Source organism: Kitasatospora sp. NPDC034023 (genome assembly GCF_055575795.1).
Genome location: NZ_JBVIRY010000015.1, coordinates 135,290 through 192,960, shown reverse-complemented (window position 1 = coordinate 192,960; position 57,671 = coordinate 135,290). Strand labels below are relative to the sequence as shown.

General features: G+C 72.0%; 41 protein-coding genes and 1 pseudogene. 24 read left to right on the top strand and 18 right to left on the bottom strand.

Annotated features, from left to right (window positions below):
- Positions 1-158: 158 nt before the first annotated feature.
- Entirely contained in the window at positions 159-593 is a 435-nt protein-coding gene (locus ACZ52R_RS21225) for an ATP-binding protein (protein ID WP_465661111.1), read from the bottom strand.
- A 163-nt stretch (positions 594-756) separates the two neighbouring features.
- On the opposite strand from ACZ52R_RS21225, the gene ACZ52R_RS21220 reads away from it, so the two are divergent.
- The 3 genes from ACZ52R_RS21220 to ACZ52R_RS21210 all read left to right on the top strand — a co-directional run bounded on the left by ACZ52R_RS21220 (position 757) and on the right by ACZ52R_RS21210 (position 2,875).
- On the top strand, positions 757-1,569 hold the full coding sequence (locus ACZ52R_RS21220) for a helix-turn-helix domain-containing protein (RefSeq protein WP_465661112.1): 813 nt from the start codon (positions 757-759) through the stop codon (positions 1,567-1,569).
- Complete coding sequence (locus tag ACZ52R_RS21215) at positions 1,566-1,826, top strand: DUF397 domain-containing protein (RefSeq protein ID WP_465661113.1); 261 nt, start codon at positions 1,566-1,568, stop codon at positions 1,824-1,826. The genes ACZ52R_RS21220 and ACZ52R_RS21215 overlap by 4 nt, the downstream gene beginning before the upstream one ends.
- A 209-nt stretch (positions 1,827-2,035) precedes the next feature.
- Entirely contained in the window at positions 2,036-2,875 is an 840-nt protein-coding gene (locus ACZ52R_RS21210; protein WP_465661115.1) for a hypothetical protein, read from the top strand.
- Positions 2,876-3,143: 268 nt separating this feature from the next.
- Here ACZ52R_RS21210 and ACZ52R_RS21205 read toward each other — a convergent pair whose 3' ends face one another.
- From ACZ52R_RS21205 to ACZ52R_RS21190, 4 genes are all read right to left on the bottom strand, one after another.
- Positions 3,144-3,689 carry an ATP-binding protein gene (locus ACZ52R_RS21205; protein WP_465617698.1) on the bottom strand — a complete coding sequence of 182 codons (546 nt, stop codon included), beginning with the start codon at positions 3,687-3,689 and terminating at the stop codon, positions 3,144-3,146.
- A 140-nt stretch (positions 3,690-3,829) separates the two neighbouring features.
- Positions 3,830-5,035: a L,D-transpeptidase gene (locus tag ACZ52R_RS21200; protein ID WP_465661116.1), complete on the bottom strand. Its 1,206-nt coding sequence runs from the start codon at positions 5,033-5,035 to the stop codon at positions 3,830-3,832.
- Between the two features lie 255 nt (positions 5,036-5,290).
- A complete protein-coding gene (locus tag ACZ52R_RS21195; protein WP_465617694.1) occupies positions 5,291-6,538 on the bottom strand; it encodes a L,D-transpeptidase in 1,248 nt (415 codons plus the stop codon).
- A gap of 208 nt (positions 6,539-6,746) precedes the next feature.
- Positions 6,747-7,985 (bottom strand): L,D-transpeptidase, encoded by a 1,239-nt coding sequence (locus ACZ52R_RS21190; RefSeq protein WP_465617692.1) that lies wholly within the window; start codon positions 7,983-7,985, stop codon positions 6,747-6,749.
- Between the two features lie 212 nt (positions 7,986-8,197).
- On the opposite strand from ACZ52R_RS21190, the gene glgX reads away from it, so the two are divergent.
- Positions 8,198-10,480 carry a glycogen debranching protein GlgX gene (gene glgX / locus ACZ52R_RS21185; protein WP_465753874.1) on the top strand — a complete coding sequence of 761 codons (2,283 nt, stop codon included), beginning with the start codon at positions 8,198-8,200 and terminating at the stop codon, positions 10,478-10,480.
- Between the two features lie 9 nt (positions 10,481-10,489).
- On the opposite strand, the gene ACZ52R_RS21180 is transcribed toward glgX, so the two are convergent.
- The gene (locus ACZ52R_RS21180) at positions 10,490-11,923 is read right to left on the bottom strand and encodes a family 2B encapsulin nanocompartment shell protein (protein ID WP_465753873.1); all 1,434 of its coding nucleotides are present in this window, start codon (positions 11,921-11,923) and stop codon (positions 10,490-10,492) included.
- A 232-nt stretch (positions 11,924-12,155) separates the two neighbouring features.
- Here ACZ52R_RS21180 and ACZ52R_RS21175 point away from each other — a divergent pair, with 232 nt between their 5' ends.
- Together ACZ52R_RS21175 and ACZ52R_RS21170 are read left to right on the top strand one after the other, a co-directional pair.
- Complete coding sequence (locus ACZ52R_RS21175; protein ID WP_465753872.1) at positions 12,156-13,976, top strand: ABC transporter ATP-binding protein; 1,821 nt, start codon at positions 12,156-12,158, stop codon at positions 13,974-13,976.
- Entirely contained in the window at positions 13,973-15,874 is a 1,902-nt protein-coding gene (locus ACZ52R_RS21170; RefSeq protein ID WP_465617684.1) for an ABC transporter ATP-binding protein, read from the top strand. Before ACZ52R_RS21175 ends, ACZ52R_RS21170 begins: the two co-directional genes overlap by 4 nt.
- Before the next feature lie 101 nt (positions 15,875-15,975).
- On the opposite strand, the gene ACZ52R_RS21165 is transcribed toward ACZ52R_RS21170, so the two are convergent.
- Positions 15,976-16,458, bottom strand: a complete 483-nt coding sequence (locus ACZ52R_RS21165; protein WP_465617682.1) for a hypothetical protein — start codon at positions 16,456-16,458, stop codon at positions 15,976-15,978.
- An 80-nt stretch (positions 16,459-16,538) separates the two neighbouring features.
- Positions 16,539-19,241: an alpha-glucan family phosphorylase gene (gene glgP, locus ACZ52R_RS21160; RefSeq protein ID WP_465617680.1), complete on the bottom strand. Its 2,703-nt coding sequence runs from the start codon at positions 19,239-19,241 to the stop codon at positions 16,539-16,541.
- A 1,140-nt stretch (positions 19,242-20,381) separates the two neighbouring features.
- Here glgP and ACZ52R_RS21155 point away from each other — a divergent pair.
- The 8 genes from ACZ52R_RS21155 to pyk all read left to right on the top strand — a co-directional run bounded on the left by ACZ52R_RS21155 (position 20,382) and on the right by pyk (position 34,022).
- The gene (locus ACZ52R_RS21155) at positions 20,382-22,337 is read left to right on the top strand and encodes an alpha-1,4-glucan--maltose-1-phosphate maltosyltransferase (protein WP_465617785.1); all 1,956 of its coding nucleotides are present in this window, start codon (positions 20,382-20,384) and stop codon (positions 22,335-22,337) included.
- The gene (treS, locus tag ACZ52R_RS21150; RefSeq protein ID WP_360498703.1) at positions 22,334-24,058 is read left to right on the top strand and encodes a maltose alpha-D-glucosyltransferase; all 1,725 of its coding nucleotides are present in this window, start codon (positions 22,334-22,336) and stop codon (positions 24,056-24,058) included. Before ACZ52R_RS21155 ends, treS begins: the two co-directional genes overlap by 4 nt.
- 252 nt (positions 24,059-24,310) lie before the next feature.
- Complete coding sequence (locus ACZ52R_RS21145; protein WP_465617678.1) at positions 24,311-25,801, top strand: maltokinase N-terminal cap-like domain-containing protein; 1,491 nt, start codon at positions 24,311-24,313, stop codon at positions 25,799-25,801.
- 75 nt (positions 25,802-25,876) lie between these two features.
- On the top strand, positions 25,877-28,267 hold the full coding sequence (gene glgB / locus ACZ52R_RS21140; protein ID WP_465661120.1) for a 1,4-alpha-glucan branching protein GlgB: 2,391 nt from the start codon (positions 25,877-25,879) through the stop codon (positions 28,265-28,267).
- A gap of 46 nt (positions 28,268-28,313) precedes the next feature.
- Positions 28,314-28,988, top strand: coding sequence for a hypothetical protein (locus tag ACZ52R_RS21135; protein WP_465617674.1), 675 nt, complete (start codon positions 28,314-28,316; stop codon positions 28,986-28,988).
- Positions 28,989-29,120: 132 nt separating this feature from the next.
- The gene (gene pta / locus ACZ52R_RS21130) at positions 29,121-31,280 is read left to right on the top strand and encodes a phosphate acetyltransferase (protein ID WP_465617672.1); all 2,160 of its coding nucleotides are present in this window, start codon (positions 29,121-29,123) and stop codon (positions 31,278-31,280) included.
- Positions 31,277-32,500 (top strand): acetate kinase, encoded by a 1,224-nt coding sequence (locus ACZ52R_RS21125; RefSeq protein ID WP_465617670.1) that lies wholly within the window; start codon positions 31,277-31,279, stop codon positions 32,498-32,500. The genes pta and ACZ52R_RS21125 overlap by 4 nt, the downstream gene beginning before the upstream one ends.
- Before the next feature lie 94 nt (positions 32,501-32,594).
- Positions 32,595-34,022 carry a pyruvate kinase gene (gene pyk / locus ACZ52R_RS21120; protein WP_360498694.1) on the top strand — a complete coding sequence of 476 codons (1,428 nt, stop codon included), beginning with the start codon at positions 32,595-32,597 and terminating at the stop codon, positions 34,020-34,022.
- An 81-nt stretch (positions 34,023-34,103) separates the two neighbouring features.
- On the opposite strand, the gene ACZ52R_RS21115 is transcribed toward pyk, so the two are convergent.
- From ACZ52R_RS21115 to ACZ52R_RS21100, 4 genes are all read right to left on the bottom strand, one after another.
- Positions 34,104-35,603, bottom strand: a complete 1,500-nt coding sequence (locus ACZ52R_RS21115) for a hypothetical protein (protein ID WP_465753871.1) — start codon at positions 35,601-35,603, stop codon at positions 34,104-34,106.
- Complete coding sequence (locus ACZ52R_RS21110; RefSeq protein ID WP_465753870.1) at positions 35,600-36,304, bottom strand: DUF6114 domain-containing protein; 705 nt, start codon at positions 36,302-36,304, stop codon at positions 35,600-35,602. The genes ACZ52R_RS21115 and ACZ52R_RS21110 overlap by 4 nt, the downstream gene beginning before the upstream one ends.
- Positions 36,305-36,462: 158 nt before the next feature.
- Positions 36,463-37,134, bottom strand: a complete 672-nt coding sequence (locus ACZ52R_RS21105) for a DUF6230 family protein (RefSeq protein WP_360498689.1) — start codon at positions 37,132-37,134, stop codon at positions 36,463-36,465.
- A 767-nt stretch (positions 37,135-37,901) separates the two neighbouring features.
- Positions 37,902-38,894: a tetratricopeptide repeat protein gene (locus ACZ52R_RS21100; RefSeq protein ID WP_465617664.1), complete on the bottom strand. Its 993-nt coding sequence runs from the start codon at positions 38,892-38,894 to the stop codon at positions 37,902-37,904.
- 375 nt (positions 38,895-39,269) lie between these two features.
- Here ACZ52R_RS21100 and ACZ52R_RS21095 point away from each other — a divergent pair, with 375 nt between their 5' ends.
- Positions 39,270-39,956, top strand: coding sequence for a TetR/AcrR family transcriptional regulator (locus ACZ52R_RS21095; RefSeq protein WP_396287743.1), 687 nt, complete (start codon positions 39,270-39,272; stop codon positions 39,954-39,956).
- A gap of 151 nt (positions 39,957-40,107) precedes the next feature.
- Here the strand turns inward: ACZ52R_RS21095 and ACZ52R_RS21090 are convergent, their stop codons facing one another.
- The 3 genes from ACZ52R_RS21090 to ACZ52R_RS21080 form a co-directional block, all read right to left on the bottom strand.
- A complete protein-coding gene (locus tag ACZ52R_RS21090; RefSeq protein WP_360498685.1) occupies positions 40,108-41,793 on the bottom strand; it encodes an acyl-CoA mutase large subunit family protein in 1,686 nt (561 codons plus the stop codon).
- Between the two features lie 257 nt (positions 41,794-42,050).
- Positions 42,051-42,392 (bottom strand): DUF3817 domain-containing protein, encoded by a 342-nt coding sequence (locus tag ACZ52R_RS21085; protein ID WP_360498683.1) that lies wholly within the window; start codon positions 42,390-42,392, stop codon positions 42,051-42,053.
- 76 nt (positions 42,393-42,468) lie between these two features.
- Positions 42,469-43,005 (bottom strand): MarR family winged helix-turn-helix transcriptional regulator, encoded by a 537-nt coding sequence (locus ACZ52R_RS21080; protein WP_465617662.1) that lies wholly within the window; start codon positions 43,003-43,005, stop codon positions 42,469-42,471.
- A gap of 496 nt (positions 43,006-43,501) precedes the next feature.
- Here ACZ52R_RS21080 and ACZ52R_RS21075 point away from each other — a divergent pair, with 496 nt between their 5' ends.
- Positions 43,502-45,121 carry a M4 family metallopeptidase gene (locus tag ACZ52R_RS21075; RefSeq protein WP_360498679.1) on the top strand — a complete coding sequence of 540 codons (1,620 nt, stop codon included), beginning with the start codon at positions 43,502-43,504 and terminating at the stop codon, positions 45,119-45,121.
- A gap of 410 nt (positions 45,122-45,531) precedes the next feature.
- Entirely contained in the window at positions 45,532-47,160 is a 1,629-nt protein-coding gene (locus ACZ52R_RS21070) for a M4 family metallopeptidase (RefSeq protein ID WP_465617660.1), read from the top strand.
- A gap of 153 nt (positions 47,161-47,313) precedes the next feature.
- Here ACZ52R_RS21070 and ACZ52R_RS21065 read toward each other — a convergent pair whose 3' ends face one another.
- Complete coding sequence (locus tag ACZ52R_RS21065; protein ID WP_360498675.1) at positions 47,314-47,625, bottom strand: DUF3817 domain-containing protein; 312 nt, start codon at positions 47,623-47,625, stop codon at positions 47,314-47,316.
- Positions 47,626-47,939: 314 nt separating this feature from the next.
- Here ACZ52R_RS21065 and ACZ52R_RS21060 point away from each other — a divergent pair, with 314 nt between their 5' ends.
- The 5 genes from ACZ52R_RS21060 to ACZ52R_RS21040 all read left to right on the top strand — a co-directional run bounded on the left by ACZ52R_RS21060 (position 47,940) and on the right by ACZ52R_RS21040 (position 51,740).
- Positions 47,940-48,737: a DUF2127 domain-containing protein gene (locus ACZ52R_RS21060; protein WP_360498673.1), complete on the top strand. Its 798-nt coding sequence runs from the start codon at positions 47,940-47,942 to the stop codon at positions 48,735-48,737.
- 109 nt (positions 48,738-48,846) lie between these two features.
- A complete protein-coding gene (locus ACZ52R_RS21055) occupies positions 48,847-49,485 on the top strand; it encodes an AIM24 family protein (RefSeq protein ID WP_360498671.1) in 639 nt (212 codons plus the stop codon).
- Entirely contained in the window at positions 49,485-50,135 is a 651-nt protein-coding gene (locus ACZ52R_RS21050) for an AIM24 family protein (RefSeq protein WP_360498669.1), read from the top strand. The genes ACZ52R_RS21055 and ACZ52R_RS21050 overlap by 1 nt, the downstream gene beginning before the upstream one ends.
- 239 nt (positions 50,136-50,374) lie before the next feature.
- A complete protein-coding gene (locus tag ACZ52R_RS21045) occupies positions 50,375-51,184 on the top strand; it encodes an AIM24 family protein (RefSeq protein ID WP_465661408.1) in 810 nt (269 codons plus the stop codon).
- 40 nt (positions 51,185-51,224) lie between these two features.
- Positions 51,225-51,740 (top strand): MarR family winged helix-turn-helix transcriptional regulator, encoded by a 516-nt coding sequence (locus ACZ52R_RS21040; RefSeq protein WP_360498667.1) that lies wholly within the window; start codon positions 51,225-51,227, stop codon positions 51,738-51,740.
- A gap of 76 nt (positions 51,741-51,816) precedes the next feature.
- Here ACZ52R_RS21040 and meaB read toward each other — a convergent pair whose 3' ends face one another.
- A complete protein-coding gene (gene meaB / locus ACZ52R_RS21035) occupies positions 51,817-52,773 on the bottom strand; it encodes a methylmalonyl Co-A mutase-associated GTPase MeaB (protein ID WP_465617657.1) in 957 nt (318 codons plus the stop codon).
- A gap of 85 nt (positions 52,774-52,858) precedes the next feature.
- Entirely contained in the window at positions 52,859-54,052 is a 1,194-nt protein-coding gene (locus ACZ52R_RS21030) for an acetyl-CoA C-acetyltransferase (protein ID WP_465617655.1), read from the bottom strand.
- A 245-nt stretch (positions 54,053-54,297) separates the two neighbouring features.
- Between ACZ52R_RS21030 and mce the strand changes: the two genes are divergently transcribed.
- Both mce and ACZ52R_RS21020 read left to right on the top strand, forming a co-directional pair.
- Positions 54,298-54,765, top strand: coding sequence for a methylmalonyl-CoA epimerase (gene mce / locus ACZ52R_RS21025; RefSeq protein ID WP_465661127.1), 468 nt, complete (start codon positions 54,298-54,300; stop codon positions 54,763-54,765).
- Positions 54,766-55,276: 511 nt separating this feature from the next.
- A pseudogene (locus ACZ52R_RS21020) lies at positions 55,277-57,671 on the top strand (hypothetical protein); the annotation flags it as partial.

Below are 57,671 nucleotides of genomic sequence, written 5' to 3'. Positions count from 1 at the left end.
CCAGTGACCTCCCCGGAACCCGCAGACCTCACACGCGGAGCCCCCGAGGGCACAAGCAGGGGGACGCAAACGGGTGATTTCGCCACAGTTACGAGTAACCGCCGCCAGGCCGCGTGGGAAGTCGGCTGGGCCGACTTCCCGCGCGGGTGGCGGGGTGGTCAGTCGTGCGGGTTGGCCGGGGTGGGGAGGGCGAGTTCGCACCAGGTGGTCTTGCCGATGCAGCCCTCACCCCGGGGGTGGGCGCCCCAGGAGGTGGCGAGCGCCGCGACGAGTTCGAGGCCCCGGCCGGACTCGTCCTCCGGGGTGGCGTGGCGGAGGGTCGGGAGCTCGGGGTTCGCGTCGGAGACCTCGATGCGGAGCAGGGAGGAGGTGGGAAGGAGAACTCGGACGCCGATCATCCGGTCACGCGGGGACCGGGCGTGGCGGCAGGCGTTGGTGACGAGTTCACTGAGGAGGATCAGCGCGGTCTCCGCCGAGTCGACGGGCACCTCCCACTCGAAGGCCATCCGGAGGAAGCGGATCCGGGCACGGCCGGCGCTGCGGGGCAGGCGGGGGAACATCCACTCGACGGCGTCGACGGGCTGAGTGAGCATCAGAATCCTTGAGGGGGTTTACGGACGGCTTCACTCACAAGGGCTGAGTTCGGCCACTTCACCCTTCAAGGGTCGACAGACGGGCATAGCCTCAGGAGTTACACCGCTGGTACAGCGCGAGCTTGAACCGCCCTTTGACCAGGGCAGGGAGGGGTACCGGGCCGTGAGCACACCGAAGGAAAACCCGATGTCGTGGAAGTACTGCGGTGATCAGCTCAAGCGGTGGCGTGCTCAAGCGGGCGTGAGCCGGGAGCAGTTGAGCGCAGCGGCGTGCTACGACATCGAGAGCGTGCGGTCGATGGAGGCGGGGAGGCGAAAGCCGTCGCTCAAGTTGCTTCAGGCTGCGGATGAACTATGCGATGCGAAGGGCATGATCGTTGGGGCTGCTGACTTCCTGGCGCCCGAGAAGTTCTCGTCATACTCACGGGGATACACAGAGGCCGAGCGTGAAGCGATCGCGTTCCATGCTTACTCGGCCCTCCTGATCCCAGGCCTGCTCCAGACAGAGGAGTACGCCCACGAGACAATCAGCAACTCATACCCGCCGCTTGATGACGAGACTGTCGCCGCCCGCGTTTCCGGTCGGATGCAGCGACAGGAGAGGCTGCGAAAGCGCCCGACCGTGCTTCACGGCTTCGTGATCCACGAAGCCGCGCTCAGAGCAGCCGTCGGCACCAAGGACCTCATGAAGCGGCAGCTCAATCACCTCCTCGACGTCGGTGAACTCCGCAACGTATCCATTCAGGCGCTTCCGATCGACCGAGCCGCCTACGCGGCGCTCAACGGCCCCATGGTCCTGCTGGAAACCCCAGACCATGAACAACTCGCCTATGTCGAGGGGCAGGGCACAGGCATCCTGCACGGTGAGCCTGAGCGAGTGAACCTGCTGGCGCAACGCCATGGAATGATCCGCACGCAGGCCCTCAGCATTGAGGAGTCGAAGGCCTTCATCAGACGGGTGGCGGAAGAGCTATGAGCACCATGCTTCAGTGGTTCAAGTCCAGTTACAGCACCACGGACGGCGGCGAGTGCGTCGAGGTGGCCATCTCCTGGGCCAAGTCCAGCTACAGCGACCTCGACAGTGGCAACTGCGTCGAGGTCGCGTCCTGCCCCTCCGTCATCCACGTCCGGGACTCCAAGGACAAGGCCGGCCCGGCCCTCACTTTCTCCCCCGAGGCGTGGTCCGCGTTCGTCGCCTTCGCCCCCGAAGCTCAAGCCGCCGAAGCCGAGTGACCCCTTAGTTGAATGGGTGGGCAACCACCTTCCAACCACCCCTGTGCGCAGCAGATATGACTTATCGTCATCACTTCGCCACAGTCGGTTCCTCCGTGTAGCGTGCGCACTAATGAATCGACCCCCGCCGGTGCTCCAACACCGAACGGGGGTCTGACCGGCACGATCGAAACGAGCTCGATCCTGTGGCTACCCACGACTCTACCGCCATGGCCTCCCCCGGGTACGGCAAGCAGTCCGCGCCGGAGCAACTCCACCGCTGCGCGTCCGACTTCGCGCACCTTCCGGCGCGCGAGGCGTACCTCGCCTCGCTCATCGACCACCTGCCCGACGGCGCCGCCATGGACGTCAAAACGCTCGCCGCCATGAACCCGCACTACGGGCAGATGGCCTGTCGCACGGCGCTCAACAACCTCTCCGCCGCAGGTCACCTGCGCCGCGTCCGCGAGCGCGTGAACGCCGACCGCCCCCAGTGGGTGTTCCGGACGTACTTCTCCCGGACGCCGCGCAGCGACGCCTGGTGGAACCACTTCATCGCCACCGGCGAAAGCCCCCGGGAGTCAACGGAAAACGCGCCCGATCCCCCGAAGGAGCGACGCGCCTCCCCTGTCTCCCCCGCCTACGCCGCGCTCGCCGGCCTCGGCATCGCGGACGCCCGTCTCCCGCTCTCCGGCGCCGACTGCGCGGCCCTGGAACCGCTGGCCGCCGAGTGGCTGGCCCGGGGCACCACCCTGGCCCTCTTCACGGCCGCTCTCACCGCAGGCCTGCCACCGGAGGGCGTCCACAGCCCGGTGGCGTTCACCCGCCGTCGTCTGCTCGACAAGATGCCCCCGGAGCGCTCGCGCCCCGAACCGCAACCCACCCGCATCATCGAGTGCACCGACTGCCGCACCCCCTGCCGCCCGCATGCCCTCCTGGGCGGCCTCTGCCGCGCCTGCCGTGGCACCCCCAAGGCACCGCCGCCGCCCCGCCGACACCTCTCCCCCGCGGCCGTCCGCACACACGCCGCCCGCGCCCGCCAAGCGATGAGCACATCATCGCGATCATGAATATTCACAGGTGGCGGCGTTAACCTATGCAAAATCCAAAGGTGAACTAGGTTACAAACCTTGCATTCCAAGCCGTCCGGTTTGCCCACATGCTGAGATCCATGCGATAGTCAAGGCATCGAACTTCGGCGGGCCCGACCTGGCACTGCCGACGCCCATCGCGCGGGCACGCACCCCCTTGGCCGGCGCGATGACTTGCAGGGGCCCCCATCCGCCGGACCACGGCGCTCTCGGGGGCCCTGCGTGTATCCGGACCCGAGAGCGCGGCTCAGGGCCGCTCGCGCACCTTGAGCTCGAACCAGACCCCTTTGCCCCGGGGCAGCAGGTCCGCGCCCCAGCGGTCGGAGAGGTCGTCGACGATCTTCAGCCCCCGCCCGCGCTCGTTCACCGGCCTGGGCTCGGCGAGGATCATGCAGGGCAGCGCCCGGGAGGAGTCGCGGACCTCGACCCGCAGCCAGCCCGGTTTGCGGCTGACGTGCAGGCCGATGGTGCGCCCTGCGGCGTGCCGCACCGCGTTGGCCACCAGCTCGCTGGTGAGCAACTCACCGGCCTCCAGGTACGGGTGGAGGTCCCAGGACTCCAGGACGGACAGCACCAGCCGGCGGGCCACCGGGCCCGACTCCGGCCGGGACGGCAGCCGTACCTCGTTCGGCGAGGACTGATCGCACAGCCTGCCGGAATACATCTCCTCCAGCTCCTCGGAGCTGAGCCGCTCCAGCGCCGAGAGCGATCCCTGGACGTCGATCCAGGACGCCTCGGCGACCGTGCCGGCCCCGGGAACTGATGACTGATCTGTTTCGCCCCAACCCGCCATGCGGACCATCATTGCGGAACGCAAGCAGGCGCGTACGGACAATGAGCAAACGATCTCCCCCGAGTCGGCATATGCCGGATGCAAGAGGGGGCCGACCCGGACCGACTTCCGTCAAGCCCGAGTTGACCCCCCGACCGCTCCTACCAGGAGCCCCACGGCACGTTCCAGCCGCTCAGCCCGTTCGACGGGTCGAGCGTCTCCTTCTTGGTCGAGTTCTTCACGACCACGACGTCCCCGACCATCGAGCCGCTGTAGAACTTCCCCATCGAGGTGCTGTCCCCGCCGCCCTTGACGTCCTTGAGCCCGACGCAGCCGTGGCTGACGTTGTCCTCACCGAAGACGTTGCTCCAGTAGTTGCCGTGCACGTACGTCCCGCTGTCGGTGAGCCGGATCGAGTGCGGCACCTGGAGGTCGTACGGCGCACCGGTCATGCCGGGCAGGGTGCTGGACTGCATCCGCACCACGCCCTCCTTGGCCATGACGACCATCGTGCCGTTCCAGGTCGCGTGTTCGGGCGAGCCGGCGGTGATGTCGATGTCGCTGGACTGCCCGCTCTGGACGACCGTCATCTTGTGCGCGGCGGCGTCAACCGTCGAAATCTGGGATCGCCCGATCGTGAAGGGCTCGTCCCGGTCACCGCCGTACACCCCGGGGGCGATCTCGACGCTCTTGAGGCGGTAGTGCACGACCACCTTGGTGCCGGGCGCCCAGTACTGCTCGGGGCGGAAGTCCAGCCGGCGGTCGCCGAACCAGTGGCCCTTGACCACGGTGCCGTTGTCGGCCTGGAAGGTGATGCCCCTGAGGACCTCGTCCTTGTTCTTGACGTCCTTGCTGAAGTTCACCGAGACGATCATGCCGACGCCGTACGTGGCGTCGTTGTCCACGTTGTCCGAGGCCTTGGCGAGCGCCGTCGGGGTCAGCGTGGTGAAGTTGCTGTCGGCCGTGGCGACCGCGCCGTCGGCGTCCGCGGCCATCGCGCTGACCTGGTAGGCGGTGCCCACCGCCAGGGCGGCCGACGGGGTCCAGGAGGCGCCGTCGGCGGAGATGGTGCCGGGGACCTCCTGGCCCGTCCGGTCGCTCACCTTGACGGTGGTGAGCTTGCCGCCCGTCGCACCGACCTTGATCGCGTTCGGCGCCACGTCCACCGAGCCGGCCTTGGGCTCGATGTTCACCGCGGCCTTCGAGACCTTCGGCGCCGTGCCGGTGGGCGCCGCCGCGGGCTTGGATGCGGCCGCACCGGCCCCCAGGTCGGCCTTGGCCGCGCTGCCGCCCCCACTGCCGCCGCTGCCACCGCCGCAGGCGGCCGTCAGCGCCATCGCCCCGCCGACCAGGCCGGCGGTAACCACTCTGCGTATCGACCTCAACGTCGATTCCCTCTCTCTGGACTCCCCGAACTCCCCGTGAACCCGCGACGGTCCTACGACGGACCTGCGACGGACCCGACCGGATACACGCACCCGGCCATCGGAAAGGTTGCGACATGCGCGGGGCTTCCCGCCCCGGAAAGCCGAGCGGCCCGACCCCAACGGGTGAGGATCGGACCGCTCGGCGACAAACTCACCGGAGTGCCCGGACTAGCCGAGCCAACCTCCGGGTAGGGACTACCAGTTGGCCCAGTCCACGTTCCAGCCGCCGAGCCCGTTGGAGGGGTCGACGGTCTTCTCCTTGGTGTTCACGACCTTGATGACGTCACCGACCATCGAGTCGTTGAAGAACTTGCCCGCCACCGAGGTGTCGCTGCCGCCCTTGACGTCCTGCATCGACACGCAGCCGTGGCTGGCGTTGGACTTGCCGAAAGGATTCGCCCAGTAGTTGCCGTGCACGAAGGTGCCGGAGGTGGTCAGCCGCATCGCGTGCGGCACGTCCTGGATGTCGTACTCGCCGCCGAGGCCGACGGTCTGCGAGTTCATCCGGGTGACCTTCTCCTTGGACATGACCACCATGGCCCCGCCCCAGGACGGCGTGGCGTCCGCGCCGAGGGTGACCGGCACGGTGGTGCTCTGGCCGCTCCGCTCGATGGTCATCTGGTGCGACTTGGCGTCCGCGGTGGAGATCTGCGAACGGCCGATGGTGAACGGCTCGTCCTTGTCCACGTCGCCGTAGATGCCCGGGGCGACCTCGACGTTCTTCAGCCGGTACTTGACGGTCACCTTGGTGTCCGGCGCCCAGTACTGCTCCGGGCGGAAGTCGACCCGCTTGTCGCCGAACCAGTGGCCCTTCACCACGGTGCCGTTGCCGGTCTCGAAGGTGATGCCCTTGAGGACGGCGTCCTTGTTCTTGACCGCCTTGTTGAACTCCACCGAGACGATCATGCCGACGCCGTAGGTGGCACCGTCGCTGATGTTGTCGTTGGTGGAGATCTTCTTGTCCGGCGTCAGGGTCGTGAACGAGGTGGTGGACGCGGCCACCAGGCCCGCCCCGTCCTTGGCCTGCGCGTTCACCTTGTACGCCATGCCGACGGCGAGCGCCGCCGCGGGCTTCCAGCCGGTGCCGTCCGGGGCGATCGCACCCTCGACCGGCTTCCCGTCCTTGTCGGTCACCTCGACCGTGGTGAGCTTGCCGTTCGAGACGGACACCTGCAGCCCGGTCGGCTGGACGTCCTGGGCACCGTCCTTCGGCTCGACCGCGATCACCGCGGCCGAGGTCTTCGGCGTCCCCGAACCGCCCCCGTCCGCCGAGGCCGGCGCGCTGGCCGCGTTGCCCCCGCCGGATCCCCCTGAGCCGCCGGAGCCACTGCCCTTGTCGTCGTTGCAGGCCGCGGTGAGCAGCAACACCCCACCCATGGCCAACGCCATCGCGTAGCGGCTGGTGGTACGTATCGCGGCGCCGGCCGTCTTACCCGTCTTCACGGTTTCTCCCCTCCCGGTATTCACTCTCTTGACGCGTTGAGTGCCCCCATGAGTTGCACCGGGCGCCGATCTTTCGCGCCTGGCTGCGGACGCGTCGGAGCAGGATAACTGGGCTGTTCGAGTGAATTCGCAGGGGTGTCGAGCGGAACCGAGCAGAACCGGGTGAAGGTGGGTGAACCGGGCGTGACGGCGCGACGGGCGCCCGCGGCTAGCGCAGCGCGCTCCCGGCCACCCACTGCTCCCAGAGCATGTTCCAGCCGTTCAGCCCGTTCTGCGGCGGCACGAAGTCCCCGGACGGGCCCTTCACCTCCACCACGTCCCCCGCGATGGTGTGCTCGAACAGCCAGCCCGCCGGGGTGTCCTTGCTCGTGCCGCCCTTGGCGTCGGCCAGGCCGATGCAGCCGTGGCTGGTGTTGGCGGTGCCGAACACCTTGGGGTCCGCCCAGTAGTTGCCGTGGAGGAAGGTGCCGGAGGTGGTCAGCCGCATCGCGTGCGGGACGTCCTTGATGTCGTACTCGTCGCCCATGCCGACGGTCTGCGAGTTCATCCGGGTCACCTTGTACTTCTCCGACACCACCATCACCCCCCGGTAGGTGGAGTGGTCGGGGCTGCCGCCGGAGACCTTGAGCACCCGCACCACCTTGCCGCCCTGGCCGGTCCGGACGGTCAGGGTGTGCGCGTCCAGGTCCACGGTGGAGACCTGCGCCCGGCCGACGGTGAAGCGCAGGTCCCGGCTCTGGCTGCCGAACTCGCCCGGCGCGCCCTGCACGTCCTTCAGCCGCAGCGCCACCGAGACCTTGGTGCCGGCCGCCCAGTACTGCTGCGGGCGGAAGTCCAGCCGCTGGTTGCCGAACCAGTGCGCGGCCACCGCCACCGGCGGGTCCGCACTGACCTGGACGGCCTTCTCCACCGCCGCCCGGTCGGCGATCGGGCGGCTGAAGCGCAGCGAGACCGGCATGCCGACGCCGACCGTGGAACCGTCCTCCGGGGTGAAGAAGGCGACGAAGGTGTGCGCCCGGGCGACGGTCGAGAACGCCGAGTGCTGGGCGGCCTTCTGGCCCTGGTCGTCCTCGGCGACGGCGTCCAGGGTGAACGCGGTGCCCAGCGGCAGCGGGCCGTCGGGCCCCCAGCCCGCGCCGTCCGGGGTGATCGTGCCGGGCACCTCGGTGCCCTTGGCGTCGGCCAGCCGGACCGACACCAGCCGGCCCTGCGCGGCACCCACCCGGACCGCGCCCTCCGGCTGCACGTCCTGCGCGCCGTCGGCCGGCTGCACGGTGAGCACCGCCCGGGACGGCGCCTCCGCCGGGGGCGCGGTGGGCGCCCCGGAGCCGACCGCGTCCCCGTCGGGCGCGGCCGGGGAGCCGCCGCTGCCGCAGCCCGTGAGGACGGCCAGACAGCAGGCCACCACCGCCGCGCCCCGCGCCCACACCCGTCCTCGGCACCGCATCCCGGGGCCTCCCACTGTTCGCGTCCGACGCCCGGAACAACGACGGGCGCCGACCCGGGGACACGCCGAGCGGCCCGGAATCCCGCCATCCACCGGCGATCCCCTGCCCGCCATCCGCCGGTAAGCCCCCGTTCAGCGGCTTCCGATCTGCGCAATCCGGGAAAGAGGAAGTGAACGGGGTCCGGGACACCCCGCCCAGGGAGGGTACGGCCATGGCGTCAGGGCAGGAGCTGGAAGCCGGGGTAAGGCCGGACGGCGGCCCGCACACCGTCGAGCCATCAGTCGAGCCACCGCGGCCCGGCAGCTGGCAGCCGCTCGGCGCCCGCTTCCGGACCGACCAAGTCGGCGGCCGGGGCACCAACTTCGCGCTCTGGGCGGCCGGCGCCGAGGCCGTCGAGCTGTGCCTCTTCGACGAGGACGGCCGGGAGAGCCGGCACCGCCTCACCGAGCAGGACTTCCAGATCTGGCACGGCTTCCTCCCCGGCGTGCGCCCCGGCACCCGCTACGGCTTCCGCGTGCACGGCCGGTGGGACCCGTGGACCGGCGCTCGCTGGAACCCGGCCAAACTGCTGCTGGACCCGTACGCCCGCGCCGTCGACGGCTGTTACACCTCGCACGACGCCGCCTGCGCCGCCGTCCGCAACTGGCCGGAGGCCGACGTCGCCGACACCGTCCGGGACAACCGCGACTCCGCGCCCTACGTGCCCAGAGCCGTGGTCGTCCACGATGACGACGACTGGTACGACGACCACCGCCCGAAGACCCCGTGGGCCGAGACGGTCCTCTACGAACTGCACGTGCGCGGCTTCACCATGCGCCACCCCGAGATCCCGCCGCACCTGCGCGGCACCTACGCCGGCCTCGCCCACCCCGCCGCGATCGCCCACCTCACCCGCCTCGGCGTGACCGCCGTCGAGCTGCTGCCGGTCCACCAGTACGCCACCGAGGACCACCTCCAGGCGCGCGGCCTGGTCAACTACTGGGGCTACAACACGGTCGGCTACTTCGCCCCGCACGCCGGCTACTCCGCCTCCGGCTCGCGCGGCGGCCAGGTCGGCGAGTTCAAGCGGATGGTCCGCGCCCTGCACGCCGCCGGGATCGAGGTGATCCTGGACGTGGTGTTCAACCACACCGCCGAGGCCGGCGAGCTCGGCCCGATGCTCTCGCTGCGCGGCATCGACAACGCCGCCTACTACCGCCTCCCGCCGAACCGCCCGCGCGGCTACGCCGACTACACCGGCTGCGGCAACACCCTGGACACCCGCCGCCCGCAGGTGATCCGGCTGATCACCGACTCGCTGCGCTACTGGGTCGCCGAGATGGGCGTGGACGGCTTCCGCTTCGACCTCGCCGCCGCCCTCGCCCGCGGCGGCCCGCGCGGCGGCGACGACGTGGACATGGACCACCCGTTCCTCGCCGCCGTCTCCCAGGACCCGCTGCTCAGCCGGGTGAAGCTGATCGCCGAGCCGTGGGACGTCGGCCCGGGCGGCTACCAGGTCGGCGGCTTCCCCCCGCTGTGGGCCGAGTGGAACGACAAGTACCGCGACACCGTACGGGACTTCTGGCGCGGCGCCCGCCCCGACGTGCGCGAGCTCGGCTACCGCCTCTCCGGCTCCTCCGACCTCTACCAGCGCGGCGGCCGCCGCCCGTACGCCTCCGTCAACTACGTGACCGCGCACGACGGTTTCACCCTGCGCGACCTGGTCTCCTACGACCGAAAGCACAACGAGGCGAACGGCGAGGCCAACCGCGACGGCACCGACGACAACCGCTCGTGGAACCACGGCGCCGAGGGCGAGACCGCCGACCCGGCGGTCCGCGCGCTGCGGCTGCGCCAACTGCGCAACCTGACGGCCACCCTGCTGCTCTCCACCGGCGTCCCGATGCTCACCGCCGGGGACGAGCTGGGCCGCACCCAGGGCGGCAACAACAACGCCTACTGCCAGGACAACGAGGTCAGCTGGCTGGACTGGTCACTGCTGGCGGAGCCCGGCTGGCGGGAGCTGACCGAGCTGACCGCCCGGCTGATCCGGCTGCGCCGCTCCCACCCGGTGCTGCGGCAGCGGGCGTTCTTCTCGGGCCGGGCCGCCACCCCCGGCGGCCAGCCCGACCTGGCCTGGTTCACCCCGCTGGGCAAGGAGATGACCGAGGCCGACTGGTTCGCGCCGACCGCCTGCCTGGGCATGCTGCTGTCCGGCAGCGCGATGTCCGAACGGGACGACACCGGACGGCCGCTGCGGGACGACAGCTTCCTGCTGCTGCTCAACGCGGGCCACCAGGCCACGGTGTTCACCCTGCCCGGTGAGCCCTGGGCGGCGCCCGAGGCCCCGTACGAGACGGTGATCGACACGGCCGAGACTCCGGTCGGCACGGCCGGGGCGGCAGTCGGCACAGCCGGGGCGGCGGGAGGCACGGGCGAGCCGTACCCGCACGGCGCCGTCGTCCTGGGCGGGCGCTCACTGCAGCTGCTGCGCGCGCCCGCCCCCGGGGCCTAGGGGCCCGGCTCAGCCCCGGGCGTGCCCGAGCTCGACGTTCTCCAGCACGCCGATCGCGTCCGGCACCAGCACCGCCGCCGAGTAGTAGGTGCTGACCAGGTAGGAGGCGACCGCCTTCTCGTCGATGCCCATGAAGCGGACGTTCAGACCCGGCTCGACCTCGTCCGGGATGTTGATCTGGGTGAGCCCGACCACGCCCTGGTTGTCCTCGCCGACCCGCATCGCGATGAACGCGCTGGTCTGCTGGTCGGACACCGGGATCTTGTTGCACGGGAAGATCGGCACCCCGCGCCAGGTCGGCCGGTGCTTGCCGAGGACGTCGACGGTGGCCGGGTAGACACCGACCTTGTTGCACTCCCGCTCGAAGGCGGCGATCGCCCGCGGGTGGGCGAACAGGTAGTCGGTGTCCCGGCGCATGCTCAGCAGCTCGTCCAGGTCGTCCGGGGTGGGCGCCCCGGAGCGGGTCTGGATCCGCTGGTCGAAGTCGGTGTTGCCGAGCAGACCGAACTCCGGGTTGTTGACGAGCTCGTGCTCCTGCCGCTCCCGCAGGGCCTCGATGGTCAGCCGCAGCTGCTCCTCGGTCTGGTTCATCGGCTTGTTGTAGAGGTCCGCGACCCGGGTGTGCACCTTGAGGACGGTCTGCGCGACGCTCAGCTCGTACTCGCGCGGCCTCAGCTCGTAGTCCACGAACGCGCCGGGCAGCTCGTACTCGCCCTCGTGGCCGGCCGACAGGTCGATCCGCGCCTCGCCGTGCTCGTTCTGGGCCTGCGCGGCGTCGGCGGCGAAGCCCAGCAACTGCTCGCGCAGTGAGTCCGAGCGGTCTACCAGCTCCTGGAAGACCGCCCAGGGCAACGCCATCGCGACACCCGACGTCGCCGCCTTCACGGTGTACGGCCAGGTGCCGTTCGGCTCGGTGAGCGCCTCGTCGCCGATGTGGTCGCCGTCCGCGAGGGAGCCGAGCACGGTCTGCTCGCCGTACTTGCCGGTGCCGATCCGGTCCACCTTGCCGTGCGCGACGAGGAACACCTCCTCGATCGGCGCACCCTCCTGCACCAGCACGTCGCCCACCGCGAAGTCCCGCTGCACGAACCGGCGGGCCAGCTCCTCCAGGACCGCGTCGTCCTCGTAACCGTGCAGCGCCGGCACCTCGCGCAGCGAGGGGGCGACCACGCTCACCGTGGAACCGGCCTTGGCGAAGCCCACCCGGCCGCGCCCGGCGGCGAAGCTGAGGCGGCGGTTGACCCGGTAGGTACCCGCGCTGACCTGCACCCAGGGCAGCATCTTCAGCAGCCAGCGGGAGGTGATCTCCTGCATCTGCGGCTTCGACTTGGTCGTGGTCGCCAGGTTCCGCGCCGCGGTCGTGCTGAGGCTGAGCTGGGCCCGGACTTCCACGGTCGCGCGGCCTGGGCCGGGGGCCGCGGTGGGTTCGGTTTCCACCGTCATGTGCACACTCCTGTCACTCACGTATCAATGAACATCCGTCAGGAGATTCCATCGGCCGATCGGGTGGGGCTCGCAAGAGGCGCCCGGCGCATTCGTCCCTGCACGAACCGCCGCACACGCCCCGCGTCCGCCCGCGCACCACCCGTCCGAGTGGCCGGTTCTCGCCGGACAGCACCGACAGGGGCGAAAAACCGGATGAGAAGTGACGGCCTCTCCGCCTACCCTCACCGCGATGGCCGAGAACCGACATGACACCGACAACGCGCCCGCCGACGGGACCGTGACCGCGCGCCCCCGCTCCACGGTCCGCTCGCTGCTGCGCCTGTGGCCGTACGCGCGCGCCGTCCGCGGCCGGCTGGCCGTCTCGGTGACGGCCGCCACGCTCGGCATGCTGAGCACGCTCGCCGTCCCGGTGCTCCTCGGCCGGATCGTGGACGGTCCGCTCGCCACGCACGACCTGGCCGCCCTCCGGCCGCTGGTCGGCCTGCTGCTGCTCCTTGGGCTTTTCGAGGCCGGACTCTTCTACACCCGCCGGGTGGTGCTGGCCCGCCCGCTGGCCGGGCTGGAGACGGCCATGCGCGGCGACCTCTTCGCCAAGCTCCAGCGGCTGCCGGTCTCCTTCCACGACCGCTGGGGCTCCGGCCAGCTGCTCTCCCGGGCCACCGCGGACATGTACACCATGCGGCTGTTCCTGGCCTTCCCGTTGGTCTTCCTGATCGTCAACTCGGTGATGTTCCTGGCCGGCGCGGTGGTGATGTTCACCCAGGACTGGCGGCTCGCGCTGATCGCCCTGGTGCCCGTCGTCCCGCTGTTCCTGCTCACCGGGCGCTTCGAGTCCGGCTACTCCGGCGCCTCCCGCCTCGCCCAGGACCAGAACGGCGACCTCGCCACCGTGGTCGAGGAGTCCGTCCTCGGCATCCGGATCCTCAAGGCCTTCGGCCGTCACCGCTCGATGGCCGAGCGCTTCCGCGCCCAGTCCCAGGAGCTGCGCCGCACCGAGCTGCACAAGGCCCACCTGCTCGCCAACCTCTGGTCCGTCATCATCGGCCTGCCCGAGATCGCCCTCGGCTGCGCCCTCGCCGCCGGCGCCTACCTGGTCGCCCACGACGAGCTGAGCGCGGGCGCCCTGGTCGCCTTCCTCTCCACCGCGCTCGCACTGCGCTGGCCGGTGGAGTCGCTCGGCTGGCTGCTCGCCTACGCCAACGAGGCCGCCACCGCCACCGACCGCTTCTTCGAGGTGCTGGACGAGCCGGACACCCCGGACCCGGGCACCGCCACCGGGCTCGGCGCCCGGGACGGCATCCGCTTCACCGGCGTCCGCTTCCGCTACCCCGACGCCCCGGCCGGCAGCCCCGACCTGCTGACCGGCATCGACCTGCACATCCGCAGCGGCGAGACGATGGCCCTGGTCGGCGCCACCGGCAGCGGCAAGACCACGCTCACCGCGCTGCTCCCCCGGCTGTACGAGGCCACCGCCGGCACCATCACGCTGGACGGCCGGGACCTGCGCGACCTGCCCCGGGAGCGGCTGCGCGAACTCGTCGCGGTCGCCTTCGAGGAGCCCACCCTGTTCTCCGCCACCGTCCGGGAGAACGTCCTGATGGGCGCCCCGGGCGCGAGCGGGGAGCAGCTGCGCTCCGCGCTCGCCACCGCCCAGGCCGGCTTCGTGGACAAGCTCCCCGAGGGCGCGGACACCGAGGTCGGCGAGCAGGGCCTGAGCCTGTCCGGCGGACAGCGCCAGCGCCTCGCGCTGGCCCGCGCAGTGGTCGGCGACCCGGCCTTCCTGGTGCTGGACGACCCGCTCTCCGCCCTGGACGTGCACACCGAGGCCCTGGTCGAGCGGGCACTGCGCGAGGTCCTCGGCACCACCACCGCCCTGGTGGTCGCCCACCGCCCCAGCACCGTGCTGCTCGCGGACCGGGTCGCGGTGCTGGCGGACGGCCGGATCGAGGCCGTCGGCACCCACCAGGAGCTGCTGCGCGACTGCGCGCACTACCGCGAACTGATGTCGGGCGAGGCCGCCCTCGTGCCCGAAGGAAGTGCAGCCCCGTGACCACGACCGCCGATCCCACGAAGGCCGACCCCGCGAAGGGCGAGCCCGCGACGGCCGATCCCACGAAGGCCGCCCGGTCCGCCGAGGAGGAACTGCCCCCGCCCCCGGCCGACGAGGAGGACATCCCCGTCCCGCCCGGCGCGCCCCGGGCGCTGCTGCGCTCGCTGCTCGGCCCGCACCGGGCCCGGATCACCGTCGCGATGGTGGTGATCCTGGTCCAGCAGGCCGCCCTGCAGTCCGGCCCGCTGCTGGTCGCGGTGGCCATGGACCGCGCCATCCCGGCGCTGCGCGAGCACGACTCCGGCCCGCTCGTCGCGGTCATCGCCGCGTACCTGTTCTGCGCGCTGCTCAGCCCGGTGCTGCAGTGGGCGTTCATCAAGATCAGCGCCCGGGTCAACCAGGACATCCTGCTGGAGCTGCGCGGCCGGATCTTCCGGCACGCCCAGCGGCTGAGCCTGGACTTCCACGAGCGCTACACCTCGGGCCGGATCATCTCCCGGGCGACCAGCGACATCGACGCGCTGCGCGAGCTGCTCTCCGAGGGTCTGCAGGAGCTGCTGACGGTCTTCCTGTCGGTCTGCTACATCTCGGTGCTCCTGCTGGTGCTGGACTGGCGGCTCGGCCTGGTCTCGCTGGTGTCGGCCGTGCCGCTGGCCCTGATCGCCCGTTCCTTCCGCAGCCGCTCGCGCCGGGTCTACCGCCGCTCCCGCACCTCGGCCGCCTCGCTGATCGTCCGCTTCACCGAGACGATGAACGGCATCCGCCCGGTGCAGGCCTTCCGCCGCGAGAAGGCCAACGACGCCGCGTTCGCGCTGGTCAACCGGCAGTCCGCCACCGCGACCGCGGACGGCCTGCTGGAGATCGCCCGCTATGTCGGCCTCTCCCGGGCCACCGCCAACCTGTGGGTCACCGGCGTGGTGCTGTTCGGCGCCTACCTGGTCGTGGACGACACGCTGGAGGTGGGCGCGCTCACCGCCTTCGTGCTCTACCTGCGCCGCCTCTACGACCCGATCGACCAGCTGGCGATGTTCCTGAACAGCTACCAGTCGGCCGCCGCCGCGCTGGAGAAGATCGCCGGCCTGCTCGCCCACGAGCCGACCGTCGCCGAACCGGCCGAGCCGAAGGAGCTGCCGCAGGCCGCGAGCGGGCGAATCACGGTCAAGGGCCGGGAGGTGTCCTTCGAGCGGACCCGCTTCGCCTACCCCACCGGCAGGGAGGTGCTGGCGCCCTTCGACCTGCTGATCCCGGCCGGGCAGACGGTCGCGGTGGTCGGCGCGACGGGCGCGGGCAAGTCGACGCTCGCCAAGCTGCTGGCCCGCTTCTACGACCCGAGCGACGGCCGGATCCGGCTGGACGGCGTGGACCTGCGCGAGCTGGCCACCCCCGAGCTGCGGCGCGGGGTGGTGATGGTGACCCAGGAGTCCTTCCTGTTCTCCGGCACCGTCGCCGAGAACATCGCGATCGGCCGCCCCGGCGCCACCCGCGAGGAGGTCGAACAGGCCGCCCGTGACATCGGCGCGTACGGGTTCATCGCCGAGCTGCCGGACGGCTTCGACACCGACGTGCGCAAGCGCGGCGGCCGGATCTCGGCCGGCCAGCGCCAACTGGTGGCCTTCGCCCGCGCCCTGCTGGCCGACCCGGCGGTGCTGATCCTGGACGAGGCGACCAGTTCCCTGGACGTTCCGGGCGAGCAGGCCGTCCAGCGGGCGATGCGCACGGTGCTGGCCGGCCGGACGGCGGTGATCATCGCGCACCGCCTCTCCACCGTGGAGATCGCCGACCGCGTCCTGGTGATGGACCAGGGCCGGATCGTGGAGGACGGCTCCCCGCAGGAGCTGATCGACGGCGCCGGCCGCTTCGCCACCCTCCACCGGGCCTGGCGGGACAGCCTGGTCTGAGGGGACCCGGCCGGTCCGAGGGGACCCGGTCCCCGACCCGTGAATGTGCCCGTCCGGGTGCGCCGTTACGCACCCGGCCGGGCCGCCCCCCGGTGGAACCGTCAGTCCACGGTCACCGCGTAGGCGGTGTGCCAGTCGGGCGAGGGGCAGTCCTCCTGCGCGGCCACCACGTCCAGCGTTCCGCCGGGCAGCACCTGCCCGGCGACGGCCGCCGGGTCGATCACCACGGCCGGGTCGATGAAGGTCGCGTCGAGGCCGGCCGGGATCCCGTAGGAGCTGCCGGTGCCGAAGTAGGTCAGGGTGACCGGCGGGTCGGCCGACTGCACCACGCCCGGCGACGGGAAGTGCACGACCACCTGGGTCGTGTCGCTGGTGGCCGCCGGGCCCCGGTTGGTGACCTGCACCTCCAGGATCCCGGTCTCGCCCGGGACCACCGGGCCCTGCGGCGGGCAGAGTTCGACGGACAGCCGCGCGGTCGCCGGGGGCGCCGCGAGCGGGCCGGTGGCGGCCTGGGCCGGCCACGCCACGAGGACGACGGAGAGCGCGGCGAGGGCGGCCGCGCGGACGGTTCGCATCAGGAGCATCACGCTCCCCCCGCCCGACACGCGGGGCAACCGGATGACTGCCGTCCGTGGCGGACGGGCGGCAGTCATCCGGCGCGCCGTCAGCGCAGCAGCCCCGCGTCCATCCCGGCCGACTCGGCCGGCAGGGCGACCAGCCCGAGCTCGGCCGGGGAGGCCAGCCGCGGGTGCGCGGGCAGCACGCGGACCGTGTAGCCGAACGGGCCGGTCCGGCACAGCTCCAGCGCGCCCTCGTAGCGGGTGCGGCCGTCGAGGTCGGGCCCGCCGACCGGTTTGAGGGCGAGCAGGCAGGCGTCCGAGATGCCGTCCGACTCGTCCACCCGGCCGGAGACCACCTGGACCTCGACGTCATCCGGATCCAGCGTGCCGAGCGCGACCTGCACCCGCAGCGCCAGCGAGCTGCCCAGCTCCTGGGCCTCGGCCGGGCAGTCCGCCTCGACGTGCTCGACCCGGACGGCCGACCAGGCCTCCCGGACCTTCGCCTTCCACCCCGCCAGCTCCCGCGCGGTGATTCGCCCGCTCACCTCCGGGCGCTCGCCCGCCGCGCGCCCGCCCGCCGCCAGCTCCCGCTGGGCCAGCGCCGCCGGGGCGTACAGCCGTTCGACGTACTCGCGGACCATCCGCCCGGCGAGCACCTTGGGCCCGAGGGTGACCAGGGTGTGCCGGACCATGGCGATCCAGTGGTGCGGCAGCCCGTCCGCGTCCCGGTCGTAGAACCGGGCGGCGACCTGGTCCTCGATCAGGTCGTAGAGGGCGGCCGCCTCGATGTCGTCGCGCCGCTCGGCCTCGCCGCTGTCCGGGTCGGGCACCCCGCCGCTCTCGTCGGCGGTGGGGATCGCCCAGCCGTTGCGGCCGTCGTACCACTCGTCCCACCAGCCGTCCAGGACGGACAGGTTGAGGCAGCCGTTGAGCGCGGCCTTCATCCCGGAGGTGCCGCAGGCCTCCAGCGGGCGCAGCGGGTTGTTGAGCCAGACGTCGCAGCCCGGGTAGAGGTGCCGGGCCATCGCCATGTCGTAGTCCGGCAGGAAGACGATCCGGTGCCGGACGGCCGGGTCGTCGGCGAAGGCGACCATCTGCTGGATCAGCCGCTTGCCGCCGTCGTCGGCCGGGTGAGCCTTGCCGGCCACCACGATCTGCACCGGCCGGGTGGGGTGCAGCAGCATGGCGCGCAGCCGCTCCGGGTCGCGCAGCATCAGGGTGAGCCGCTTGTACGAGGGCACCCGGCGGGCGAAGCCGATGGTGAGCACGTCGGGGTCGAGCACCGAGGAGACCCAGCCGAGCTCGGCCTCGCCGGCCCCGCGCTGGTGCCAGGAGGCGCGCAGCCGACGGCGGGCCTCGTCCACCAGCTGGGCGCGCAGGGTGCGGCGCAGGTCCCAGATCTCGGTGTTGCCGATCGCCTCCAGGCCGGTCCAGCGGGTGGCCTCGCCGGTGGTCATCGCCTCCTCGGCGCGCTCGGCGCCGATCCCGGCGGCGCCGAGCCGGACCACCGCCGGGTCGATCCAGGTGGCGGCGTGCACGCCGTTGGTGACCGAGGTGATCGGCACCTCGGAGGGGTCGAAACCGGGCCAGAGGCCGTTGAACATCGAGCGGCTGACCTCGCCGTGCAGGGTGGAGACCCCGTTGGCGCGCTGGGCGAGCCGCAGGCCCATGGCGGCCATGTTGAACAGTTTCGGGTCCCCGCCGCGCCAGGTCTCGGCGCCGAGCGCGAGCACCTGGTCGACCGGGACGCCGGGCAGCGCGGTGTCGCCGCCGAAGTGGCGGGCGACCAGCTCGCGGTCGAAGCGGTCGATGCCGGCCGGGACGGGCGTGTGGGTGGTGAAGAGGGTGCCGGCCCGGACGGACTCCAGGGCGGCGGCGAAGTCGAGGCCGGCCGCATCCTCGGCGACCAGCTCGCGGATCCGTTCGACGCCGAGGAAGCCGGCGTGGCCCTCGTTGGTGTGGAAGACCTCGGGGGCGGGGTGCCCGGTGAGCCGGCAGTAGGCGCGCACCGCCCGTACGCCGCCGATGCCGAGCAGCATCTCCTGGAGCAGCCGGTGCTCGCTGCCGCCGCCGTACAGCCGGTCGGTGACGTCGCGCTCAGCGGGCGAGTTGGCCTCGATGTCGGAGTCGAGCAGCAGCAGTGGCACCCGCCCGACCTGGGCCTTCCAGATCCGGGCGGCCAGGGTGCGGCCGCCGGGCAGGACGAGGTCGACCCGGCTGGGGGTGCCGTCGGGTTCCCGGAGCGGGCTGACGGCGAGCTCGTCCGGGTCCAGCAGCGGGTAGCGCTCCTGCTGCCAGCCGTCCCGGCCGAGGGACTGCCGGAAGTAGCCGTGCCGGTAGAACAGCCCGACGCCGATGATCGGGACGCCGAGGTCGCTGGCGGCCTTGAGGTGGTCGCCGGCCAGGATGCCGAGCCCGCCGGAGTACTGGGGCAGCGCGGCGGCGATGCCGTACTCGGGCGAGAAGTAGGCGATCGCGGCGGGCAGTGGGGCGGCCCCGGTCTCCTGCTGCCGGGCCTGGTACCAGCGCGGGCCGGTCAGGTAGTCGCGCAGGTCGTCGGCGAGGTCGCCGAGTCTGCGCAGGAACCGCCGGTCGGCGGCGAGCGCGGCGAGCCGGGCGGCCGGGACCTCCCCGAGCAGGCGCACCGGGTCCTCGCCGGTCGCGGCCCAGACCTCCGGGTCCACGGACCGGAAGAGGTCCCTGGTCTCGGGGTGCCAGGACCAGCGCAGGTTGAGGGCCAGCTCGTGCAACGGCTGGAGTTGTTCGGGCAGGACGGTGCGGACGGTGAATCTGCGGATTGCCTTCACGGCGTGAAGCGTAGCCGCGGCGGTCGGCCCGACAGTGCGTCAAGTGGGCTATTGGGCATCCGTTCGGCCTATTGATGAGATCGCATTCGGCGCATTGGTCTGCACGGGGGGCGCGCGAGGCGCACTTTTCCGGGGGCCGCGCTACCAATACGTGAACTCTGCGGTACGAATCCATTTCCGATGGCGCATCCGCTCGGGAGAAGGTCCGAAACTCCTGTCGTACCGGTGCAAAAACCTTGTCGCCGATGCGAGGATGACCGAAGGTCGTTGATGCTGTGGGGAGTACGGCGACGGGTGGCGTCCCCCTCGAAGCAGCACGTCCGAATCCTTTTTCGCGTTGGCTGTTCCCGTCCGCTTTAGCCCATTCGGCGATCACCGCTCGTCGACGCGTGTCCTTGTGCCCGGCCTGCTCGTTCACGGGTGGACCGGGCCGCCCGGGGGCGTGCCCCCGGAGGCGCGCGCCGGGACGCGCACGGGCTCCGGGGCGTCCCGCCACCGACTCGGCGGGCGCCGGGCAGGTTGCCGGGGACAGCGGCGCGGGCAGGCTCCGGTCGCACGTCCTCCCCACCCAGCAGTCCTCCCGGTACTCCCCTGGCCCGACCCCGGCCCGCGGGAGCTGCCGCCGATCTCGGGCAGGAGCTTGGCATGCACGGCGACACGCGGGACCAGTCCACACCTGTGGCCGAAACCCTCGACACAGCGGTCGCGGAATCCGCCGGACGGATGGATTCTGACACTCGGACAGATCCGGCGATGCCCGCACCCAGGGCGGCCGGGGCGGTCCGTACCGGATCCTCCGAATCCCAACCCCCCGCAGAGCAGCCCTCAGCAGCACAGCCCTCAGCGGTACAGCCCTCCGCAGCGGCCCCACAACCCGGGGCCGAGGAGGACCGGACCGCGGCACCCCGCAGGCGCACCACCACGCGCCGCACCACCGCCACCGCGTCGGCCGCCACCCCGAAGGCCGGCGACGGGGCCGACCCCGCACCGCGCCGGACGACCGCCGCGAAGAAGGCGGCCGCTCCGAAGGCGACCGCTGCGAAAGCGACCGCCCCGAAGGCGACCGCCGCGAAGGGTGCCGCCAAACCCGCTGCCAAGTCCGCTGCCAAGCCCTCCGCCCGCAAGACAGAGAGCGACACCGTGATCGGCCGCATCCCCGTCCTGGACGTCAGTCCCCTCGTCGACGCCGGCCGCCGCCCGGCCAAGGCGGTCGCCGGCGAGACCTTCCTGGTCACCGCGACCGTCTTCCGCGAGGGCCACGACGCCGTCAACGCCAACGTGGTGCTGCGCGACCCGCGCGGCCGCAGCGGCCCCTGGACGCCGATGCGCGAGCTCGCCGAGGGCACCGACCGCTGGGGCGCGTACGTCACGCCGACCGCGCCCGGCCGCTGGTCGTACCTGGTGGAGGCGTGGAGCGACCCGATCGCCACCTGGCGCAGGACCGCCTCGGTGAAGCTGCCCGCCGGGATCGACACCGCGCTGGTCCTGGAGGAGGGCGCCCGGCTGTTCGAGCAGGCCGCGGCCGGCGTGCCGAAGAAGGAGGGCCGCGCCGACGTCCTGGCCGCCGCCGACGCGCTGCGCGACTCGACCATGCCGCCGCTGTCCCGGCTGGCCGCCGCCCTGGCCCCCGAGGTGCTGGAGCTGCTGGCCCGTCACCCGCTGCGCGAACTGCTGAGCGCCTCCCGCCCGCTGCCGCTGCAGGTGGACCGGGAGCGCGCGCTGTTCGGCTCCTGGTACGAGTTCTTCCCCCGCTCGGAGGGCGCCGCGGTGGACCCGAGCGGCGTCGAGGCGCCGCGCCCGGGCACCCTGCGCACCGCCGCCGAACGGCTGCCCGCCATCGCCGCGATGGGCTTCGACGTGGTCTACCTGCCGCCGGTCCACCCGATCGGCCGAGCCTTCCGCAAGGGCCCGGACAACACCCTGACGACCGGTCCGCACGACGTCGGCTCGCCCTGGGCGATCGGCTCCCCCGAGGGCGGCCACGACGCGGTCCACCCCGACCTCGGCACCATCGAGGACTTCGACCACTTCGTCGCCGAGGCCCAGGCGCTGCACCTGGAGGTGGCGCTCGACTTCGCCCTCCAGTGCTCCCCCGACCACCCCTGGGTGAACAAGCATCCGGAATGGTTCAGCCACCGCGCGGACGGCACCATCGCCTACGCCGAGAACCCGCCGAAGAAGTACCAGGACATCTATCCGATCAACTTCGATCAGGACATGGATGGAATCGTCAAGGAAACCCTCAGGCTCCTCCGATTCTGGATGTCCCACGGCGTGCGGATCTTCCGGGTCGACAACCCGCACACCAAACCGGTGCTGTTCTGGGAGAAGGTGCTCGCCGACATCGCCCGAACCGACCCGGATGTCGTGTTCCTGGCGGAGGCCTTCACCCGCCCGGCGATGATGCACACCCTGGCGAAGATCGGTTTCCACCAGTCGTACACGTACTTCACCTGGCGCACCACCAAGCAGGAACTCACCGAGTACCTCACCGAGCTCACCGGTGACGCGGCCGCCTACATGCGCCCCAACTTCTTCGCCAACACCCCGGACATCCTGCACGCCTACCTGCAGCACGGCGGCCGCGCCGCCTTCGCGATCCGCGCCGTGCTCGCCGCCACCCTCTCCCCCAGCTACGGCGTCTACGCCGGCTACGAGCTGTACGAGAACGAGCCGGCCCACCCGGGCTCCGAGGAGTACCTGCACTCGGAGAAGTACGAGCTGCGCCCGCGCGACTGGAACCGCACCGACACCCTCGCCCCGCTGCTGACCGTGCTGAACCGGCTGCGCCGGCGCCACCCCGCCCTGCAGCAGCTGCGCGACCTGCGCTTCCACCCCACCGACAACGACCAGGTGCTCGCCTACTCCAAGACCGCGACCACCCCCGAGGGCCTCACCGACCAGGTCATCACCGTGGTGAACCTCGACCCGCACCACGTGCAGGAGGCCACCGTCACGCTCGACGGCGACGGCCCGTACGCGGTGCACGACGAGCTCACCGGCGCCGTCTACACCTGGGGCCGGCGCAACTACGTCCGGCTCGATCCCTCAGCCGAGCCGGCTCACCTCCTCACGGTTCGGAGGAACCCAGCGTGACAGTGAACGAGCCCGTCCCCGACACCTTCCCCGAGACCTCCAAGAAGAAGCTCGACCCCGAGTGGTTCAAGCGTGCGGTCTTCTACGAGGTGCTGGTGCGGTCCTTCCAGGACAGCAACGGCGACGGGGTCGGGGACCTCAAGGGGCTCACGGCCAAGCTCGACTACCTCCAGTGGCTCGGGATCGACTGCCTCTGGCTCCCCCCGTTCTTCGCCTCGCCGCTGCGCGACGGCGGGTACGACGTGTCCGACTACACCTCGGTGCTGCCGGAGTTCGGCGACCTCGCCGACTTCATGGAGTTCGTCGACGCCGCGCACGCCCGCGGCATGCGCATCATCATCGACTTCGTCATGAACCACACCAGCGACCAGCACCCGTGGTTCCAGGCCTCCCGGACGGACCCGGACGGGCCGTACGGCGACTTCTACATGTGGGCCGACGACGACAAGCAGTACCCGGACGCCCGGATCATCTTCGTCGACACCGAGACCTCCAACTGGACCTACGACCCGGTCCGCAAGCAGTACTACTGGCACCGCTTCTTCTCGCACCAGCCGGACCTCAACTACGACAACCCCCGGGTCCAGGACGAGATGATCGCCGGGCTGCGGTTCTGGCTCGACCTCGGCATCGACGGCTTCCGGCTGGACGCGGTGCCGTACCTCTTCGCCCGCGAGGGCACCAACTGCGAGAACCTGTCGGAGACCCACGAGTTCCTCAAGCGGGTCCGCAAGGAGATCGACGCCGACTACCCCGACACCGTGCTGCTCGCCGAGGCCAACCAGTGGCCGGAGGACGTCGTCGACTACTTCGGCGACTTCACCTCGGGCGGCGACGAGTGCCACATGGCGTTCCACTTCCCCGTGATGCCGCGGATCTTCATGGCGGTGCGCCGCGAGTCCCGCTACCCGGTGTCCGAGATCCTCTCCAAGACCCCGCAGATCCCCAACGGCTGCCAGTGGGGCATCTTCCTGCGCAACCACGACGAGCTGACCCTGGAGATGGTCACCGACGAGGAGCGCGACTACATGTACGCGGAGTACGCCAAGGACCCCCGGATGCGCGCCAACGTGGGCATCCGCCGCCGGCTCGCCCCGCTGCTGGAGAACGACCGCAACCAGATCGAGCTGTTCACCGCCCTGCTGTTCTCCCTGCCCGGCTCGCCGGTCCTCTACTACGGGGACGAGATCGGCATGGGCGACAACATCTGGCTCGGCGACCGGGACGGCGTGCGCACGCCGATGCAGTGGACCCCGGACCGCAACGCGGGTTTCTCCTCCGCCGACCCGGGCAGGCTCAGTCTGCCGCCCATCATGGACCCGGTGTACGGCTACCAGGTGACCAACGTCGAGGCGCAGCAGAGCAGTTCGAGTTCGCTGCTGCACTGGACGCGTCGCATGATCGAGATCCGCAAGCTCAATCCGGCGTTCGGCCTCGGCAGCTACGCCGAACTGCCGTCCAGCAACCCCGCCGTGCTGGCCTTCGTGCGCGAGTACGAGGGGGACCTGGTCATGTGCGTGAACAACTTCTCGCGGTTCGCGCAGCCGACCGAGCTGGACCTGCGGCAGTACGGCGGGCGGTACCCGGTCGAGCTGATCGGCGGGGTGCGCTTCCCGTCGATCGGTGAGTGGCCCTACCTGCTCACCCTGGCCGGGCACGGCTTCTACTGGTTCCAGCTCCGGCAGCCCCCGCGCCTGAGCGGGACCAGGCGGTCGAAGTAACGATCCGCCGCGCCTCGCCGCACGCACCACGTCAGCACCACCAGACCCTCCGGGGGCGCCAGTTGAACCCCAGCGCCCCCGGAGTTCTCTGCACCACCGCGTACGGAGAACAGCCCAACGGCCACCCACACGAAGGCGTGACACCCGAGCCAAACTCGCGTGCCGCGACCGCCGCGCCGCCGAAATCCGGAAGACTGACGGACCCGGCCACGACCCGTCGGGCAGTCCGCGTGCTTCCGGGGAAAGGGAGTCATGTCCGAAACCTCCCGCTCTCAAGCCCATGTGCAGCACGACGCCCCGGCCGGCTCCACCGCGCCGACCGGCGCGCGGGGCTCCGGGGCCCGGAGAACCACCCTGGGGGTCAGCGAGCTCGTCCAGGCAGCACTGCCGCTGATCGCCGCGTGGCTGCCCACCCAGCGCTGGTACGCCGGGAAGGGACGGCCCATCACCGGCCTCACGCCGGTGGTCGGCACCCCGCTGCAGGTCGGCGACCCGGCCCTGCTGCACCTGCTGCTACGGGTCGAGCACGCCACCACGGCCGGCGCCCCGCACGGCGACATCTACCAGCTGCTGCTCGGCATCCGCTCCCAGGGGCTCGGGGACATCGGGCCCGGCGCGGTGCTCGGCCGACTCAGCCAGGGCCCGTACGACGGCGCGACCCTCTACGACGCGGTACACGACGCCGAACTCACCGGGCGCCTGCTGGAGCACCTCGCCACCGGTGACCGCTTCGGCTCGCTGTCCTTCCGCCGCACCCCCGGCTCCGGTCTGCCCGCCAACCTCCCCGGCCGCGCCTCCACCGCCGAGCAGTCCAACAGCTCGGTCATCTTCGGCACCTCGTACATCCTCAAGCTGTTCCGCCGCATCCACCCCGGCACCAACCCCGACCTCGAACTCTCGCTCGCCCTCTCCCGGGCCGGCTCCACCCGCATCCCCCGGGTCGCCGCCTGGTTCGAGAGCCGGATGGAACGCGCCGAACCCGCCACCCTCGGCCTGCTCCAGCGCTACCTGCCGGACGCCGAGGACGGCTGGGAACTCGCCCTCGACCAGGTCGGCCGGCTCAAGGGCGACCGCTCCCCCGGCAACTTCGCCATCGAGGCGCACCGGCTCGGCCGGGCCACCGCCGAGGTGCACCGGGTACTGGCCCGCTCGATGCCGGTCGCCCGGCTCGACCGCGCCCAGACCGGTCGGCTGGCCACCACGATGGCCGACCGGCTGGACAGCGCCGTCGCCGCCGTCCCCGGACTACTGCGCTTCCGGTCCGCGCTGCGCGCCGCCTTCCAACAGCTCGCCGACGCCCACCCGGACGGCCTGCCGGTCCAGCGCATCCACGGCGACCTGCACCTCGGGCAGGCGATGCGGACCCCGCACGGCTGGGTGCTGCTGGACTTCGAGGGCGAGCCGGCCAAGTCGGTCAACGAGCGCCGCGAACCGCAGCCCGCCCTGCGCGACGTCGCCGCGATGCTCCGGTCCTTCGACTACGCGGCCGCCCACCTGCTGGCCGGCGGCCCGGTCGACCCGGAACTGGCCCATCTCGCCGCCGCCTGGGCTCAGCGCAACCGCACCGCCTTCTGCGCCGGCTACACCGCCGGGGGCGGCGCCGACCCGGCCGCCTCGCCGGAGCTGATGCGGGCGCTGGAGATCGACAAGGCGGTGTACGAGGTGGTGTACGAGGCCCGGCACCGGCCGAGCTGGCTGCCGATCCCGCTGGCCGCGATCAACCGGCTCGCCCTGTCCGTCTGACCCCGCGTTCCCCGTCCCGCCCGCCCGCCCGCCCGCCACGAGTTCGCCCACCCCCCGCCGCAGGAGGACCACGCCGTGACGCCGCTCGACCCGACCGGCCGCCCCAACCGCACAGTTCCGGCCACCTTCCTGGCCGGCGCCTCCGACCTGCCCCGAGCCGAAGGGCGCGCCGACGCCGAAAGGGAGAAGCGAGGGAGCGACGCAGGAGCGACGGAGCGCCGACCGTCGGCGCCGGATCAAGAGCGCCCGGAGGCGAGCGGGCGAATCACAGTCCTGCGCCTGCCCGAGGCGCCGCTGCCGCCGTCCGAGGTGGACCGGTTGGTGAGCGGGCACCACCACGACCCGCACGCGCTGCTCGGCGCGCACCCGGTGCACGGCGGCACGGCGATCCGGGTGCTGCGCCCGTTCGCCGAGCGGGTGGTCGTCGAGACCCCCCAGGGCCCGGCCGAACTCACCCACCAGCAGGGCGGCTTGTTCACCGGCCTGGTGGCCGGCCGCGAACTGCCCGACTACTCCCTGCTGGTGACCTACCCGGACGGCGAGCCGCTGCGCCAGCAGGACGGCTACCGCACCCCGCCCACGCTCGGCGACCTGGACCTGCACCTGATCTCCGAGGGCCGGCACGAGCAGCTGTGGCGGGCGCTCGGCTCGCACGTGCGCACCGTCGACGGCGTGGCCGGCACCGCGTTCGCGGTCTGGGCGCCGAACGCCTCCGGGGTGCGGCTGATCGGCGAGTTCAACCACTGGGACGGCACCGGGCACCCGATGCGCTCGCTCGGCTCGTCCGGCATCTGGGAGCTGTTCGTCCCGGGCCTGGCCGAGGGCACCACGTACAAGTACGAGGTGCACACCCGGCAGGGCTGGGTGCTCGACAAGGCCGACCCGCTGGCCCGGGCCGCCCAGTGCCCGCCCGGCACCGCCTCGGTGGTCACCTCCTCCGCCTACGTGTGGCAGGACGACGAGTGGATGGCCCGCCGGGCCCGCACCACGCACCACCGGGCGCCGATGTCGGTGTACGAGCTGCACCTGGCCTCCTGGCGCCCGGACCTCACCGACTACCGCGCCATCGCCGAGGAACTCCCCCGCTACCTCCAGGAGTTGAACTTCACCCACGTGGAGTTGATGCCGGTGATGGAGCACCCCTTCGGCGGCTCCTGGGGGTACCAGGTGTCCGGCTACTACGCCCCCACCGCCCGGCTCGGCGGGCCGGACGACTTCCGGTACCTGGTGGACGCCCTGCACCGGCACGGCATCGGCGTGATCGTCGACTGGGTGCCCGCGCACTTCCCCAAGGACGACTTCGCGCTCGCCCGCTTCGACGGCGAGCCGCTGTACGAGCCCGCCGACCCGCTGCGCGCCGAGCACCCCGACTGGGGGACGCTGGAGTTCGACTACGGCCGCAAGGAGGTGCGCAACTTCCTGGTCGCCAACGCGGTCTACTGGTGCGAGGAGTTCCACATCGACGGCCTGCGGGTGGACGCCGTCGCCTCGATGCTCTACCTCGACTACTCCCGCGAGGGCGGCGCCTGGACGCCCAACCAGTACGGCGGCCGGGAGAACCTGGACGCTGCCTCCTTCCTGCAGGAGATGAACGCCACCGTCTACCGGCGCTGCCCCGGCGTGATCACCATCGCCGAGGAGTCCACCGCCTGGGACGGGGTCACCCGCCCCACCGACGCCGGCGGCCTCGGCTTCGGGCTGAAGTGGAACATGGGCTGGATGCACGACTCCCTGGTCTACATGTCCAAGGAACCGGTGCACCGCAAGTACCACCACAACGAGATCACCTTCTCGATGGTGTACGCCTACTCGGAGAACTACATCCTGCCGATCTCGCACGACGAGGTCGTCCACGGCAAGCAGTCCCTGGTCTCCAAGATGCCCGGCGACTGGTGGCAGCAGCGCGCCAACCACCGCGCCTACCTGGGCTTCATGTGGTCCCACCCGGGCAAGCAACTGCTGTACATGGGGCAGGAGTTCGCCCAAGGCGCGGAATGGGACCACGAGCAGGGCCCGCAGTGGTGGGTGCTCGACGAACAGTGGCCGGCCCACCGGGACCACCTCGGGGTGCGCCGCCTGGTCCGCGACCTCAACCGGCACTACCTCGACACCCCGGCCCTGTGGGAGCTGGACACCACCCCGGACGGCTTCCGCTGGCTCGACGGCGGCGCCGCCGACGACAACCTGCTCTCCTACGTCCGCTACGCGGCCGACGGCACCCCGCTCGTCGCGGTCTGCAACTTCTCCCCGGTCGTCCGGCACGCCCGCCGGGTCGGCCTGCCCCGCCTCGCCGGCCGCGACCAGCTGTGGGAGGAAGTGCTGAACACCGACGCCGAGGAGTACGGCGGCGGCGGCATCGGCAACTCCCACCCGGTCAAGGCCGACCCCGTGGAGTGGGACGGCCAGCCCCGCTCCGCCGAACTGATCCTCCCCCCGCTCGCCACCCTCTGGCTCCGCCCGGCCTGAGCACCTAGGCTCCCCGCCTGAGAGTGATCGTCAGCAGGCGGGGGGCTTGCACATGTGGCTGTGGACGGTGCTGGGGTGGATCTACCTCTTGGTGCCCTTCGCCTGTTGGGCGGCGGTGGTCCGCACCCGGGCGGTCGGGGCGGCGGTCTTCGCCGTCCTGGCCGGCCTGGCCACCGCCATCGTGGGCCTGGAGTACGAGTGGTTCTTCATCCGGCCCATGGCCGAGCTGGAGGCCGGGTACCCGTTCGTGGCGAGCCTGGCGATCCTGGCGGGCGTGCTGGGCGAGAAGCGGCTGCGCGACCCCCGGCCGAAGGGGCGCATCGACCCCGAGACCGGAGCGGCCGTCGTGGTCTGCGCTCACGCCGTCGCCGGAGCGGCCATCGCCCTCCTCTACCAGCTCGCCGTCTACGAGCCCTTCATCCCGAGCCTCGCCGAGGTGCCGCTGCCACCCGGGGTGACCATCGAGCACGCCGACGAGGGCTACTGCGGCACGAACTTCTGCTCCCGGACCCTCACGATCGGCAGCAGCACCGGCCTGTCGCCCGCCGAGGTGCAGGCCCGGCTGCAGGCCGCGCTCGCCGCCGACGGCTGGACCCCCGGCCGCGACACCTTCCTGCAACGGCCGCACGGCTGGCTGGTGGACCGACGCGTGTCGGAGCTGCACTTCAGCGGGATGACGGTGGAGCTGTCCGGCTCGGAGCTCGCCATGGTCCGGCCCTGACCTCCGACTCCTCCCACGGTGACCTTCGGCCGCTTGCCACCGCTCAGCGCCTCTGCTCGCCGACGTCCGTTCGGGGTGCGAAGGTATGGTCGAGATGACCACCCACCGAGACGACGGGACGGAGACATCCGCGTGGCGCGCAGCGTGTACGTGACCGGGATCGACCGGGGGGACGGCCGGCAGGCGGTCGAACTCGGGGTCATGGAACTGCTCACCCGCCAGGTGGACCGGGTCGGGGTCTTCCGCCCGCTGGTGCACGCCGCCGCGCCCGGGCAGCCGGGCACGGACCACGTGGTCGAGCTGCTGCGCGGCCGCTACCGGATCGACCAGCCCGGCGCCGAGCTGTACGGCCTCACCTACGAGGAGGCCGCCGCGCTGCAGGCCGCCCAGGGACAGGACGAACTGGTCTCCGTCCTGGTCGACCGGTTCCGCGCGATGGAGCGGCGCTGCCAGGCGGTGCTGGTCCTCGGCACCGACTTCGCCGACACCAACATCCCGGACGAGCTGGCCTTCAACGCCCGCCTCGCCAACGAGTTCGGCGCCGCCGTGCTGCCGGTGGTCGGCGGGCACGCCGAGGACCCGGAGGCCGTGATCGCCGAGGTGCGCAACGCGCACCGGGCGTACACCGACCTCGGCTGCGAGACCCTGGCGATGATCGCCAACCGGGTCGCCCCCGGCGGCAAGCAGCGGATCCAGCGCACGCTCACCGAGAAGCTGCCGATCCCCGCCTACGTCATCCCGGAGGAGCCGGCGCTGGCCGCGCCGACCGTCGCCCAGCTGGTCGAGGCGACCGGCGCCGAGGTGCTGCTCGGGGACGCGGCCGGCCTGGCCCGGGACGTGCGCGGCTACGTCTTCGGCGGCGCGATGCTGCCGACCTTCCTGGACGCGCTGACCGAGGGCGCGCTGGTCGTCACCCCAGGGGACCGTGCCGACCTGGTGATCGGCTCGCTGGCCGCGCACGCCGCCGGCGCCCCGCCGATCGCCGGCGTGCTGCTGACGCTCGGCCAGCACCCCGGCCCGAACGTGCTGGCGTTGGCCGCCCGGCTCGCCCCGGGCACCCCGGTCGCGGTCGTCCCCGAGGGCAGCTGGCCGACCGCCGCCACCCTGACCCACCTGGAGGGCAAGCTCACCTCGGCCAGCCCCCGGAAGGCCGAGATCGCCCTCGGCCTGTTCGAACTGCACGTCGACACGGCCGAGTTGACCAATCGGATCGAGGTCGGCCGGTCCGAGCGGGTCACCCCGATGATGTTCGAGCACGCGCTGCTGGAGCGCGCCCGGGCCGGCCGCCGGCACGTCGTGCTGCCCGAGGGCACCGAGGAGCGGGTGCTCCGCGCGGCCGAGATCCTGCTGCGCCGCAACATCTGCGACCTCACCGTGCTCGGCGAGCCGGACGCGGTGCGCCGCAAGGCCGCGGGGCTCGGCATCGAGCTGCCGGAGGCGGGGCCACCTCCCGGCCGCCGGGCCGGGGGAGAGCCGGGCGCCGACCGCGCGCAGCTCCGGATCGTCGACCCGGCCACCAGCCCGCTGCGCCGCCAGTTCGCCGAGCTCTACGCGAAGCTGCGGGCCCACAAGGGCATGACGGTCGAGCTGGCCCTCGACGTGGTCACCGACGTGTCCTACTTCGGCACCCTGATGGTCCAGGAGGGCATCGCGGACGGCATGGTGTCCGGCGCGGTGCACTCCACGGCGGCCACCATCCGGCCCGCCTTCGAGGTGATCAAGACCTCGCCGGGCGCCTCGATCGTCTCCTCCGTCTTCTTCATGTGCCTGGCCGACAAGGTGCTGGTGTACGGCGACTGCGCGGTCAACCCCGACCCGGACGCCCAGCAGCTGGCCGACATCGCCATCCAGGCCGCCACCACCGCCGCCCAGTTCGGGGTGGAGCCACGGGTCGCGATGCTCTCGTACTCCACCGGCACCTCCGGCTCCGGCGCGGACGTCGACAAGGTGCGCAAGGCCACCGAGCTCGTCCGCGAGCTGCGGCCGGACATCCTGGTGGAGGGCCCGATCCAGTACGACGCGGCGGTGGACGAGCACGTCGCGGCCACCAAGCTGCCGGGCTCGCCGGTGGCCGGGCGAGCGACCGTGCTGATCTTCCCGGACCTCAACACCGGCAACAACACCTACAAGGCCGTCCAGCGCTCGGCCGGCGCGGTCGCGGTCGGCCCGGTGCTGCAGGGGCTGCGCAAGCCCGTCAACGACCTCTCGCGCGGCGCGCTGGTCGAGGACATCGTCAACACCGTCGCGATCACCGCCATCCAGTCCCAGGACCACAAGGAGCCCGGCGCATGAGTGAAGGCACCCGCGTTCTGGTTCTGAACGCCGGATCCTCGTCGGTGAAGTACCAGCTGATCGACATGCTGGACGGAGCCCGGCTGGCCGCCGGGCTGGTCGAGCGGATCGGCGAGGGCGCCGGCCGCCTGGTGCACACCCCGCGCGGGGGTGAGCCGCGCGAGGCCGCGCAGGTCTTCCCCGACCACGCCGCCGCGCTGAAGGCCGTCGCCGAGGAACTGGCCGCCGACGGCCTCGGGCTGGACTCCCCCGAACTGGCCGCGATCGGCCACCGGGTGGTGCACGGCGGCCTGCGGTTCACCGAGCCGACCGTGATCACCGACGAGGTGCTCAAGGAGATCCGCCGGCTGATCCCGGTCGCGCCGCTGCACAACCCGGCCAACATCACCGGCATCGAGGTGGCCCGGGCACTGCGCCCCGACCTGCCGCAGGTGGCCGTGTTCGACACCGCCTTCCACGCCTCGATGCCCGAGTTCGCGGCCCGGTACGCGATCGACAAGGACGTCGCCGACCAGCACCGGGTGCGCCGCTACGGCTTCCACGGCACCTCGCACCAGTACGTCTCGCGGGCCACCGCCCGGCTGCTCGGCAAGGATCCGGCCGAGGTCAACGTGATCGTGCTGCACCTGGGCAACGGGGCCTCCGCCTCGGCGGTCGGCGGCGGCCGCTGCGTGGACACCTCGATGGGCCTCACCCCGCTGGAGGGCCTGGTCATGGGTACCCGCTCGGGCGACATCGACGCCGGCGTGGTGTTCCACCTGCACCGGGTCGGCGGACTGTCGATCGACGGGATCGACGACCTGCTCAACCGCCGCAGCGGCCTGCGCGGCCTGTGCGGCGAGAACGACATGCGCGAGATCATGCGCCGCGCCGACGAGGGCGACGCGGACGCGAAGCTCGCCTTCGACACCTACATCCACCGGCTGCGCAAGTACATCGGCGGCTACTACGCGGTGCTCGGCCGGGTGGACGCGATCGCGTTCACCGCGGGCGTCGGGGAGAACGCGGCGCCGGTGCGCGCGGCGGCCACCGCGGGGCTGGACGAACTGGGCATCGCCGTGGACCCGGAGCTGAACTCGGTGCGCTCCCGCGAGGCCCGGATCATCTCGCCCGCGTACGCCCGGGTGACGGTCGCCGTGGTGCCCACCGACGAGGAGCTGGAGATCGCCCGGCAGGCCTTCGCGCTGGTGTACCGGGAACACCGACAGTCCGAGGAATGACACGAAATCGTCTCACTCCTCGAAACGATTCGCTGGCGATTCCTCCCGGTCCGCACCGAATGCACGCATAACACGAACGGATAGACTGATCGATATGCGCCGAGCGAAAATTGTCTGCACCCTGGGTCCGGCGACGGACTCCTACGAACAGCTGAAGGCCATCGTCGAAGCGGGCATGAACGTCGCCCGACTGAACATGAGCCACGGCAACCACGCGGACCACGAGGAGCGGTACCGCAAGGTCCGCCAGGTCTCGGAGGACACCGGCAAGGCCATCGGCGTCCTTGCCGACCTCCAGGGTCCGAAGATCCGTCTGGCGACCTTCGCCAACGGCCCGGTGACCGTCGACAACGGCGACGAGTTCACCATCACCACCGAGGACGTCCCCGGTGACCAGTACATCTGCGGCACCACCTACAAGGGCCTGCCCGGCGACGTGAAGCCCGGCGACCCGATCCTGATCAACGACGGCGTCATCGCCCTGGAGGTCGTCAGCGTCGACGGCCCGCGGGTGAAGACCGTGGTGGTCGAGGGCGGCGTGCTCTCGAACAACAAGGGCATCAACCTGCCCGGCGCGGCCGTGAACGTGCCCGCCCTGTCCGAGAAGGACAAGGACGACCTGCGCTTCGCGCTCCGCCTGGGCGTCGACATGGTCGCGCTGTCCTTCGTCCGCAACGCGGACGACATCAAGGACGTCCACGAGGTCATGGACGAGGTCGGCATCCGGGTGCCGGTCATCGCCAAGATCGAGAAGCCGCAGGCCGTCGAGGCCATGGAGGAGATCGTCCTCGCCTTCGACGCCATCATGGTCGCCCGCGGCGACCTCGCCGTGGAGTACCCGCTGGAGCGGGTGCCGCTGGTCCAGAAGCAGCTGGTCACGCTGGCCCGCCGCAACGCCAAGCCGGTCATCGTCGCCACCCAGATGATGGAGTCGATGATCCACGCCTCGCGCCCGACCCGCGCCGAGGTCTCCGACGTCGCCAACGCCATCCTGGACGGCACCGACGCGGTCATGCTCTCCGCCGAGTCCAGCGTCGGCAAGTACCCGGTCGAGACCGTCCGCACCATGAGCCGGATCTGCGAGAAGGCCGAGGAGGAGCTGGTCTCCCAGGGCCTGCAGCCGCTCAACCCTGGCCGCAAGCCGCGCACCCAGGGCGGCTCGGTCGCCCGCGCCGCGTGCGAGCTGGGCGACTTCCTCGACGGCAAGGCCCTGGTCGCGTTCACCAAGTCCGGCGACACCGCGCGCCGGCTGTCCCGCTACCGCTCGCCGATCCCGGTGATCGCGTTCACCCCCGACTCCGCGACCCGCAACCAGCTCTCGCTGAGCTGGGGCGTCGAGGCGTACGTGACCGAGCAGGTCGCCACCACCGACGCCATGGTCGCCCAGGTCGACCGTGAGCTGCTGCGGCTGGGCCGGCTCGCCGAGGGCGAGACCGTGATCGTCACCGCCGGTGTCCCGGTCGGCATCCCGGGCACCACCAACATGGTGCAGGTGCACCACCTGGGCAGCCGGGGCGAGTGAGCGTCGGGCCGTAGGCCGCAAGAACGCCCGTGGGGCGGTCCTCCTGTGCGGAGGGCCGCCCCACGGGCGTTACGGCGTCGGCTACTTGTCGCTGTAGGGCGCGTCGTCGTTGAACAAGTGCATCCCCGGGATGTGCAGGGTGCCGCCGAACTGGCCGGCCTGCTTGGCGGTGACGCCGGTCAGCTCCAGGTCCAGCGGGATCGGGATGGCGCCGATCAGGTCGTACAGCCAGCGCGGCAGGGTGTCCGGGGTGAGGGTGATCTCGCCCAGGTCGATCGGGATCGGCAGGCCGAGCAGCTTGGAGAGGTGGCCGGACAGCCGCTCCACGTACATGGTGACCGGGCCGTTGCGCATGGTCGAGGTGGACCCCTTGGCGCCCTGGACGTGGAAGGTCACGCCGTTGCTTTCCAGGGTCGACATGTCGAGATCGTCGATGTCCACGCTGTCGACGACGAACTTCAGCACCCGCTTGGTCCTCGTCGGGGTCTTCACGTCGTAGACGCCGTGGAAGACCGCGCCGTGCAGGGCGAGCCGGCTGGTCTGCAGCGTCCAGTTCTGCTCCGGGACGACCTGCCCCGCGGCGGCCGCGCCGGCGGTCAGACTCCTGGCGTCCACAGCGCAGTTGGGGTTGGCGGTGGGCGAGGCGGACGGGGTGCCGGTGGCGCCCGCGGTCGGCGAGGCGGTACCGGAGGCGCCCGCTGAGGGCGACGCGCCCGTGGAGGGCGTCGCCTTGGGGCTCGCCTTCCCGCTCGGCGTCGCGGCCGGCGAGGGCGCGCCGCCCGAGAGCTGGGCTGCCGGCGACGCGGCGCCCTGGGCCTGCGGCTGGACGGGCGCGGGCTGGGCCGGGGTGCCGTCGCGCGGGGCCGGAGTGGTGGCCGGCGCCGGGGTGGTGGCCGGGGCCGGGGTGGGGCCGGGCTTGGGGGCCTGGGTCGGACTCGGGCTCGGCGAGGCGCTCGGGTTCAGCAGGTGGTTGATGCCGCCGACGATGTCGTCGATCAGCCCGGCCTGGGTCGCCAGGCCCGGACCGCTTCCGGCGCCCTGCTGGACCGTGCTCGGCGCGACCGCGTCTGTGGTGGCGGCCGCGGCCTGCGGCTGCGCGGCCGCGCGGGCGGCGGGCGGCTGGGTGGCGGGCGTCGCGGCGGACGGCGGCTTGACCGGCGAGGTGGGCTGCGGGGTGGGCGCGGCGGTCGGAGCGTGAGTCGGGGCCTGGGTCGGGGCCTGGGTCGGCACCGAGCTCGGCCCGGTCGAGGGACCGGAGGTGGGCGCCCCCGGTGCCGTGGTCGGCGCGGTGGTCGGGCCCGGCGGCGGCTCGGGCAACTCGGTCTTGGGGACGGGCGTCTCGACCGGCGCGACGTCCGGCACGGCGACCGGCGCGTTGCCGCACGGCTTGCCCGCCGCGGACTCGGCCAGCGCCGGGTTGGGCGTGTAGGCGGCGGCCATCAGCAGCGCGGTCGGCACCGCGGCCATCGCCAGCGCGCGGCCTCTCAGCCGGACCCGTACGGGCGTGCGCGGGGCCGCGTGCCGGCCTGAGCGTTGCGCCGGGACGGCCGTACCGTCGGCTTGCTCGGCCGGGCCGGTCACCGCGCCCCCTCCGGATCGGCGGCGCCGGTCTGCTTCGGGACGGTGGGCTTGGCGGTCGGCTCGGCGGCCTCGGCGGCCGGCTCCTGCGGCGCGCCCTGGGCGGGCAGTTGGGCGGTGGGCGCCTCGGCGGCGGTCTCCGCCACGGTCTCGGCGGGCGCCGCTGCGGGCGCCTCGACGGCCTGCTCGACGGCCTGCTCGGTGGCGACACTCTCCGCCACCGCGTTACCCGCCGTAGCCACGTCGGCGCCCTTGGCCCGGCGGCGTCCGCCCCTGGCCGCCGAATCGGCCTTCGGCTCCGGCATCGGCGCCCAGGAGACCATCAGCCCGCCGCCGATCAGGCCCGGCAGCAGCGACAGCCCGAAGCCCGCCAGGTTGGACACCGGGATCGAGACCAGGGTCAGCAGGATGGTGGCGATGCCGCTGAAGACCCGCACGGCGGGCTGGAACCAGGCGGTCAGACCGAGGATGATCATCAGGACGCCGATGATCAGCGATCCGGCGCCGGCCGTGGTGGACATCGCGATGGTCAGGCCACCGAACGTCAGGTGCGCGTACGGGAAGTAGAGGATCGGGACGCCGGCGATCATGGCCAGCAGGCCGCCCCAGAAGGGCCTGGTGCGGCGGAAATCACGGAAGTGCCGCCAGAGCCACCCGATCGGGTTCTGGTGGCCGGTCCGGGGTTCGACCGTTGCGCTGGACATGGTGCAGCTCCTCGATGTCGCTACGAGGGACGAACAATTGGGGGTGGGCCGGGGGACGGCGGTGATCCGCCGCCCCCGGCTCCGGGTGGACCCGTCGATCGGGCACTGCGCCCGGCACGCCGTCAGGCGCGCCGGGCGGCCGTGCCGTCAGGCGAGGCTCAGAAGCACTCGTTGCCCGCGCCGTCGCCGCTCTTCAGCGCGAGGTTCAGGCCGTTCAGCTTGAACGTTCCGGCCGAGGTGGCCCGGGCGACCTGCTGAACGCCGCTCAGGTCGGCCTTCTTGGCGGCCTGGGCGAAACCGACCGCACCGGTCGGCAGGCCGGCGCCGCCGCCCGCCTTGGTGACGCCCGGGTGCGGGGTCCAGCCCTGGGTGGCCGAGCCGGAGAGGGTGGAGGCGTCCTGGCCGATGTTGATGTCGGTGAAGGTCGCGTCCGCCTTCAGCTGCTCCAGGTCGATCAGCAGGTTGTCGGCCTGAACCGGCTTGCCCGCCTCGGTGCCGGCGTGCAGCTGCAGGGTGATCTTGCCCAGGCCGAACGCGGACAGGTCGGTCACCACCGACTGGCACAGGTTGGTGATGTCGGCGTGGTCGAAGGCCGAGACCGCGACCGGGTGCGGCTTGCCGTTCGCCTCGATGTCGACCGAGCCGAACTGGGCGAAGTTGGTGCCGTGCAGCTGGTCGGTGCTGACCTTGAACTGCTGGCCGGAAATGCTGAACGAGGCGGCGAGCGCGCTGTTGGCGATCGAGACGCCGACCATCGCGGTGGCCGCGACGCTCGGCACCATCACCAGGGCGAAGCGCTTCCAGCGGGTCTTGCCGTAGGTCTTGGACATGCGAGTCCTCCTTCTAGGACGTACATCTCCGGCTCCCCGGCGGCGCGTCCCGCGCCGGTGGGGGCCTGGGATGGGAGAGAGCTACGTCCTCGGTAGCGGAGAGCGCCTCGGGCGTCGGCGGACGCGGGAGTGGCCCGCGTACAGCGGCCCTCCCGGCCAAGCGCCGGCCGACCTTGTGGGGCGGCGGGCAGGACCGACGACATCGGCGATCACCCCCGAGCGACAACCAGCGACCGCGCAGGGCCGCGCGGCCGGTCGAAGGACAGGAACCGCCGTGGGACCGCGGATACCCCCCTGCCCTCCCTACCGCCGACCGGGGTCGGCGGATCGCCCGGTGGGGATCCCGCGCTCCGCGTCACCGACGGACTGTCGGAGGGTGTGGAGTCTGGGACCGGGCGACGCCGATGCTGCTTGAATCCCGGGCGAAGCACAAGGGGTGCCTTACTGACGGGTAATGCAACATTGAGTGGCGTCGATCATGAACTGAGCCCGATTTGCACCGTGTGTGACGCCTTGAAGGAAACGTGACGGCGAAATTTGCCGGAAACACTAACGAAACACCCGTGGGTGGTCACGTACGGTGACCACCCACGGGTGAAATCAAGATTTGGTAAACCTCTGTCCGGTTGACCGGATTGTCGGCAAATCACCTGGCGACACCGCAGGTCATCCACCGTGCCAGCCGGCGGCCGAAACCGCGCCCGAACCGGGCCGGCATCAGGCCCGAACCAGACCCGAACCGGACGCGCGCCGCGCCCGAACCGGGCTCAGAACAGCACGCGCGCCAGCGCCGTACGAGCCGCGGTGACCCGCGGGTCGTCCGACCCGATCACCTCGAACAGCTCCAGCAGGCGCAGCCGGGCGGTGTCCCGGTCCTCGCCGGCCGTCCGCCCGACGGTGTCCACCAGACGCCCGAAGGCGTCCTCGACGTGGCCGCCGACCAGGTCCAGGTCGGCCGCCTGGAGCTGGATCCCGACGTTCTTCGGGTCGGCGGCGGCCGCCGCCCGGACGGCCTGCAGGTCCAGGCCCTCGATCCGCTGCAGCAGCTCGGCCTGGGCCAGGCCCAGCTTGGCCTCGGTGTTGCCCGGCTCCTCGGTCAGCACGTTCTTGTACGCCTGGATGGCGCCGCCCAGGTCACCGGCGTCCAGCGCGTCGTGCGCGGCGGCCAGCGCCGGGTCCTCGGGGCGCTGCGGGGCGGCGGCCGGGGCCTCGCCCGGGGCGGCCGCGCCGCCGGCCACGCCGAAGCGCTGCTCGGCGACCAGGATCAGCTGGTCCAGCACCTTGCGGATGTTGGCGGCGCTCTCCGCGCCCTGGAACAGCGGCACCAGCTGGCCGGCCACCACGGCCATCACGGCCGGGATGCCCTGGATGCCGAACTGCTGGGCGAGCAGCTGGTTGGAGTCCACGTCGATCTTGGCGAGCACGAAGCGGCCGGCGTACTCCTCGGCCAGGTCCTCCAGGACCGGGCTGAGCTGCTTGCAGGGGCCGCACCACTCGGCCCAGAAGTCGATGACGACCGGCACCTCGGTGGAGCGCTGGACGACCTCGGTCTCGAAGGTGTCCTCGGTGACGTCGATGACGAGCGGGTGCGCGGGCTGGGCGGGGGCGACACCGGCCGCTTCGGCGGCGGCCGTCTGGCGGGCCCGCTCGGCCCGGGCCTGCTCGGCCTTCTGGGCGGCCTCGCCGGCCGCCTTCACTGCGGCGAGGTCGACCGCGCCGCGCAGGGCGGAGCTGTTGGGACGCGAATTCCGTGGCTGCATGGCACTATCCTCCCCCGTCCGCACTGCTCGCGGGCACCATCCTCGGGAAAGTCGCTCCGCGCGGGCCGCGCGGCGCGGGTTCCCGGGCGTCGTACCCGTCCCCCGGTAGCCTGGACCGTTCGGCGCGGATCCCCACCCGCGCCCGCGCCGCTCCCGTCCCACGGTTGCGGCGCCTGGTTGTCACTGGCTTTCCTGCTCTTTCGCTACGAGTCGTAGCGTAACTGGATCCGGTGCCCCGGCCGCAAGCCCCACCGGCGGTTCGGGGACGTGAGCTGCCCCACTTTCCCGGGTGGCCCGGCTGCCCGAATCGGCCAACAGTCGCTACCGTTACCAGCCCCGCCCAAGTTACTTACCAGTAAAGCGCAAGGAGGCCCGGTGCCGGCCCCCCAGCCCCACCCGAGCCCGGAGAGCACGGTCCCCCCGTGCACGGCCCCGGCGAGCCCGGCCCCCGAGGCCGCCGGCGCCGCCCGCGCCAAGGGCCGCCCGCGCAGTGCCGCCGCCGACCGCGCGATCCTCGACGCCACCCGCGAGGCCCTCGCCGAACTCGGCTGGGGCGGAATGACCATGGGCCACGTGGCGAGCCGGGCCGGAGTCGCCAAGACCACCCTCTACCGCCGCTGGCCGTCCAAGAACGAGCTCGTGGTCGACGCCGTCGCCACCCTCTTCGACGACCTGGTGATGCCCGACCTCGGCAGCCTGCGGGCCGACATCGAGGCCGTGGTGGCCCAGTTCGCCGACCTGCTGGCCCGCCCCGAGACCCAGGCCTCACTGCTCGCGCTGTTCGCCGAGGGCATCCGCGACCGGCAGCTGCACCGCCGGATCCGCGAGGCCATCGTGGACCCGCAGAAGCGGCTGGTCCGCCAGGGCCGGGCGGCTGCACAGGCGCGCGGCGAACTCGAGGCGGACACCGACGCCGAGTCCGCCCGCGAGGAGGTCGACATCATCTTCGACACCATCGCGGGCACCGTCGAACACCGCGTCCTGGTCAGCGGCGAGCCGATCACCCCCGACTGGACCCGCCGCTTCACCGACCTGCTGCTGGGACCGCTCACCACCTGCTGAGGACACGACGCAGCCGCCCGTACGGACGACTCCGTACGGGCGGCTGCGGCTCGTCCGCTCGCCCCCTCGCCCACTCACCTCCGGGCGCCCGGGGCGCTCGGGGGCTCGGGGCGCTCCAGCGTGCTCGGGGCGCTCGGGGCGGTGAGCGCGGTCAGAACGTCGCGTTCTCCTGGTACGTCCCCCACTCCGACCGCAGCGCGTTGCAGATCTCGCCCAGCGTCGCCTCGGCGCGCACCGCGTCCAGCATCGGCGGGATCATCGACTCGCCGGAGCGCGCCGCCGCCAGCATGGCGTCCAGCCCGGCCCGCACGGCCGCCTCGTCCCGGGCCGCCTTGCGCTCGCCCAGCACGCGCACCTGCTCGCGCTCGACCTCGTGGCTGACCCGCAGGATCTCCAGCTCCTTGGTGACGCTGCCCGGGTGGCAGTTGACGCCGACCACGCGCTTGTCGCCCTTCTCCACCGACTGCTGGTACTGGAAGGCCGCCTCGGCGATCTCGCCGGTGAACCAGCCCTCCTCGATGCCGCGCAGGATGCCGGAGGTGATCGGGCCGATCTCGTGGTCCTCGCGGCCCTTGTCCAGGATCCGCTGGAAGATCGCCTCGGCCTGCTGCTCGATCCGGTCGGTCAGCGCCTCGACGTACCAGGAACCGCCCAGCGGGTCGGCCACGTTGGCGACGCCGGTCTCCTCCATCAGCACCTGCTGGGTGCGCAGGGCGATCTCGGCGGCCTGCTCGGAGGGCAGCGCCAGGGTCTCGTCCAAGGCGTTGGTGTGCAGCGAGTTGGTGCCGCCGAGCACCGCGGCCAGCGCCTCGACGGCGGTGCGGACCACGTTGTTGTACGGCTGCTGCGCGGTGAGCGAGACGCCGGCGGTCTGGGTGTGGAACCGCAGCCACTGCGCCTTGTCGGTCTTCGCGCCGAAGCGGTCGCGCATCCAGCGGGCCCAGATCCGGCGCGCGGCGCGGAACTTGGCGATCTCCTCGAAGAAGTCCAGGTGCGCGTCGAAGAAGAAGGACAGGCCGGGCGCGAAGACGTCCACGTCCAGGCCCCGGGACAGGCCCAGCTCGACGTAGCCGAAGCCGTCCGCGAGGGTGTACGCCAGCTCCTGCGCGGCCGTCGCCCCGGCCTCGCGGATGTGGTACCCGGAGACGGACAGCGGCTTGTACGCGGGGATGCCCTCGGCGCAGTAGGCCATCAGGTCGCCGATCAGACGCAGGTGCGGCTCGGGGGCGAAGAGCCACTCCTTCTGCGCGATGTACTCCTTGAAGATGTCCGTCTGCAGGGTGCCGTTGAGCACCGCCGGGTCGACGCCCTGGCGCTCGGCGGCGACCAGGTACATGCAGAAGACCGGGACGGCCGGGCCGCTGATCGTCATCGAGGTGGTGACCTCGCCGAGCGGGATGCCCTTGAACAGCACCTCCATGTCGGCGGCCGAGTCGATGGCCACGCCGCAGTGACCGACCTCGCCGAGCGACTTGGGGTCGTCCGAGTCGTAGCCCATCAGGGTGGGCATGTCGAAGGCGACCGAGAGGCCGCCGCCGCCCGCGTCCAGGATCATCCGGTAGCGCTCGTTGGTCTGCTGCGCGTTGCCGAAGCCGGCGAACTGGCGGATGGTCCAGGTGCGGCCCCGGTAGCCGGTCGGGTGCAGGCCGCGGGTGTACGGGTACTCGCCCGGCCAGCCGATCCGCTCGAAGCCCTCGTAGGCCTGCCCGGCGGGCGGGCCGTAGACCGGCTCGACCTCGTCGCCGGAGAGCGTGGTGAAGTCCGCGTCCCGCCGGCGGGCCTTGTCGTACCGCTGCTGCCAGCGCTGCCGTCCGCGCTCGATCTCCTCGGCGTCCATGGCCCGAACTCCGCTCCGTACGGCCGCCACGGCGACGGGGCGGCACAGCTATTAGGACGTCCTACTAATTTACTCGGACGTCCTAGTACTTGTCGACGGATGACGGCCGCGAAAGACCGGGAAACCGCCCCGGTGGCCCACGAACGCCGAGGGCCTCGCGAACGGCCGAGGCCCACGGCCGCCGAGGGCCCGCCCCGCGAAACGCCGAGGGCCCCTCCCCCGCGGCGGGGGGAGGGGCCCTCGTGCGGGCTCCCGGTTCAGACGCCGGCCGGCTGGCGGGCGCCGGTGCCCGCCGCCAGCTTCGCGGCGGCCTCGCCGGCCACCTTGCGCTCGAAGACGAAGGAGAGGAACGGGATGCAGCCCGCCGCCAGGGTCAGCACCAGTCGGCCGAGCGGCCACTTCAGCTTCTGCCCGAGCAGGAAGGTCACCACGAAGTACCCGATGTACAGGTAGCCGTGCAGCATCGCGACGTAGGTGGTCACGTCCTCGGCCGTGCTGAAGCCGTACTTCGCGACCATGAAGCCGCAGAACACCAGCAGGGCCACACCGGTCGCAATGGCCAGGGCCCGGTACCAGCCCAGCAGGGGGGTCGCCTTCATACTCTTCCTCGCCTCGCTCGGCTTTTTCGGCCGGTACGCCCGGATCCGCGCACCGCTCCCACGAGGGTAGCCGCCCTCACGCCTGCTCCTTCGCAGCCCCCTCGTCCGGCTCGGAGAAGTCGCCGGCCGCGATCCGCAGCGGCTTGAGCAGCTCGAACACCTGGCGGCACTGCTCGGGGCCGTACTCCTCCAGCCCGAACTCCATCGCCATGAGCTCGCGGGTGGCCTCCTCGACCGCCTCGCGGCCGCGCTCGGTGATCGCGGCCAGCACGCCGCGGCCGTCCAGCGGGTTGGGGCGGCGGGCGACCAGGCCGGCCCGCTCCAGGCGGTCGACGGTGTTGGTCACGCTGGTCGGGTGGACCATGAGCCGCTCGCCGATCTTGGAGAGCGAGAGCTCGCCGGTCCGGCTGAAGGTCAGCAGCACCAACGCCTCGTAGCGGGCGAAGGTCAGCCCGTACGGCTTGAGCACCGCGTCCACCCGGGAGAGCAGGATCTGGTGGGCGCGCATGATCGAGGTGATCGCCGCCATCGAGGGGACTCCGCCCCAGCGGCGGGTCCACAGCTCGTCGGCGCGGGCGATCGGGTCGAAGTCGAGAGCGAGGGGCTTGGCCACCTCCTTACCGTACCGGCGGATGGGACGCGTGCTACCAGCCGTCCTGATGGTGGACAAGCGCAACACGTGGCGGGATCCCGCCAATCGGACTGCCAGGTCCATACCAGGACATTGCGCCAGTGTGAACTGGCGGCAACACGCGTGCGGCACACCGGGGTTGACCGCCGATCGCGTCAACCCCGGGCCGGCGGGCCTCGATTCGGACCGTAACCCGCCGAAAGGCGGGGTGATTCATCCCTTTCGTCCGTCCGTTCACAATCCTTCATCCTGGCGGGACTTGGCCAATTCATGAGCAAGACCTGTCATTTGATTTGCTCGATTGTCATGCTTTCCGCCAACCCCGTCCGGCAGCCACCACCCCCACCCACCGGTGGCCAGCCGCTCGACCGCTCGGGGTCCTGCACGTCAGTGCCCGTCCTGCCCCTCAGGTGCCGACCCCGGCCCCCGGGACGCGGCGCGACCGCGCCCACGCGCGGTTTCCCGGAAGGACTCGTCCGTGAAGCGAAAGCTCGCCGCAGTCGCCGTACTCTCCGCCACCGCCCTGCTCACCGGCGTTGTCCAGGCCGGTACCGCGGCCATCGCGGACCCGGCCCCGCACTCCCGGACCGCCGACCTGATCGCCCTGGCGAACAGCCAGGCCGGCAAGGTGGCGCACGCCCTGGCCCTGGGCGGCCAGGAGCAGCTCGTCGCCAAGGACGCCCTGGTGGACGCCGACGGCACCCGTCACTTCCGTTACGAGCGCACCTTCGCCGGACTCCCGGTCCTGGGCGGCGACCTCGTCGTGCACCAGAAGGCGGACGGCTCGACCACCTCCGTCGACAAGGCCACCGGCGCGACGATCGCCCCGCCGAGCCTCACCCCGCAGATCCCCGCCGACAAGGCCGCCGCCCAGGCGACCGGCGCCGTGCAGGCCACCGTCGGCATCACCGCCGACGCGGACGAGGCGCCGCTGACGGCGGTGCACCAGACCGGCAAGGCCGAGCTGGTGGTCTGGGCCACCGACGGCAACCCGCGCCTGGCGTACCGCACCACCGTCGAGGGCGAGCGCGCCGACGGCACCCCGAGCCGCCAGCTGCTGGTCACCGACGCGGCGAGCGGCCAGGTGCTCTCCACCCACGAGGAGGTGCAGACCGCCGCCGGCACCGGCAAGGGCGTCTTCGTCGGCACCGTCCCGCTGACCACCACCCAGAGCGGCACCAGCTTCCAGCTGAAGGACGCCTCGCGCGGCGGCCAGGCCACCTACACCCTGAAGGGCAGGACCTCCGGCTCCGGCACCCTGGTCGCCAACTCGACCGACAGCTTCGGCAACGGCCTGGCCTCCAACGCGGAGTCGGCCGCCGTGGACGCCCAGTTCGGCGCCGCGGCCACCTGGGACTTCTACAAGAACACCTTCGGCCGCAGCGGCATCAAGAACAACGGCGTCGGCGCCGCCAGCCGGGTCCACTACGGCAAGAACTACGTCAACGCGTTCTGGGACGACTCCTGCTTCTGCATGACCTACGGCGACGGCACCAGCAACACCCACCCGCTGACCGAGCTGGACGTGGCCGGCCACGAGATGAGCCACGGCGTCACCTCCGCCACCGCCGGCCTGAACTACTCGGGCGAGTCCGGCGGCCTCAACGAGGCCACCTCGGACATCTTCGGCACCATGGTCGAGTTCTACGCCAACCTGCCCGCCGACAAGCCGGACTACCTGATCGGCGAGCTGATCAACATCAACGGTGACGGCAAGCCGCTGCGCTACATGGACCAGCCGTCCAAGGACGGCGCCTCGGCCGACTACTGGTCGTCCTCGGTCGGCAACCTGGACGTCCACTACTCCTCCGGCGTGGCCAACCACTTCTTCTACCTGCTCGCCGAGGGCAGCGGCGCCAAGACCATCAACGGCGTCAACTACAACAGCCCGACCTACAACAACTCCACCCTCGCCGGCATCGGCCGGGACAAGGCCGCTCAGGTCTGGTACAAGGCGCTGACCACCTACATGACCTCCAGCACCGACTACGCGGCCGCCCGCACCGCCACCCTCAAGGCGGCGACCGACCTGTACGGCGCGAGCAGCGCCGAGTACAGCGCCGTCGCCGCGACCTGGACCGCGGTCAACGTCAACTGACGTACCGCGCAAGCGATCCGGACGCCCGGGGCCCGTCGGAGGACAGGCCCCGGGCGTCCGCCCGTTCCGGGCCAGGGCCGTTGAGCTGCCACGTCGGTCCGGTTGGCGGGGTTCCGCCAGGCAGGACGAACCGCCCATACCGGGCAACCGACGGCAGCCGAACCATCCGTACCGGGACTGGCGGTTCCTGGCCAATCCCCGGACGCGGCCTGTCCATCGCTGCCAGAAATTGTCATGCTTCTGACCAAGTCCCGTCCGACCTCCGCCACCCCCACCCATTCCGGCGGAGCGTCAGGAACCGCACGGGACCGGCACGTCCGCGCCCTACCGCCCCACGGTGCCAACCCCGGCGCCCCGGTACGCGGCGCACCCGCACGCACCCGCGGGTCTCGTGGAAGGAACCCCCGTACGTGAAGCGAAAGCTGACTGTCGGAGCCGTACTCTCCGCCACCGCCCTGCTGGCCGGCGTCGTCCAGATCGCCGCCGTCCCCGCCGCCCAGGCCGCCGCCCCCGCACCGGAGCAGCAGCAGTCCGCGCTGCTCGCGCTGGCCGCCGGCCAGAGCGCCCCGGTCGCCCAGGCCCTCGCCCTCGGCGGCCAGGAGAAGCTGGTCCCCAAGGACGTGGTGGTGGACCGGGACGGCACCCGCCACCTTCGGTACGAGCGGACCTACGCCGGCCTGCCGGTGATCGGCGGCGACCTGGTCGTCCACCAGAAGGCCGACGGATCGGTGGGCTCGGTCGACCGCGCCTTCGCCGGCCGGCTGTCCGTGCCCGACCTGACCCCGGGCCTCGCCGCGGGCCAGGCCGCCGAGCGGGCCACCGCCGCGGTGCGCGCGACGGTCGGCACCGCCGCCGACGAGGACGAGGCCGCGCTCACCCGGGTCGACGGCGCCGACGCGACCGAGCTGGTCGTCTGGGCCACCGACGGCGCCCCGCGCCTGGCCCACCGCACGACGGTCACGGGCGAGCGGGCGGACGGCACCCCGAGCCGCCAGGAGGTCGTCACCGACGCCGCCACCGGCCAGGTGCTCTCCAGCCAGGAGCACGTGCAGACCGCGACCGGCACCGGCAAGGGCGTCAACGTCGGCACCGTCACGCTGACCACCACCCAGAGCGGCTCGAACTACCAGCTCAAGGACGCCACCCGGGGCAACCAGTCCACCACCGACCTCAAGGGCGGCACCTCGGGCAGCGGCACGCTGTTCGCCAACACCACGAACTCCTGGGGCAACGGCTCGCCGTCCAACCGCGAATCCGCCGCCGTGGACGCCCAGTTCGGCGCCGCGGCCACCTGGGACTTCTACAAGAACACCTTCGGCCGCAGCGGCATCAAGAACAACGGCGTCGGCGCCGCCAGCCGGGTCCACTACAGCACCAACTACGTCAACGCGTTCTGGGACGACTCCTGCTTCTGCATGACCTACGGCGACGGCTCGGGCAACACCCACCCGCTGACCGCCATCGACGTCTCCGGCCACGAGATGAGCCACGGCGTCACCTCCGCCACCGCCGGCCTGAACTACTCGGGCGAGTCCGGCGGCCTCAACGAGGCCACCTCGGACATCTTCGGCACCATGGTCGAGTGGTCGGCCAACCTGCCCTCCGACCCGCCGGACTACCTGATCGGCGAGAAGCTCAACATCAACGGCAACGGCACCCCGCTGCGCTACATGGACAAGCCGTCCAAGGACGGCGCCTCGGCCGACTACTGGTCCTCCACCGTCGGCAACAAGGACGTCCACTACTCCTCCGGCGTCGCCAACCACTTCTTCTACCTGCTCTCCGAGGGCAGCGGCGCCAAGGTGATCAACGGGGTCAGCTACAACAGCCCGACCTCCAACGGCTCGACGGTGACCGGCATCGGCCGGACCAAGGCGGCGGCCATCTGGTACCGCGCCCTGACCGTCTACATGACCTCCACCACCAACTACAAGGCCGCCCGCACGGCGACCCTGAAGGCCGCCACCGACCTGTACGGCGCGACCAGCACCGAGTACAAGGCGGTCGCGGCGGCCTGGAGCGGCGTGAACGTCAACTAGCCGCACCCGGCGCGAGCCACCCCCGGTAAGAAACGGCGACAGGCTGCCGCGGCCCTTTGGGAGAGGAGGCCGTGGCAGCCTGTCGACCGTCCGCGCCCCGGATCACGACTGCGGATCGCGACTGCGGCTCAGGGCTGCGACTCAAGGCTGGGCTCAGGCGGTGGCCGGCTTCAGCTCTCCGCGCTCCTCGCGGCCGAGCATCCGCTCGGCGAAGAAGCCGCCGGTGGGCAGCACCGAGAGGACGAACAGCAGGATGCCGCGCTTGGCGTCCCACTTCTGCGTCTGCCAGGCCTGGATCCAGAAGATCGCGTACAGGATGAACAGGATCCCGTGGACCATGCCCATCACCGGGACGGCGTCGAAGGAGGTCGTCCGCTTCAGGACCGAGCAGATCAGCAGCAGGATGAACGAGACCCCTTCGGGGCCGGAGACCAGGCGCAGGCGGTGGACGGCGCTGCTGTTCACGTGGGATACCTCAATACGGGGGTCGGAGGCGTGGGCGCGCTTGTGAAGCGACTCACAAGCCTTCCGGTCATTATCACCGAGCACTTGTCCGAGTCCCCGGCCGGGGGCGAACTCCGTGCCCGATCTCACAACACCCGCCCACGCCGCCGCCACCGCACCCGCCCCCACCGGCGCCGCGGCCCCGCCGCGTTGTCACAGCTGTGTGCTGGAACACGACCGAGCGCGACCGCCCGTCACCGGGAACCCCTATCCTGCTGCCCGCGCGCCCACCGATCCGGGCGCCGGAAGCATCACGCCACGGGGGTAGTCACCACATGTTCAAGCGCGACTGGGACCGCCGGACCTGCGCCAAGCGCGGCCACGTCACCTACGCACCCACCGAGCCCGAGCTGGCCTCCCGGCTGCACGCCGCCACCGCCCTCGGCGACGCCTGGCGCTGCCTGCGCTGCGGCGACTTCGCACTGGGCGCCCCGCACGGCTCCGGCCCCGCCGGGAACGCGCCGCTGGTGCCGCGCGGCAAGGCGCTGCGGGACCTCTTCATCCTGCGCTTCCTCGCCATCGAGCGGGTGCTGCGCGGGCTGCTGATCATCGTGATCGCCTGGGCCGTGTGGAAGTTCTCCAACAGCCAGGACGCGGTGCACCGGGTCTTCGACCAGAACCTGACGGTCTTCAGGCCGGTCACCGACCACTTCCACTGGGACCTCGAGCACGCCCCGATCGTCGAGACGATCCGCAAGACCTTCGACTTCAAGAAGAGCACCCTGCTGATCGTCGCGGGCGCGCTGCTGGCGTACGCCCTGATCGAGATCGTCGAGGCGGTCGGCCTCTGGCTGAACAAGCGCTGGGCCGAGTACCTGACGGTGGTCGCCACCGCGGCCTTCCTGCCGCTGGAGGGCTACGAGCTGAGCCACCACGTCAGCGCGGTGAAGATCTGCACCCTGCTGCTGAACATCGCGGCGGTCCTCTGGATCATGCTCTCCAAGCGCCTGTTCGGGCTGCGCGGCGGCGTGGTGGCCTTCGAGGCGGAGCGCCACTCGGCCTCGCTGCTGGAGGTCGAGCAGTCGGCCGGCACGATCCCGCGCGCCGGGCACGGGGCGCACGCGCGGAGCTGACCGGCACGGGGCGCACGCCCGGCGCTGACCGGGCCCGTTTGTCGCAGCCCCGTACCGGTTTGGCCCCGAACCCTCCCCGGGCCACGGCCGCAGCGGCTAGATTGCGGCCGTGGCACAGTTCAGACTCCAGGGATCGCGAGTGCTCGCCGTCGACTTGGGCGGCGACGCCGTCAAGGCCAGACACGGCTCGATGGTCGCCTACACCGGGCAGATGACCTTCAAGAAGCTGACCGGCGGTGGGGACGGCCTGCGCGGCATGGTCGCGCGCCGGCTGACCGGCGAGAAGATGACCGTCATGGAGGTGAAGGGCCAGGGCACCTGCTACTTCGCCGACAAGGCCACCGAGATCAACCTGGTCAGGCTGAACGGCGAAGCGCTGTACGTCGAGGCGGACAACCTGCTCTGCACCGAGTCCACGCTGCACACCGGCACCAGCTTCACCGGCCTGAACGGCATGTCCTCCGGCAACGGCCTCTTCACCACCAAGGTGGAGGGCCACGGCTGGGCCGCCCTCACCTCCAACGGGCCCGCCATCATCCTGCGGGTCGACAAGAGCATGCCGCTGCGCGTGGACCCGGGCGCGTACGTGGCGCACACCGGCAACCTGCACCGCAGCCTGAAATCGGGCGCGGGCTGGACCACGGTGATCGGCGAGGGCGGCGGCGAGGCCGTCCAGGTCGAGTTCACCGGCGACGGCCTGGTGTACGTCCAGCCCTCCGAGAAGATCACCATCGGTGGTGACGTCTGATGGGCTTCACGAAGATCAACGGCAAGATGATCGAGGCCCAGGTGGTGCCCGGGCAGCGGCTGTTCAGCCAGCGCGGCGCGATGCTCGCGTACAGCGGCGACGTCCGCTTCACGCCGAACATCACCGGCGGGCAGGGCGGCGTGATGTCGATGATCGGCCGCCGGGTGGCCAACGAGGACACCCCGCTGATGAGCGTCGAGGGCCAGGGCCGGGTGATGTTCGGCCACGGCGGCCACCACGTCCACGTGATCGACCTGTTCGGCGACACCCTGTACGTCGAGGCGGACCGGCTGCTCGCCTTCGAGGGCACGCTGCGGCAGTCCACCATGTTCATGGGCGCGCAGGGCGGCGTGATGGGCATGGTCCGCGGCCAGGTCACCGGGCAGGGCCTGTTCACCACCAAGCTGGAGGGCAACGGCTCCGTCGCGGTGATGGCCCACGGCGGCGTCTTCGAGCTGCCGATCGTCCCCGGCCAGTCGGTGCACGTCGACCCGCAGGCGTACGTGGCGCACCGCGGCGACGTGCGCAACAAGCTGTCCACCGCGCTCGGCTGGCGCGACATGATCGGCCGCGGTTCGGGCGAGGCGTTCCAGCTGGAGCTGTCCGGGCAGGGCGCGGTGTACGTCCAGGCGAGCGAGGAGAAGCTCTGATGTCCTACCCGCCGCAGCCCCCGTACGGGTCGTCGCCGCACGACCAGCCCACCCAGCCCGGCTTCGTCATGCCGCCGCCTCCCCCGCCGAACCACGGCCCGCAGCAGGGCTACCCGGCGCCGGGCGGCCACCCGCAGCAGGGCGGGTACCCGACGCCCCCGCCCGGGCAGCCGAACCAGCCCCCGCAGCCGCCCCACCAGCCGTACGCCCAGGAGCAGTTCGGCGGCCCGATCGCCCCGCTGCCGACCACCCAGGGCGGCGACGGCCCGGTGGTGCACGACGTGTACAGCCTGCCGGTCAACGACAACGTCAACCCGTACGCCTTCTCGGTTGAGCTGAACGGGTCCTACTTCCTGCAGAAGGGCAAGATGATCGCCTACTACGGCGACATCACCTTCAAGGGCGTCGGCGCCGGAATGGTCGACCGGATGCTCGGGCAGCACTTCAACTCGCCGATGCACGCGTCGGACTGGGTGGTCGCCGAGGGCCGCGGCAAGCTGCTGCTGGCCGACCGGGCGTTCGACCTCAATTCGTACGACCTGGAGGACGGCAACCTGACCGTCCGCTCCGGCAACCTGCTCGCCTTCGACCCGACGCTGCGGCTCAAGCAGTCGATCATCCCGGGCTTCCTGACCCTGCTCGGCACCGGCCGCTTCGTCGCCGCCTCCAACGGGCCGGTGCACTTCGTCGAGCCGCCGATCCGGGTGGACCCGCAGGCCCTGGTCGGCTGGGCGGACTGCCCGGCGCCGTGCCACCACTACGACCACAACTACATGCACGGACTGATCGGCGGCATCCGGCGGCTGACCGGCATCGGCGGCGCCTCCGGCGAGGAGCACCAGTTCGAGTTCATCGGCGCCGGGCAGGTACTGCTGCAGTCCAGCGAGAAACTGATGGCGGATCGGGCGGTCGGCCACGTCGGCGCCGAGGCGGGCGTCCCGGTCGGCGGGGTGCCGTCCCAGCCGGGCACGGCCGGCCACGGCGGCGGCAACCCCAACATGCCGGGTCTGGGTAACCTGGGCGACCTCGGTCGGCGTTTCGGCCTGTAAACTTGTACAAGATTGAACTAAATCGGCTATGCTGGATCCCATGGATACGCACACAATCGACACTGCGGACAACCCTCCGTCGCAGCCCGAGGAGGAGACTCCCTGGCTGACCGCCAGGGAGCAGCGGATGTGGCGCGCCCATCTGGAGGTCGCCAAGCTGCTCGACTACCAGCTCAGCCGCGAACTCCAGCCCCACAACCTGGCGATCAACGACTACGAGATCCTGGTCGTGCTCTCCGAGGCCCCCGACCGCCGCATGCGGATGACCGACCTCGCGACCGCCACACTGCAGTCGAAGAGCCGCCTCTCCCACCAGATCACCCGCATGGAGAACGCCGGCCTGGTCCTCCGCCAGGAGTGCCCCGGCGACCGCCGCGGCCTCTACGCCCACCTCACCGAGCAGGGCTGGGAAACCATGCAGCGCGTCGCCCCGGACCACGTACGCAGCGTCCGGGCCCACTTCATCGACCGCTTCACCCCGGACCAGCTGGACGCCATGTTCGCGGCCCTCGCCCCCATCGCCGAACACCTCCGCGGCCTCCGCGGCCGCCCGTAGGCACCACAGCCGCCCCGCCGCCCCGCCGGACCCGTCCGGCGGGGCGGCGACGTGAAACCGCGGCGAAAGGACCGGCTCAGCTCGTGGTCAGGCCCGCGACGAGTTCGTCGGCTGCGCCGTACGGGTCCAGTTCGCCGTTGGCGACGCGTTCGGCCAGGGCGGCCAGGTGTCGGTCTCCGCGCAGGTCGCCGATGCGGGCGCGCAGTTCGGCCAGGGCGATGGCCTCGATCTCCTCGGCGGCCCGGCGGCGGCGCCGGACCGCGAGTTCGCCGTGTTCCTCGAGCCAGGCGCGGTGCTTCTCGAGCGCCTCGACCACCTCGTCCACGCCCTCGCCGCGGGCGGCGACGGTCTTCACGATCGGCGGGCGCCAGTCGCCCGCCTCGCGGGCCTCGCCGAGGCCCAGCATGTGGTTGAGTTCCCGGGCGGTGGCGTCGGCGCCGTCCCGGTCGGCCTTGTTGACGACGAAGACGTCGCCGATCTCCAGGATCCCGGCCTTGGCGGCCTGGATGCCGTCGCCCATTCCGGGGGCGAGGAGCACCACGGTGGTGTCGGCTTGGGCGGCGATCTCGACCTCGGACTGCCCGACCCCGACGGTCTCGACGAGGATGACCTCGCAGCCGGCCGCGTCGAGTACTCGCAGCGCCTGCGGGGCCGTCCAGGAGAGCCCGCCGAGGTGGCCGCGGGTGGCCATCGAGCGGATGAACACCTCGGGGTCGGTGGCGTGGTCCTGCATCCGGACCCGGTCGCCCAGGAGCGCGCCGCCGGAGAACGGCGAGGACGGGTCGACGGCCAGGACGCCGACCCGCTTGCCGAGCCGCCGGTAGGCGGAGACCAGCGCCGAGGTGGAGGTGGACTTGCCGACTCCCGGCGAGCCGGTCAGGCCGACGGTGTAGGCCTGGCCGGTGTACGGCGCGAGCGCGGCCATGGCCTCCCGTAGCTGCGGGGCGGCGTTCTCGACCAGCGTGATCAGCCGGGCGACGGCCCGCGGCCGGCCCTGCCGGGCCTGCTCGACCAGCGTGGCGACATCGATCATCAGGAGCTCCTAGCGCGGATGCGGATGCCGAAGGGGCTGCGGACCGCTTGTGGCGGTCCGCAGCCCCGAAGTTCAGATCAGCTGATCAGGCCTTCGGGACGCGCACGATGAGCGCGTCGCCCTGACCGCCGCCGCCGCACAGCGCGGCCGCGCCGACCCCGCCGCCGCGGCGCTGCAGCTCCAGCGCCAGGCTGAGCACCACGCGGGCGCCGGACATGCCGATCGGGTGGCCGAGCGCGATGGCACCGCCGTTGACGTTGACGATGTCCGAGGAGACGCCCAGGTCCTTGGTCGACTGGTACGCGACGGCCGCGAACGCCTCGTTGATCTCGATCAGGTCGAGGTCGGCGACCTCCAGGCCCTCCTTGGCCAGCGCGTGCTTGATCGCGTTGGACGGCTGCGACTGCAGCGAGTTGTCCGGACCGGCCACGTTGCCGTGCGCGCCGATCTCGGCGATCCAGGTCAGGCCCAGCTCCTCGGCCTTGGCCTTGCTCATCACGACCACCGCGGCGGCGCCGTCGGAGATCTGCGAGGAGGTGCCGGCGGTGATCGTGCCGTCCTTGGTGAAGGCCGGGCGCAGCTTGGCCAGGCCCTCGACGGTGGTGTCCGCGCGGATGCCCTCGTCCTGGGTGAACAGGACCGGCTCGCCCTTGCGCTGCGGGATGGCGACCGGGGCGATCTCGGCGTCGAAGACGCCGTCGGCCTGCGCCTTGGCGGCCCGCTGGTGGGAAGCGGCCGCGATCTGGTCCTGCACGTCGCGCGGGATGCCCAGGCGGGTGTTGTGCTTCTCGGTGGACTCGCCCATCGGGATGTTCTCGTAGGCGTCGGTGAGGCCGTCGTACGCCATGGCGTCCAGCATCTCGATCGCGCCGTACTTGAAGCCCTCGCGGGACTTGGGCAGCAGGTGCGGGGCGTTGGTCATCGACTCCTGGCCACCGGCCACGACGATGTCGAACTCGCCGGCGCGGATCAGCTGGTCGGCCAGCGCGATGGCGTCCAGGCCGGAGAGGCAGACCTTGTTGATGGTCAGGGCGGGCACGTTCATCGGGATGCCGGCCTTGACGGCGGCCTGGCGGGCCGGGATCTGGCCCGCGCCGGCCTGCAGCACCTGGCCCATGATCACGTACTGGACCTGGTCCCCCGTGATGCCGGACCGTTCCAGGGCGGCCTTGATGGCGACGCCGCCGAGCTCGGCGCCGGAGAAGCCCTTGAGGGATCCGAGCAGGCGCCCCATCGGGGTCCGTGCACCGGCAACGATCACAGAGGTGGTGTTGGTCATGGGACGGGCCCCTTCGCACGTCGTGGCCAGGTGAGGATGCGCTCAATGTACTGACCTGTTACCCGCCCGTCACCGGAGCGACGGTGTGATCGAGCGCACTGGCACCCTCCAGTCAACACCGTGCCGATGCGGTCCGGGTGAACCCCGCAGCGTGTGAGCAGGCTCGCACGTCCGACACTGGCGTCCGCCGCGGGCCATGCGCTGCACTTGGTGCCACCCTTGTCCCCAACCACCCGGAGGTTGCCGTGCTGACCCGAATCGACCACATCGGCATCGCCTGCCGAGACCTCGACAAGACGGTCGAGTTCTACCGCGCCACCTACGGCTTCGAGGTCTTCCACTCCGAGGTCAACGAGGAGCAGGGCGTCCGCGAGGCCATGCTCAGGATCAACGGGACCGACGACGGCGGCGCCTCCTACCTCCAGCTGCTGGAGCCCACCCGGCCCGACTCCACCGTCGCCAAGTGGCTGGAGAAGAACGGCGAGGGCGTGCACCACATCGCCTTCGGCACCGCCGACGTGGACGGCGACGCCGAGGCCATCCGCGGCAAGGGTGTCCGGGTCCTCTACGACGAGCCGCGGATCGGCTCGATGGGCTCGCGGATCACCTTCCTGCACCCGAAGGACTGCGGCGGCGTGCTGACCGAGCTGGTCACGTCCGCGCAGAACGCCCACAGCGCCCAGGGCGGCGAGAGCGCCGACGAGGAGCACTGATCGTCCACCGGAGTGCCCCCAGGGTGTCGCGCGCCCGGGCGGCATCCGACGGGCCTTACGGTCATGACCCGTCAGTAACCTGGCCGGAACAGCCGGAAAACCCCCATGCGGCCGTTCCCCCGCCGTGCGCGCCCACTACAATGCCCAGGTGCGCGACGACTCCGGGGGACGGAGGCGACGGGCACGGCCGAAGACAGGCCCGTTCGCCCTCCAGCGGTCGGCCCGTCGCAAGGGGAGTCCATTACGCGGGCACGGCTGAACAGTCGCAAGACGGATCTGTCACCATTCTCCACAAGGCAAGAGTTCGCCCAGGAGTCCACTCGGACGGGGGAACGCGGCACCGCCGCGCTTCCGCGCCCCGGACTCCGACGACCGCGGCGGGCGGCCCCGGATTGGCGAGGGGTCGTCCACCTGCCGCGGATGCAAGGACCAGTCGGACCGGCACCCCGGAAACGGGCGCCCCGGACCGGCCGGGTCGAGGACGCGACCAGGAGATGGATGGGACCGCGGAGTGCGGGGCAACGACCGCTACGAGGCTGACGATCACCTCTCCCAGTTCGAGGCCGAGATGGGTCGGACTCGGAAGGAGCGGGACAAGGCAGCCGAGCATGCCGAAGACCTCGCCTACCAGGTGGAGGTGCTCCGGGCGAAGCTGCACGAGTCCCGTCGCATGCTCGCCCAGCCGCGCGCCTTCGACGCCGTCTCCGGCCAGGCCGAGCAGATGCTCCGCACCGCCGAGATGCAGGCCCAGCAGCTGCGCGCCGACGCCGAGCGTCAGCTGCGCGACTCCCAGGCCGCGACCCAGCGGATCATGGCCGAGGCCGCCGAGCGCACCGCCCGTCTGGAGGCCGAGCTCACCGCCCGCCGCCGCCAGCTGGAGGACGAGCTCGCCGAGCTGCGCCGCTCCGCCGAGCAGCACGTCAACGGCTGGGCCGAGCAGACCCGGGCCGGCTCCGAGCAGGAGGCCCAGCGCCTCCTCCAGGAGGCCCGCGTCGAGGCCGAGCGGATGGTCGCCGCCGCCCGCGCGGAGGCCGTCGCCCTGTCCGACCAGGCCCGCGCCCAGACCGCCGCCGACGTGGACGCCGCCCGCGGCGAGGCCCACGCCGCCGCCGAGGCCGCCCTCCAGCGGGCCCAGACCGACGCCGAACGCCTGCTGCGTGCCGCCTCCGAGCAGGCCCAGCAGGCCGGCGCCCAGGCCGCCGCGGACGTGGACGCCGCCCGCGGCCAGGCCCAGCAGGAGCTGGCCGCCGCCCATGCCGCGGCCGAGCAGCAGCTGGCCGTCGCACAGGGCGAGATCGGCCGGCTCAAGGAGCAGGCCGCCGCCGAACAGGCCCGGGCCGAGCAGCAGCTCGGCGCCGCCAAGGCCGAGATAGAGCGGCTGCGCGCCGAGGCGATCGCCGAGGCGGAGCGCACCCGCCACGAGGCCGCCGCGCTGCGCGCCCAGGCCGAGCAGGCCGCCGAGCAGCTCCAGGCCGACGCCGAGGCCGCCGCCGTCCGCAAGGTCGCCGACGGTGAGGCCGCCAACGAGCAGCGCTCGCAGACCGCCCGGGCCGAGGTGGCCCGGATGGTGGCCCAGGCCACGAAGGAAGCCGACGCGATCCGCGCCGAGGCCGAGACCGTACGGACCACGGCCGCCACCCGGCAGGCCGAGGCCGACGCCGCCAAGGCCGCCGCCTCCGAGGAGAGCGAGCGCCTGCGGGCCACCGCCGAGTCGGTCGCCGCCGAGCTGCGCGCCGAGGCCGAGGCCGCGATCGCCGACATGCGCGCCCGGGCCGAGCGGGACGTGGCCGACCTGCGGGCGCAGGCCGAGTCCGAGGCCCAGCGTCTGCGCAGCGAGGCCGAGGAGGAGGGCCGGGCGGCCGGCGCCAAGGACGCCACCGTCCACCTCGCCAAGGCCGCCAAGACCGCCGAGGAGGTGCTCGGCCGGGCCAACCACGACGCCGAGACCGCCCGGAGCGAGGCCGCCACCGAGGCCGAGCGGATCCGCACCGAGGCCGCCGCCGAGGCGCAGCGCCTGCGCGAGCAGGCCCAGGCCGCCGTCGAGCAGGCCCAGAACGCCGCTCTGGACGACGCCGCCGCGATCCGCGAGCGGATCGAGCAGATGCAGGACGAGGCGGCCCGGCTGCGTGCCGAGGCCGAGGAGCTGCGCGCCCAGGCCGCCGCCGAGGCGGACCGGGTCCGCAGCGAGGCCCGCCGGCAGGCGGTGCTGCAGATCGAGGAGTCGGCGAAGAACGCCGAGGAACTGCTCACCAGGGCCAAGGCCGACGCGGACGAGCTGCGCGCGGGCGCGGCGGGCGAGATCGAGCGGCTGCGCGAGCAGGCCCAGGAGCAGGCTGCCGAGACCCAGGGCCGGGCCGAGCAGACCCTGGCCCGGGCCCGCGCCGAAGCCGGGAAGATCACCGCCACCGCCGAGCAGCAGGGTCAGGACGCACTCTCCGCCGCCAAGGCCGCGGCCGCCGAGAACCGCACCGCCGCCGAGCGCGAGACCGCCGAACTCCGGCGCGAGGCAAGCGAGTTCGACCAGCGGGTACGGGCCGAGGCGAACGCCGCCGCGGAAGCCGTGACCGCCGAGGCGCAGGCCGAGGCGAACGCGGCGCGGGACGCCGCGGTGGCCGACGCCGAGCGGGTGCGCACCGAGGCCGACACCGAGGCCGCCCGCACCCGGGCCGAGGCCGAGGCCGCCGCGAACGCGCTGCGCGAGGAGAGCCGCCGCGAGCACGAGGAGGCGGCCACCGGGCTGCGCCGCGAGCGCGAGGAGACCGCCGACCAGCTGGCCGCCGCCAAGACCGCCCGCACGCAGGCCGAGCAGGCCGCCGCCGAGGTCCGCGAGGTCGCCGACGCCCACGCCGCGCAGGTGCGGGCGGAGGCCGAGCAGGCCGCCGGCGAACTGCGCGCCCTCGCCCAGC

Bases quoted from the DNA above. Each gene is read 5' to 3' on its own strand.
- ACZ52R_RS21085 (WP_360498683.1), bottom strand. From the start codon at position 42,392: ATGAAGGCGACCCCCCTGCTGGGCTGGTACCGGGCCCTGGCCATTGCG.
- ACZ52R_RS21050 (WP_360498669.1), top strand. From the start codon at position 49,485: ATGGGCTTCACGAAGATCAACGGCAAGATGATCGAGGCCCAGGTGGTG.
- meaB (WP_465617657.1), bottom strand. From the start codon at position 52,773: ATGATCGATGTCGCCACGCTGGTCGAGCAGGCCCGGCAGGGCCGGCCG.
- ACZ52R_RS21105 (WP_360498689.1), bottom strand. From the start codon at position 37,134: ATGTCCAAGACCTACGGCAAGACCCGCTGGAAGCGCTTCGCCCTGGTG.
- ACZ52R_RS21165 (WP_465617682.1), bottom strand. From the start codon at position 16,458: ATGCTCCTGATGCGAACCGTCCGCGCGGCCGCCCTCGCCGCGCTCTCC.
- ACZ52R_RS21225 (WP_465661111.1), bottom strand. From the start codon at position 593: ATGCTCACTCAGCCCGTCGACGCCGTCGAGTGGATGTTCCCCCGCCTG.
- ACZ52R_RS21145 (WP_465617678.1), top strand. From the start codon at position 24,311: ATGTCCGAAACCTCCCGCTCTCAAGCCCATGTGCAGCACGACGCCCCG.
- ACZ52R_RS21180 (WP_465753873.1), bottom strand. From the start codon at position 11,923: ATGACGGTGGAAACCGAACCCACCGCGGCCCCCGGCCCAGGCCGCGCG.
- ACZ52R_RS21215 (WP_465661113.1), top strand. From the start codon at position 1,566: ATGAGCACCATGCTTCAGTGGTTCAAGTCCAGTTACAGCACCACGGAC.
- ACZ52R_RS21125 (WP_465617670.1), top strand. From the start codon at position 31,277: ATGAGTGAAGGCACCCGCGTTCTGGTTCTGAACGCCGGATCCTCGTCG.
- ACZ52R_RS21210 (WP_465661115.1), top strand. From the start codon at position 2,036: ATGGCCTCCCCCGGGTACGGCAAGCAGTCCGCGCCGGAGCAACTCCAC.
- ACZ52R_RS21190 (WP_465617692.1), bottom strand. From the start codon at position 7,985: ATGCGGTGCCGAGGACGGGTGTGGGCGCGGGGCGCGGCGGTGGTGGCC.
- ACZ52R_RS21030 (WP_465617655.1), bottom strand. From the start codon at position 54,052: ATGACCAACACCACCTCTGTGATCGTTGCCGGTGCACGGACCCCGATG.
- ACZ52R_RS21100 (WP_465617664.1), bottom strand. From the start codon at position 38,894: ATGCAGCCACGGAATTCGCGTCCCAACAGCTCCGCCCTGCGCGGCGCG.
- ACZ52R_RS21205 (WP_465617698.1), bottom strand. From the start codon at position 3,689: ATGGCGGGTTGGGGCGAAACAGATCAGTCATCAGTTCCCGGGGCCGGC.
- ACZ52R_RS21175 (WP_465753872.1), top strand. From the start codon at position 12,156: ATGGCCGAGAACCGACATGACACCGACAACGCGCCCGCCGACGGGACC.
- glgX (WP_465753874.1), top strand. From the start codon at position 8,198: ATGGCGTCAGGGCAGGAGCTGGAAGCCGGGGTAAGGCCGGACGGCGGC.
- ACZ52R_RS21090 (WP_360498685.1), bottom strand. From the start codon at position 41,793: ATGGACGCCGAGGAGATCGAGCGCGGACGGCAGCGCTGGCAGCAGCGG.
- ACZ52R_RS21040 (WP_360498667.1), top strand. From the start codon at position 51,225: ATGGATACGCACACAATCGACACTGCGGACAACCCTCCGTCGCAGCCC.
- pyk (WP_360498694.1), top strand. From the start codon at position 32,595: ATGCGCCGAGCGAAAATTGTCTGCACCCTGGGTCCGGCGACGGACTCC.
- ACZ52R_RS21110 (WP_465753870.1), bottom strand. From the start codon at position 36,304: ATGTCCAGCGCAACGGTCGAACCCCGGACCGGCCACCAGAACCCGATC.
- ACZ52R_RS21060 (WP_360498673.1), top strand. From the start codon at position 47,940: ATGTTCAAGCGCGACTGGGACCGCCGGACCTGCGCCAAGCGCGGCCAC.